Source organism: Shewanella marina JCM 15074, assembly GCF_000614975.1.
In the GTDB taxonomy this organism is placed as follows: Bacteria; Pseudomonadota; Gammaproteobacteria; order Enterobacterales; family Shewanellaceae; genus Shewanella; species Shewanella marina.
The window spans coordinates 1-57671 of the sequence record NZ_BALM01000003.1 but is presented as its reverse complement, the minus strand read 5'-3'; the positions used below and the strand labels follow the sequence as shown (position 1 = coordinate 57671).

50 protein-coding genes and 9 pseudogenes (1 of these 59 running past the window's edge) are annotated in these 57671 nt (G+C 40.5%); 34 read left to right on the top strand and 25 right to left on the bottom strand.

Annotated elements, in window-relative coordinates; genetic code table 11:
• The 3 genes in view from JCM15074_RS03450 to xni are tightly spaced (at most 39 nt apart) and all read left to right on the top strand, a layout consistent with a single transcriptional unit that may run on beyond the window.
• On the top strand, positions 1–498 hold the 3' end of the coding sequence (locus JCM15074_RS03450; protein ID WP_025819930.1) for a GGDEF domain-containing protein. Its footprint begins 1059 nt before the window's first position; 498 of the gene's 1557 nt are visible here — the last part of the coding sequence; the start codon falls outside the window, past its left edge; its stop codon occupies positions 496–498.
• Between the two features lie 39 nt (positions 499–537).
• On the top strand, positions 538–1890 hold the full coding sequence (gene ppnN, locus JCM15074_RS03445; protein ID WP_025819929.1) for a nucleotide 5'-monophosphate nucleosidase PpnN: 1353 nt from the start codon (positions 538–540) through the stop codon (positions 1888–1890).
• Positions 1887–2651, top strand: a complete 765-nt coding sequence (gene xni / locus JCM15074_RS03440; protein WP_025819928.1) for a flap endonuclease Xni — start codon at positions 1887–1889, stop codon at positions 2649–2651. Before ppnN ends, xni begins: the two co-directional genes overlap by 4 nt.
• Before the next feature lie 86 nt (positions 2652–2737).
• On the opposite strand, the pseudogene JCM15074_RS20705 reads toward xni, so the two are convergent.
• A pseudogene (locus tag JCM15074_RS20705) lies at positions 2738–5541 on the bottom strand (prolyl oligopeptidase family serine peptidase).
• Between the two features lie 285 nt (positions 5542–5826).
• On the opposite strand from JCM15074_RS20705, the pseudogene JCM15074_RS20700 reads away from it, so the two are divergent.
• Positions 5827–6833 (top strand): annotated as a pseudogene (locus JCM15074_RS20700) (isocitrate dehydrogenase).
• 61 nt (positions 6834–6894) lie between these two features.
• Here the strand turns inward: JCM15074_RS20700 and rlmM are convergent.
• From rlmM to JCM15074_RS03410, 4 genes are all read right to left on the bottom strand, one after another.
• The gene (gene rlmM / locus JCM15074_RS03425) at positions 6895–7989 is read right to left on the bottom strand and encodes a 23S rRNA (cytidine(2498)-2'-O)-methyltransferase RlmM (protein ID WP_025819927.1); all 1095 of its coding nucleotides are present in this window, start codon (positions 7987–7989) and stop codon (positions 6895–6897) included.
• A gap of 130 nt (positions 7990–8119) precedes the next feature.
• Complete coding sequence (locus JCM15074_RS03420) at positions 8120–8497, bottom strand: DUF423 domain-containing protein (RefSeq protein ID WP_025819926.1); 378 nt, start codon at positions 8495–8497, stop codon at positions 8120–8122.
• Entirely contained in the window at positions 8490–9125 is a 636-nt protein-coding gene (locus JCM15074_RS03415) for an alpha/beta fold hydrolase (RefSeq protein ID WP_025819924.1), read from the bottom strand. Before JCM15074_RS03415 ends, JCM15074_RS03420 begins: the two co-directional genes overlap by 8 nt.
• Positions 9106–10017 carry a transcriptional regulator GcvA gene (locus JCM15074_RS03410; RefSeq protein ID WP_025819923.1) on the bottom strand — a complete coding sequence of 304 codons (912 nt, stop codon included), beginning with the start codon at positions 10015–10017 and terminating at the stop codon, positions 9106–9108. The genes JCM15074_RS03415 and JCM15074_RS03410 overlap by 20 nt, the downstream gene beginning before the upstream one ends.
• Before the next feature lie 177 nt (positions 10018–10194).
• Here JCM15074_RS03410 and JCM15074_RS03405 point away from each other — a divergent pair, with 177 nt between their 5' ends.
• The gene (locus tag JCM15074_RS03405) at positions 10195–10434 is read left to right on the top strand and encodes a hypothetical protein (protein WP_025819921.1); all 240 of its coding nucleotides are present in this window, start codon (positions 10195–10197) and stop codon (positions 10432–10434) included.
• Between the two features lie 106 nt (positions 10435–10540).
• Here the strand turns inward: JCM15074_RS03405 and thiI are convergent, their stop codons facing one another.
• From thiI to pomA, 3 genes are all read right to left on the bottom strand, one after another.
• Entirely contained in the window at positions 10541–11995 is a 1455-nt protein-coding gene (thiI, locus tag JCM15074_RS03400) for a tRNA uracil 4-sulfurtransferase ThiI (protein ID WP_025819919.1), read from the bottom strand.
• Between the two features lie 282 nt (positions 11996–12277).
• Positions 12278–13204: a flagellar motor protein MotB gene (locus tag JCM15074_RS03395; protein WP_025819918.1), complete on the bottom strand. Its 927-nt coding sequence runs from the start codon at positions 13202–13204 to the stop codon at positions 12278–12280.
• 2 nt (positions 13205–13206) lie between these two features.
• Positions 13207–13971, bottom strand: a complete 765-nt coding sequence (pomA, locus tag JCM15074_RS03390) for a flagellar motor protein PomA (RefSeq protein WP_025819916.1) — start codon at positions 13969–13971, stop codon at positions 13207–13209.
• A 456-nt stretch (positions 13972–14427) separates the two neighbouring features.
• Here pomA and xseB point away from each other — a divergent pair, with 456 nt between their 5' ends.
• Genes xseB through dxs form a run of 3 tightly spaced genes read left to right on the top strand, consistent with a single transcriptional unit; the run spans position 14428 to position 17436 of the window.
• Positions 14428–14667, top strand: a complete 240-nt coding sequence (gene xseB, locus JCM15074_RS03385) for an exodeoxyribonuclease VII small subunit (RefSeq protein WP_025819915.1) — start codon at positions 14428–14430, stop codon at positions 14665–14667.
• A 2-nt stretch (positions 14668–14669) separates the two neighbouring features.
• A complete protein-coding gene (ispA, locus tag JCM15074_RS03380; protein ID WP_025819913.1) occupies positions 14670–15551 on the top strand; it encodes a (2E,6E)-farnesyl diphosphate synthase in 882 nt (293 codons plus the stop codon).
• Positions 15552–15570: 19 nt separating this feature from the next.
• Complete coding sequence (gene dxs / locus JCM15074_RS03375; protein WP_025819912.1) at positions 15571–17436, top strand: 1-deoxy-D-xylulose-5-phosphate synthase; 1866 nt, start codon at positions 15571–15573, stop codon at positions 17434–17436.
• Between the two features lie 68 nt (positions 17437–17504).
• Here dxs and grpE read toward each other — a convergent pair whose 3' ends face one another.
• A complete protein-coding gene (gene grpE / locus JCM15074_RS03370) occupies positions 17505–18086 on the bottom strand; it encodes a nucleotide exchange factor GrpE (protein ID WP_025819911.1) in 582 nt (193 codons plus the stop codon).
• A gap of 92 nt (positions 18087–18178) precedes the next feature.
• Here grpE and nadK point away from each other — a divergent pair.
• From nadK to JCM15074_RS03340, 6 genes and pseudogenes are all read left to right on the top strand, one after another.
• Positions 18179–19056, top strand: a pseudogene (nadK, locus tag JCM15074_RS20695) (NAD(+) kinase).
• Between the two features lie 540 nt (positions 19057–19596).
• Positions 19597–21236 (top strand): annotated as a pseudogene (locus tag JCM15074_RS20690) (L-lactate permease).
• A gap of 71 nt (positions 21237–21307) precedes the next feature.
• Positions 21308–24113 (top strand): annotated as a pseudogene (locus tag JCM15074_RS20685) (FAD-binding and (Fe-S)-binding domain-containing protein).
• 263 nt (positions 24114–24376) lie between these two features.
• Entirely contained in the window at positions 24377–25126 is a 750-nt protein-coding gene (locus JCM15074_RS03350; protein ID WP_025819910.1) for a (Fe-S)-binding protein, read from the top strand.
• Positions 25127–25135: 9 nt separating this feature from the next.
• Positions 25136–26511 (top strand): annotated as a pseudogene (locus tag JCM15074_RS20680) (lactate utilization protein B).
• 4 nt (positions 26512–26515) lie between these two features.
• On the top strand, positions 26516–27085 hold the full coding sequence (locus JCM15074_RS03340) for a LutC/YkgG family protein (protein ID WP_025819909.1): 570 nt from the start codon (positions 26516–26518) through the stop codon (positions 27083–27085).
• A gap of 43 nt (positions 27086–27128) precedes the next feature.
• Here JCM15074_RS03340 and JCM15074_RS03335 read toward each other — a convergent pair whose 3' ends face one another.
• The 3 genes from JCM15074_RS03335 to JCM15074_RS03325 all read right to left on the bottom strand — a co-directional run bounded on the left by JCM15074_RS03335 (position 27129) and on the right by JCM15074_RS03325 (position 30385).
• Positions 27129–27647, bottom strand: a complete 519-nt coding sequence (locus JCM15074_RS03335) for a hypothetical protein (protein WP_148300724.1) — start codon at positions 27645–27647, stop codon at positions 27129–27131.
• A 70-nt stretch (positions 27648–27717) separates the two neighbouring features.
• Complete coding sequence (locus JCM15074_RS03330; RefSeq protein ID WP_025819907.1) at positions 27718–29073, bottom strand: MATE family efflux transporter; 1356 nt, start codon at positions 29071–29073, stop codon at positions 27718–27720.
• A 49-nt stretch (positions 29074–29122) separates the two neighbouring features.
• Positions 29123–30385 carry a DEAD/DEAH box helicase gene (locus tag JCM15074_RS03325; protein WP_025819906.1) on the bottom strand — a complete coding sequence of 421 codons (1263 nt, stop codon included), beginning with the start codon at positions 30383–30385 and terminating at the stop codon, positions 29123–29125.
• Between the two features lie 296 nt (positions 30386–30681).
• Between JCM15074_RS03325 and yiaY the strand changes: the two genes are divergently transcribed.
• From yiaY to JCM15074_RS03310, 3 genes are all read left to right on the top strand, one after another.
• A complete protein-coding gene (gene yiaY, locus JCM15074_RS03320) occupies positions 30682–31830 on the top strand; it encodes an L-threonine dehydrogenase (RefSeq protein WP_025819905.1) in 1149 nt (382 codons plus the stop codon).
• A gap of 216 nt (positions 31831–32046) precedes the next feature.
• Entirely contained in the window at positions 32047–32409 is a 363-nt protein-coding gene (locus JCM15074_RS03315; RefSeq protein ID WP_025819904.1) for a hypothetical protein, read from the top strand.
• A 205-nt stretch (positions 32410–32614) separates the two neighbouring features.
• Positions 32615–32794 carry a hypothetical protein gene (locus tag JCM15074_RS03310; protein ID WP_037468999.1) on the top strand — a complete coding sequence of 60 codons (180 nt, stop codon included), beginning with the start codon at positions 32615–32617 and terminating at the stop codon, positions 32792–32794.
• A 57-nt stretch (positions 32795–32851) separates the two neighbouring features.
• On the opposite strand, the gene ltaE is transcribed toward JCM15074_RS03310, so the two are convergent.
• Positions 32852–33868 carry a low-specificity L-threonine aldolase gene (gene ltaE, locus JCM15074_RS03305; RefSeq protein ID WP_025819900.1) on the bottom strand — a complete coding sequence of 339 codons (1017 nt, stop codon included), beginning with the start codon at positions 33866–33868 and terminating at the stop codon, positions 32852–32854.
• Between the two features lie 269 nt (positions 33869–34137).
• Between ltaE and JCM15074_RS03300 the strand changes: the two genes are divergently transcribed.
• On the top strand, positions 34138–34770 hold the full coding sequence (locus tag JCM15074_RS03300; protein WP_025819899.1) for a trimeric intracellular cation channel family protein: 633 nt from the start codon (positions 34138–34140) through the stop codon (positions 34768–34770).
• A 43-nt stretch (positions 34771–34813) separates the two neighbouring features.
• Here JCM15074_RS03300 and JCM15074_RS03295 read toward each other — a convergent pair whose 3' ends face one another.
• Positions 34814–35638 carry a mechanosensitive ion channel family protein gene (locus tag JCM15074_RS03295; RefSeq protein ID WP_025819897.1) on the bottom strand — a complete coding sequence of 275 codons (825 nt, stop codon included), beginning with the start codon at positions 35636–35638 and terminating at the stop codon, positions 34814–34816.
• A 348-nt stretch (positions 35639–35986) separates the two neighbouring features.
• Positions 35987–36555: pseudogene (locus JCM15074_RS20675) on the bottom strand (DUF4136 domain-containing protein).
• A gap of 236 nt (positions 36556–36791) precedes the next feature.
• On the opposite strand from JCM15074_RS20675, the gene yciH reads away from it, so the two are divergent.
• From yciH to hmpA, 8 genes are all read left to right on the top strand, one after another.
• On the top strand, positions 36792–37121 hold the full coding sequence (gene yciH, locus JCM15074_RS03285) for a stress response translation initiation inhibitor YciH (protein WP_025819895.1): 330 nt from the start codon (positions 36792–36794) through the stop codon (positions 37119–37121).
• 27 nt (positions 37122–37148) lie between these two features.
• Positions 37149–37718: a YqgE/AlgH family protein gene (locus JCM15074_RS03280; protein ID WP_025819894.1), complete on the top strand. Its 570-nt coding sequence runs from the start codon at positions 37149–37151 to the stop codon at positions 37716–37718.
• 3 nt (positions 37719–37721) lie between these two features.
• Complete coding sequence (gene ruvX / locus JCM15074_RS03275; protein WP_025819893.1) at positions 37722–38144, top strand: Holliday junction resolvase RuvX; 423 nt, start codon at positions 37722–37724, stop codon at positions 38142–38144.
• A gap of 187 nt (positions 38145–38331) precedes the next feature.
• Positions 38332–38667, top strand: a complete 336-nt coding sequence (locus JCM15074_RS03270; RefSeq protein WP_025819892.1) for a PBPRA1643 family SWIM/SEC-C metal-binding motif protein — start codon at positions 38332–38334, stop codon at positions 38665–38667.
• 159 nt (positions 38668–38826) lie between these two features.
• On the top strand, positions 38827–39237 hold the full coding sequence (locus tag JCM15074_RS03265) for a YeeE/YedE family protein (RefSeq protein WP_025819890.1): 411 nt from the start codon (positions 38827–38829) through the stop codon (positions 39235–39237).
• 9 nt (positions 39238–39246) lie between these two features.
• Complete coding sequence (locus tag JCM15074_RS03260) at positions 39247–39669, top strand: YeeE/YedE family protein (protein ID WP_025819889.1); 423 nt, start codon at positions 39247–39249, stop codon at positions 39667–39669.
• Between the two features lie 11 nt (positions 39670–39680).
• Positions 39681–39986, top strand: coding sequence for an ArsR/SmtB family transcription factor (locus tag JCM15074_RS03255; RefSeq protein WP_025819888.1), 306 nt, complete (start codon positions 39681–39683; stop codon positions 39984–39986).
• Between the two features lie 122 nt (positions 39987–40108).
• Positions 40109–41299 carry an NO-inducible flavohemoprotein gene (gene hmpA, locus JCM15074_RS03250; protein ID WP_025819887.1) on the top strand — a complete coding sequence of 397 codons (1191 nt, stop codon included), beginning with the start codon at positions 40109–40111 and terminating at the stop codon, positions 41297–41299.
• A gap of 84 nt (positions 41300–41383) precedes the next feature.
• Here the strand turns inward: hmpA and JCM15074_RS03245 are convergent, their stop codons facing one another.
• From JCM15074_RS03245 to JCM15074_RS03225, 5 genes are all read right to left on the bottom strand, one after another.
• Complete coding sequence (locus JCM15074_RS03245) at positions 41384–41749, bottom strand: MmcQ/YjbR family DNA-binding protein (RefSeq protein WP_025819886.1); 366 nt, start codon at positions 41747–41749, stop codon at positions 41384–41386.
• 49 nt (positions 41750–41798) lie between these two features.
• Entirely contained in the window at positions 41799–42812 is a 1014-nt protein-coding gene (hemH, locus tag JCM15074_RS03240) for a ferrochelatase (protein ID WP_025819884.1), read from the bottom strand.
• A 10-nt stretch (positions 42813–42822) separates the two neighbouring features.
• Positions 42823–43368: a glutathione peroxidase gene (locus tag JCM15074_RS03235; RefSeq protein WP_025819882.1), complete on the bottom strand. Its 546-nt coding sequence runs from the start codon at positions 43366–43368 to the stop codon at positions 42823–42825.
• A gap of 200 nt (positions 43369–43568) precedes the next feature.
• Positions 43569–44678 (bottom strand): PilT/PilU family type 4a pilus ATPase, encoded by a 1110-nt coding sequence (locus JCM15074_RS03230; protein WP_025819881.1) that lies wholly within the window; start codon positions 44676–44678, stop codon positions 43569–43571.
• 17 nt (positions 44679–44695) lie between these two features.
• Complete coding sequence (locus JCM15074_RS03225; protein WP_025819879.1) at positions 44696–45733, bottom strand: type IV pilus twitching motility protein PilT; 1038 nt, start codon at positions 45731–45733, stop codon at positions 44696–44698.
• 35 nt (positions 45734–45768) lie between these two features.
• Between JCM15074_RS03225 and JCM15074_RS03220 the strand changes: the two genes are divergently transcribed.
• The 8 genes and pseudogenes from JCM15074_RS03220 to JCM15074_RS20665 all read left to right on the top strand — a co-directional run bounded on the left by JCM15074_RS03220 (position 45769) and on the right by JCM15074_RS20665 (position 52582).
• Positions 45769–46464 carry a YggS family pyridoxal phosphate-dependent enzyme gene (locus JCM15074_RS03220; RefSeq protein WP_025819877.1) on the top strand — a complete coding sequence of 232 codons (696 nt, stop codon included), beginning with the start codon at positions 45769–45771 and terminating at the stop codon, positions 46462–46464.
• A gap of 117 nt (positions 46465–46581) precedes the next feature.
• Positions 46582–47399: pseudogene (gene proC, locus JCM15074_RS20670) on the top strand (pyrroline-5-carboxylate reductase).
• Positions 47400–47417: 18 nt separating this feature from the next.
• On the top strand, positions 47418–47966 hold the full coding sequence (locus JCM15074_RS03210) for a YggT family protein (protein ID WP_025819876.1): 549 nt from the start codon (positions 47418–47420) through the stop codon (positions 47964–47966).
• On the top strand, positions 47966–48253 hold the full coding sequence (yggU, locus tag JCM15074_RS03205; protein ID WP_025819874.1) for a DUF167 family protein YggU: 288 nt from the start codon (positions 47966–47968) through the stop codon (positions 48251–48253). The genes JCM15074_RS03210 and yggU overlap by 1 nt, the downstream gene beginning before the upstream one ends.
• A gap of 121 nt (positions 48254–48374) precedes the next feature.
• The gene (locus JCM15074_RS03200) at positions 48375–48809 is read left to right on the top strand and encodes a DUF4426 domain-containing protein (protein ID WP_025819873.1); all 435 of its coding nucleotides are present in this window, start codon (positions 48375–48377) and stop codon (positions 48807–48809) included.
• A 99-nt stretch (positions 48810–48908) separates the two neighbouring features.
• Positions 48909–49508 carry an RdgB/HAM1 family non-canonical purine NTP pyrophosphatase gene (gene rdgB / locus JCM15074_RS03195; protein WP_025819871.1) on the top strand — a complete coding sequence of 200 codons (600 nt, stop codon included), beginning with the start codon at positions 48909–48911 and terminating at the stop codon, positions 49506–49508.
• A complete protein-coding gene (gene hemW, locus JCM15074_RS03190; protein WP_025819870.1) occupies positions 49508–50647 on the top strand; it encodes a radical SAM family heme chaperone HemW in 1140 nt (379 codons plus the stop codon). Before rdgB ends, hemW begins: the two co-directional genes overlap by 1 nt.
• Before the next feature lie 263 nt (positions 50648–50910).
• Positions 50911–52582 (top strand): annotated as a pseudogene (locus JCM15074_RS20665) (DUF885 domain-containing protein).
• Positions 52583–52840: 258 nt separating this feature from the next.
• On the opposite strand, the gene JCM15074_RS03180 reads toward JCM15074_RS20665, so the two are convergent.
• From JCM15074_RS03180 to JCM15074_RS03160, 5 genes are all read right to left on the bottom strand, one after another.
• Entirely contained in the window at positions 52841–53782 is a 942-nt protein-coding gene (locus tag JCM15074_RS03180; RefSeq protein ID WP_025819869.1) for a LysR family transcriptional regulator, read from the bottom strand.
• A 473-nt stretch (positions 53783–54255) separates the two neighbouring features.
• Positions 54256–55170: a glutaminase B gene (glsB, locus tag JCM15074_RS03175; protein WP_025819868.1), complete on the bottom strand. Its 915-nt coding sequence runs from the start codon at positions 55168–55170 to the stop codon at positions 54256–54258.
• A complete protein-coding gene (locus tag JCM15074_RS03170; RefSeq protein WP_025819867.1) occupies positions 55171–55497 on the bottom strand; it encodes a 50S ribosome-binding protein YggL in 327 nt (108 codons plus the stop codon).
• A gap of 39 nt (positions 55498–55536) precedes the next feature.
• Positions 55537–56259: a tRNA (guanosine(46)-N7)-methyltransferase TrmB gene (gene trmB / locus JCM15074_RS03165; protein ID WP_025819865.1), complete on the bottom strand. Its 723-nt coding sequence runs from the start codon at positions 56257–56259 to the stop codon at positions 55537–55539.
• A gap of 345 nt (positions 56260–56604) precedes the next feature.
• Positions 56605–57138, bottom strand: coding sequence for an outer membrane beta-barrel protein (locus tag JCM15074_RS03160; protein WP_025819864.1), 534 nt, complete (start codon positions 57136–57138; stop codon positions 56605–56607).
• Positions 57139–57671: the final 533 nt, after the last annotated feature.

Below are 57671 nucleotides of genomic sequence, written 5' to 3'. Positions count from 1 at the left end.
CAAAAAATCAATCTTATCGATAATTTAACTCAATTACCCAACCGAGCTGCATTAGAAGATCGGATGAAATATGAGTATCGTCAATTCAAGCGCAATAAACAGCCATTGTGGGTATGTGTTGCTGATATCGATCATTTTAAACGAGTCAACGACACATATGGCCATAGTACAGGTGATAAAACCTTAAAAGTTGTCGCAATGGCAATTAAAAACTCGCTTCGAGAAAGTGAATTTGCAGCACGTTTTGGTGGTGAAGAGTTTGTCTTGCTCATTCCAAATTTAGACCACAGCCAAGTTGCGCCTTTACTTAATCGTATTCGTGAAAAAATTCAAAAAATTCCTTTCAAAGTAAAACAAGAACAAATAACCGTCACCATTTCGATTGGTGCTGCTCAAATTTTTATGAATGAGCATATTAGTGAAGTCTTTGAGCGAGCAGATGCCGCTTTATATCAAGCAAAGGACTCGGGGAGAAATCGAGTCATACTTGATTATTAAAATAAGTTGTTCCTGAATTATCAGGATATAAGGAAGATTATGATAGTTAATATTAGCCCATTGGGCAGTATGGATCAGTTATCACAACTGGAAGTTGAACGCGTAAAAAAGCATGCAAAAAGTGAACTCTACCAACTCTACCGCAACTGCTCCCTTGCGGTACTCGCCTCAGGTGCAATTAGTGACAGCTCAGAAGCATTATTTGACCAATACAGTAATTTCGATATCAATGTATTGCAACGTGAACGCGGTATTAAGATAGAACTTATTAACCCACCAGAACAAGCTTTTGTAGACGGTAAAATAATTCGAGGTATTCAAGAGCATCTGTTTGCCGTATTACGCGATATTATCTATTTAAGTGATAAATACGAAAATCTAAAACATATCAACTTAACTAACTCAAGCCATATTACCAATGTGGTATTTGATATGTTACGTAATGCCAAAGCTATCCCTGACCGCGACCCGAATATTGTTGTTTGTTGGGGAGGACATAGTATTCGCGATCATGAGTATGAATACACTGTGCAAGTGGGTTATCAATTAGGCCTACGTCAACTTGATATATGTACGGGTTGCGGCCCTGGCGCGATGGAAGGCCCAATGAAAGGTGCTGCAATTGGTCATGCTAAGCAACGGGTTAAAGATGGGCGTTATATTGGCTTAACAGAGCCCAGTATTATTGCAGCCGAGCCACCAAATCAAATCGTTAATGAATTAGTCATTTTACCTGATATCGAAAAAAGGTTAGAGGCTTTTATCCGTTTAGGCCATGGTATTGTCATTTTCCCTGGTGGCGCAGGCACAGCCGAAGAATTGCTGTACCTTTTGGGGATATTACTAAACAGTGAAAACGACAATACTCCGTTTCCACTGGTACTTACTGGCCCCAAAGAAAGCACAGCCTATTTTACAGAAATAGATGCGTTTATTGGTGCCACACTCGGCGAAGTTGCCCAGCAAAAATATCAAATTATTATTGACGACCCAGAACGTGTCGCACAGATAATGAAAGCAGGTATGGAGCAAGTTAAAGACCATCGTCGTAGTACTGGTGATAGCTATCAATATCACTGGTCACTTAAAATTGAACCTGAATTTCAATTACCTTTCATCCCGACTCACGACATGATGGCAGGCCTTGATTTACACTTACAAAATAATAAAGCTGCACTAGCAGCTAACCTAAGACAAGCATTTTCTGGTATTGTAGCTGGCAATGTTAAGACAGAAACAGTCAGAGATGTTAAGCGCTTAGGACCATTTATACTCAGTGGTGAACCTAAATTAATGTCTATGATGGATCAATTATTGGCAGCATTTGTTGATCAAGGTCGAATGAAGTTACCCGGTTCAGCTTATGTGCCCTGTTATAAAATTAGTCGATGAATAAACTATTAATAATAGATGCACTGAATTTAGTGCGGCGTATTCATGCCGCACTTCCCGATGATAATGACACCGAAAACCTTGCCAGAAGAGTCACTTCTGCATGCCAAAAATTATGCAAATTCCATCAACCTACTCACGGGTTATTGGTCTGGGATGGTGAACAGGTTTCATGGCGTAAAAAACTCTACCCTGATTATAAAAAGGGCAGAAAACCGATGCCAGAAGCTCTGCAACAAAGCTTGCCGGCCATTAAGCAATCCTTAGTCGATAATTTGAGCCTACACTCATTGAATGCAGATTCAGAGGCCGACGATGTCATAGCCACATTAGCCACTAAAATGGCGAAGGCCGGCCAACAAGCCATTATCGTTTCAACGGACAAAGGCTTTACCCAATTAATGCTCGCCAATGTCCAACAGTGGGATCATTTTTCAGGGCAATACTTTGATATAACGGCGTTAGAAAACAAACTGCAAATTAAACAAAATCAATTACTCGATTTTTTTGCACTTGCGGGAGATAGTGGGAATAAAATTCCTGGTATTGCAGGTATTGGCACAAAAACAGCGGCAGAATTATTAAAAAGCTATCACAGTCTAGCCAATATTTATGCCGCAATTGATAAGTTAGGCGAAAAGCAAGCGCTAAAATTGGCTGAAGGTAAAGAGATGGCTCGCTTATGTTATAAGCTGGCGCAACTACAAACTCAAATACCACTTAATATCAATTTAAGCCAATATCGCCTTGCTCCAGTTTAAAGTCAAAAATCTCAAACAAGCCCCCTTAAAACAAAAAAGAGCCTAATGGCTCTTTTTTGATGAGATTAACAAGATCCTAAGCTGACTTAATCTGCAGCTTCATACTCTGTATACGCCTCGCCATCGGTTAACCAAGCCGGTGCAGATGCCCCTTTTAAATAATGATCAAAATACTGTTTCATTCGAATAGTATAATCAAGCTTATTCGGGTACTTCTTCAAATGATGCGGCTCGCCCTCGTATTGTAAAAACACCACATCTTTACCTGCACGGCGCATTGCTAAATACAGTTCAATCCCCTGCTCCCAAGGTACTGCATCATCTTTATCACCAAACATAATCATCATGGGTGTCTTAATACGCTCAACATAAAAGATAGGCGAGTTCTCAATATACTTTTGCGGTGCATCCATCAAACTTTCACCAATACGACTTTGACCCGTTTCATATTGGAACTGTCTTGCAAGACCACTACCATGACGAATACCACTATAAGCACTCACCATATTTGAAACTGGCGCGCCAGATACAGCAGCTTTAAATATATTGGTTTGCGTGACTGCAAAAGCAGTTTGATAACCTCCCCATGAGTGACCTTGTATCCCTACAGCATCAGGATCGGCAATACCTAAATCGATTAGGCGCTGTACACCAGAAGTCAATGCTTGTACTGAAGTGATCCCCGGGTAACCCACTTCAAAACGAATATCAGGCAAGAAAATCACATAATCATCAGCACTATACATAGGGAAGTTAGGTCGATGATTTAGCTTCATTTGTGGGAAGTCATGTAATCTATCACTCATAAATCGATAGAAATAAACCAATACCGGATAACGCTTTCCTGCTTGATAATTGGCGGGTTTAATCACGACACCATCTAACTTTTTACCATCACTATTGGTCCAACTAATCAACTCAGATTGGCCCCAACTATATTGACGTCGCTGTAAATCTAAATCGGTTTGCTGTTTAGCCTGCTTAACATCGAATAATGACGATGTGTAAAGATCAGGGAAGAGATCATAACGCTCTTTACTGAATACAATTTCATCTGAATCTTGAGCTCGACCAAGCAAAGTTAATTTATAATCACCAGCCATCAAGGTATTAACCCCTTGTTCACCGACTTTTATCTGATAAAAACCATCAGCCTTAGTGCGATCATTATAGCCATGAACGAATAGTGGCTGATTGTCTGCCACAACGGCGACTTTATTATCTTGTTCAACCAGACCTTCAACGCGATACTGTATACCCGCTTTACGTCCCGTCCCCGCCGTTAACATTTTGCCTTGACCATCGGTATCAAACTGCCAAATATCATATTTGTCATACACTAAAATACCGGCATCATTTTCCAGCCAAGGGCCAAAACCATAACTAGGCGCATTTGAGGGATAATCATGGTCTTCATCTGCAATACTAACCGGCAAACCTTGGGTTAAATTAAGCTTCTTTCCCGTAGTAATATGATAAAGATAAGCATGACCTTGTTGATAATAAGCGATATAAGACTCTGCCGCAGAAAGAGTTGGTTTTTCAGATACTGGCTGTTGAGTCAAAATACGTTGTCTTTTACCTGTTTGCATGTCAATCAAATAATAATCACGGTAAAAGCCCGCCCAAGTAATCATTTTTTGGTACGGAATATCGGTACTCGCTAACACATAGCGCTTATTATCATTTAACTTGATCTTAGGTAATCGTGGATCAGCCAACTGCACCACGTTACTGTCTGCTATATGTAATACCGCTAAATAAGTGCGCTGTTGTTCTTTAGAGAATTGCTTAACTTCATTAGGCTTAATACGAGCATCATCTTCATGCCAAATACGCAAATTGCGCAGTCCAGTCACCAACTCTACATCAAGCAAATCTTCAGCGGTCTGCAATTTTTTTTTAAACTGAGCTGCTGATTAACTTCAGGCACCCGTCCAAAAAACAAACGTTGACTATCATCGGAAAAAGTCACCTTACTATATCGATTTAACTTCCAGTTAGGATCACTGGCAACTTTTCTCGCCTGCTGAGCTTTAACATCAATTAAGCGTAACTGATAGACTCGGCCAGAAGGTGTCGCTTCCGCATCACCGTAAGTCAGTGCTAACCATTGACCATTATCGCTAATATCAACACTACCAATCTGCTTATCCTGCCGCGAAAATGCAACTTTGCTTTCACCGGTGTTGATGTTTATGACACTCACTTGATGCAATTTCTGTGGCTGATTATTTTGTACAATCGCAAGATGCTTACCCGATTTATCCATGGCATAGGCAGTAACATCGGCTAAGGAATGACTTTCACCAGACTCTAGGTTAATCAGCTGTAATTTTGAGCCTTGATCAAATTTATGAACAGATGGTTTTTTTTCCGTTTTTTTGTCTGTTTCATCTTTATCAGCGGCCTGATTTTTTGATGCCGAATCAACCTCAAACCAAATGGCTAAATAGCTAGAATCTTCATTAAAGGCATACGACTTCACTTGCTCAAAAACTTGCTCAGCACCTGTCACTGTATCTAATAGCACCATCTTATTTTTAAGTTTTTTGCGCTGTTTCTTGCTACTTGTTTCAACCGTAAGTAAATCAGGTTTTCGATCAAAAGCAACATAACGACCATCATGGCTAATTAGTGGCTTACTCCCCTGCTCAACAGTGAATACCTGGCCTGACTTTAGATTTTTTACCACCCCCAGACTGTTACCCCGATCTGGTGCAATTTCATATGCTAAGGTATTGCCTAAATTAGATAATTTAGTTTTTTTTATCGACTCAAAATGCATAACATCTTGCATGGTAATCGGTTTGGAGGCTTCACTACTATGTGCCATATTGACGACACTGCCAGATAACAACATTGCCGATGCGAGCGGTAATAACTTCAAAACAACCTCTAATATTTGTTATACCCAAACCACAATAAAGTATCGCGTGATGATGTTTGGGCTAGATTTTAGTTAATAAGGGTATAATTTCATCATAAATCATCAAGGTAACAATATCCCGAACCAAGTTACGATAACGAAAAATATGTGATATTACTCACTATTTTCTGTAAAATTTCATTAACTTTAGTTAGAATATCCATGAATATAAGAGCAATATCAGTCAACTAACCGTGTTCATCGACGGGGTCAGACCATTGCAGTACACGACCGGAAGGAATCTCCATGTCTAAAAGAACAATAACCGTTATTCCAGGTGATGGAATTGGACCAAGTATTATTGACTCAGCTTTAAAAATTCTAGATAAAGCTGGCTGCGAATTTGAATATGAATTTGCTGACGCAGGATTAACGGCACTAGAAAAAAATGGTGAGCTACTCCCTCAACGCACGCTAGATCTTATCGAAAAAAACCGTATCACGCTAAAAGGCCCACTGACAACCCCCGTTGGTGAAGGCTTCACCTCTATCAATGTGTCACTTCGTAAAAGATTCAGTCTTTATGCTAATGTCCGCCCAGTACTGTCATTTAACGGCACTCAAGCTCGTTATGAAAATATCGACATCATTACCGTACGAGAAAATACTGAAGGTATGTACTCCGGGTTAGGTCAAACCATTTCTGAAGATGGCAGTACGGCAGAAGCAACCAGTATTATTACCCGCCAAGGTGCAGAACAAATCACCACTTTTGCGTATGAGCTTGCTCGTAAAGAAGGTCGTAAGAAAGTCACTATTGTGCACAAAGCCAATATTATGAAATCAACCTCAGGCTTATTTTTAAAGGTCGCTAGAGAGATCAGTGAGCGCTATCCAGATATCATTACTGAAGAGATGATTGTTGATGCGACTTGTATGAAACTAGTGATGAATCCTGAAAACTTTGATGTGATAGTAACCACTAACTTATTTGGTGATATTTTATCAGATCTATGTGCAGGTTTAGTCGGCGGTTTAGGCATGGCGCCCGGTGCTAATATCGGTAAAGATGCCGCTATTTTTGAAGCCGTGCATGGCAGTGCACCGGATATTGCAGGTAAAAACTTAGCCAATCCAACATCTGTTATTTTAGCCTCAATTCAAATGCTAGAGTATTTAGCATGGCTGATAAAGCAGAGCGTATCCGCAGCGCCGTTACAGAAGTAATTGAGCAAGGTGATCGCACGACTCGTGATTTGGGTGGCACCCATGGCACCTCAGAATTTACCCAAGCGGTATTAGAGCGCCTATAAGCAATCATTATAAAAAAAGCCCGTCATAATTATGACGGGCTTTTAATCATTAGCGAGTGAATTAGTTAAAACTCACACCCTTGCTTGGATTTAACCATAAATGCACAGTGACTTCATCACGGTCATGGTATAAATGTTTTGCTTGAAGATGGAACTCTTCAATACCATTTTCTTTAAGAATTTCAGACATAGTCGCTAAGATAGTTGAAACTTCTTTATAACGGCTCTTCATCGGCAATTTAAGGTTAAAGATAGCTTCTTTAAACCAATCATTGATCGCCCATGCTTCCATTAATTCAGCAACACGTGAAGGCTTTTCAACCATATCACACACTAGCCAATAGATGTTTTTACGTGGTGGTTCAAATCTAAAACCATCGGCGCGGTAATGCTTAACCTGTCCAGTATCCATCAAGCTTTGGTTCATTGGGCCGTTATCGACAGCCGCAACAAACATACCACGACGCACAAGCTGATAAGTCCAACCACCAGGGCAAGCACCTAAATCAACCGAATTCATGCCGCTACGTAAACGCTGCTCATGTGCTTCTTTAGGAATAAAGTGTCTAAATGCTTCATCCAACTTTAATGTTGAACGGCTTGGGCCATCTGAAGGCATTTTAAGACGTGGAATACCCATATAGTAAGGTGAACTGTTATCACTTAATGAATAACCCGCATAAGCCTTACCGGGTGCCACAAAACAAACATGGATAATTGGTCGGCGAGGTGTCTCTTTAGCCAGTAAAGCACCAGTCTTTTTCAATGCTTGACGTAAAGGTACGGTAAATTTACGACAAAACGTCGATAGCTCTTTTGCTTCGTTAGTATCAGGTGTTTCAACGCGTAAATCACCTGCTTTACTCATATCGGCTAGCATTTCAACAATCGGTGTCACGCGATCAGTATCAGGCAGTAAATTCGTCAACAGTTCGCCAGCGGCAAACATTTGACGAGCAAAAATCAAGCTATCAAGCGGTAAATCACGTGCTAATTTATCTGCACCATCATCTTCAAAGCACTGATAAATAACATAGGCATCGTCACGGTTAGTTTTAACAAAACCACCGACATTTAACTCTGCTGCACGTTGTTGGATTTCTGCAGCGCAATCTTTTTCATAGCCTGCGCGGCAAAATAAAAATAGGTTTTTCATCGAGGACCCTAGGGAAATCATCTAAAGCAGGAATATAGCGTTGGCGGTATTATACTCAAGTCCAGTCAATATGCGAGTTTAAGCCAGATATATATCCAAATTACTTGAAGTTGCAGGATTCAGTGGGTATTTAATCCATTTTATGGCGCCAAATGCCCGCAGCTAATAGTAACCACGCGACTAACCAACAAGTTCCGCCTAACGGTGTAATCGGCCCCATCCATTTAACCCCTGATAACACGTAAATATAGAGTGAACCTGAAAATAACACGGTACCTGCAATAAATAGATAACCAGCCCAATCCAATAATTTTGAATGGACCCAATGACTAGCAAATGCCACTGTAATTAGTGCAAATAGATGATAAAACTGGTATTCAACCGCTAAATTAAAAATATCAATCATCTGTGGCGTTGCAATATGCTTGAGTCCATGAGAGCCAAATGCGCCCAATGCCACCGCAAAAAAACCGCTAATTGCAGCAATAATCAAAAAACCTTTACGCATAAATACCTCTTATAAATTGCGTAGATAATAAAATAGCTTGTGTTAAATTTTGTTGTTCAGTAAAGCCTGAGGCTTTTCTTGGACTATAGCTATGATCACCGTCATGTAGCCAATGTAGCTCAATATTGCTAGGGATCGGCCATTGTTCACATTGCGCCTTATTACCCATTTTATCGCGCTCACCTTGAATGATACATAATGGCGCCTGCGCCTCCATTAATGGTGTTAAGCGTGGCTCACCACCTTTTAACGGGATAAAGGGATAACCTAAACACACCACGGCATCAACTTGCTCAGTCGCAGATAACATGGCAGCCATGCGCCCGCCCATTGACTTACCCATCAAAATCACTTTTTTAGGCTTTAGTTTCTCTCTTACAGCTGCAAGTTGTGCACTAAATTCAGCCAACAACTTAGGCGCTCTATTGGCAGGTCTGCGTTTACCATCAATCGCATTATCTACCATATAGGGGAAATTAAAGCGCACGACACAAAACCCTTGCTCCACCAGTCCTTGCGCCATTGTTTGCATAAATGGATGTGTCATGCCGGCACCCGCACCATGCGCAAATAAAATGACGCAATCGCCATTACCGTCAATCAGCACATTATCCGAGTAACATTTCACTACGAGTCTCCTCTGCAAACATCTCCATCATCCACTCTCTGAATGCAACGATTTTACCTAAATCGGAATGATTTTGATGACAAACAAGATAGTAGGCATCTTTACTGACTAATACCTCTTGAAACGGACAGATTAAACGCCCCGCTTTAATATCTGGCCGAGCTAATACACTGTAGCCCAATGCCACACCTTGACCGTGAGCGGCTGCTTGTAATACTAGAGATGAATGACTAAATATCGGACCTTGGTTAACATTGGCATCGGTAATACCACATTGTCTAAACCAAGCTTGCCAATCATGACGGCCTGAATCATGCAGTAACGTATGAAATTTAAGGTCACTTGGTTTTTCTAATGGCCTTGGACCATTAAGTAACATAGGTGAACACACTGGAATTAGCACTTCATTACGAAGTTTATCGGCGCGAACGCCTTGCCAATGGCCTTGACCATAGTAAATGGCCACATCAACGTCATCAGTAAGCGAAGCGGTATCACTATCAACGGCTTTAATGCGTACGTCTACATCAGGATTTGACTCACTAAACTTGGCTAAACGAGGCACTAACCACTGAATCGCAAAACTAGGGGTCATTGCCACCGTTAATGAACCAATAGCGCTTCTTGCTAATAATCTGTCGGTCGCATCGGCTAACTGAGTAAAGATATCTTTTATATCAAGAAAATAGCTTTGGCCTTCTTCGGTTAACAGTAGCGAACGGTTTTTTCGCCTAAATAATTTTAATCCTAAGAAATCTTCTAAGGCTTTAATTTGATGACTAACAGCAGCCTGAGTCACAAACAATTCTTCGGCCGCTCTAGTGAAGCTTAGATGGCGGGCGGCTGCTTCAAATGCTTTCACAGCATTAAGCGGGGGCAGTCGTCTTGACATAGTTATCCAGCGCTCATTTTAGATTAGTTTTTCTAATCCGCATTGTTACATTTTATCGTTTGTAAATACCAGTACTTTTGATTAAATTTCACCCAGATTTTTCGATATATTTCGTTAGACGGTCTCAACATCAAAAGAGGCAATGTCTAACATAGACATTGTAACTGGAGAGACACCATGAAATTATCACACCTTTGTGCCATCATCGCTTTATCTTGCACTGCATCAACTGCTTTTGCATCAGAAAAAACTGTAGATACTTCTGATTTACAAGCATTAATTGCAGTTGAAATGGCACAAAATGTTGAAAATATTTATGCAACTCAAGAAGCTGAAATTAATAAAGAAGCACAAACGTTAGTTGAACAGTCTATTAAACAAGAGGCTGCGGCATCAACAACAGCAATGACAGAATAGCATTAGTATAATAACAAAAAGCCGCTGCAATAATTATTGCAGCGGCTTTTTTAATGCTTTAGATAAATATCCTATCCAACCAATGTTAATAGGATGTAATCAAATGCTAAGGGCGGTATACCTTAACATTGCTGTGACCTTTCTCTTGTAAGTATAACGCTTGTAATTTACTCATTACGCCGCGCTCACAGTACAATAAATAGGTTTTATCGTGACTTAACTCAGTAAATTGAGTCGCCAACTTAAAGAAAGGAATCACTTTCACTTCAGCACCATCAACAACAAGTGGCTTTTGCTCTTGCTCTTCTGGCGCACGAATATCAATAATCACTTCGTTATTAGCAACTGTATTAACCATTTCAGTTTCAGTCACTTGATTATCCATCTCTTCAGCAATCTGACGGATATCAATCGCTACAGCATCAGCAATAATACGATCAAGTAGATCTTCGCTGAACTTAGTTTCTTCATGTTCAATTTTTGACAGAACAGCTTTAACGGTTGGACGCTGTGAAATCACACCACAAAACTCTGGCATGGTTTTAGCAAAATCTTCAGTACCAATCTTACGGCTTTCATTAATGATATCTTGCTTATCCATTGCAATTAATGGGCGTAAAATTAGTAACTCAGTGCAACGGTCAATCACATTCAAGTTCGTCAGTGTTTGGCTAGATACCTGACCTAAACTTTCACCGGTAACAAGTGCTTGAATGCCCATGCGATCAGCAATTCTTGTTGCTGCACGCATCATCATACGCTTTAACACCACACCCATTTGGCCGTTATCTACACGCTCTAAAATTTCTGCAACTACAGGCTCAAACGGGACACTGATAAACTTAACTTTATGTGACTCACCATAAGTCTTCCATAAATGATAAGCCACCTGCTTTACACCGATTTCGTGTTGTGCACCACCTAAGTTAAAGAAGCAGTAATGAGTACGTGCGCCTTTCTTGATAAATTGGAAGCTAGACACGCCAGAATCAAAACCACCAGAGATAAGTGATAATACATCTTCTTGAGTCGCCATAGGGAAGCCACCCAAACCTTCAATTCGTTCTTCAACGATATAAAGGTGCTCATTATCAATCTCAAGATTAACTGTCATATCAGGGTTTTTAAGACGAACACCGGCCGCTTCAGTAAACTGATTTAAGCCACCACCTACGTAACGTTCAACTTCAATTGAGTTAAAGTCGTGGTTACCAGAGCGTCGAGCTCTAACACAGAATGTCTTACCTTTTAGCTCATCTTTAAATACGCGTAATGCGTGCTGATAGATATCATCAACAGTTTCAAACGAGTATTCATTCACTTTTAACACGTGAGCAATACCTGGAATACAAGCCAAACGCTCTGCAAATTTGTCAGCAAGTTCAGGCTTATCTGCTGGCACCATCACCATAATACGATCCCACATACGCAGAACTTTGGCGTCATCATCGACTTTTTTCAATACATTACGGATATTGGTTTCAAGCATTTTAGTAAAACGGGTTCTAACCGGCTTACTTTTCATCATGATTTCAGGGTACAGCTTAACGATAAACTTCATGGAACTTCCACAGATAAATGAATAAACAGCAATTGTTTTGATTATATACCCAAACGACTTGAAGATGCGAGGTTCAGCAACATTGAACTGATACAGGTTTGAGCCGTATTTACGGGCTTCTTTTAAACAGATGTAACAAATCAATGGGCTACTTTAGGGTTTACTGACTCATTGGAAAAATAAAATTAATTACAAACAGGCAATTAACCGCCATTCAGTTGATAAAAAAACAGGTACGCATTAGCGTACCTGTTTACAAAAAACTATCGCTTCTCTTATTCCTTATTTAGGACTACCTGTCGCCTCAATTAAGTTAGACTCTTTGGCTTGCCCTTGAGAAATAGAGATTTCAACACGGCGATTTCGCGCCCTATTTTGCTCATTGACGTTCGCAACAAGTGGGGAGTTAGAGGCCATACCCACCACTTTCATCCGTTTCGCGCTAAAACCACCAACTGTCAGTAACTCATTAGCTACCGCTAAGGCTCTGTCTGTTGATAAATGCCAGTTTGATTGATGCAATTCATTCTTAATCTGCACATTATCGGTAAAACCTGAAACCGTCACGATACCTGGAATATCTTTTAACAAGTTGCCGATTGAATGTACTACAGGTTTAAATTGATCTTGTAAAAAGCCTGAGCCAGATGAAAAACTGCCTTTCTCTCGAATACGAATAATAATTTGTTGGCCCAATGACTCAATCTCAATGGCGCCATCAACAATCTCTTGTTCCAGAATTTTAGCCATTCGTTTCACTTGCTCATTCACTTGAGCTTGTGAAATCTGCTCCGCTACTGATTTTTGCTGCGCTTTAGCACTGGTTTCACCACCACTTTGTTGACCTTGCCGCTGTTTCGCACCACCAGAGGTTGCTTGCTCACCGGCTTTATAATCCAGATTCGACTTGGTCTGCTCAGTGGTTTTTTGATTGACGACATCAATCGGTGTCGGATCGGGTCTACCCGGCCTAAATTCCAGTGCAATCACAGAGGTACCTTTGGGGATATCCTCTACCTTAATTTTATTTTGCACACCAAACGCATATTTCATTGAACCAGCAAGCTGTTTAAATTTTTTAACGTCCATCTCCGAGAATGCCAATAGCAGTACGAAGAAACACATTAACAGAGACATTAAGTCAGCAAAGGTTGCCAGCCACAAAGGAGCTCCAGCTGGAGGACAATCACACTTAGCTTTTTTAGCCATGCTTAATCTCCATCACCATCAGACTTTCGCTTGCTTTCATTGAGATAGTTTTTCAATAAGCTTTCGATAACGCGAGGGTTTTGACCATCTTGAATTGCAAGCACCGCATCCATCATTAAATTACGACTCATCACCTCTTCACCTAAACGAAGCTGCAACTTATCTGCAATAGGCAAGGCGATCATGTTAGCCACTACCGCACCATATAAGGTTGTTAATAGTGCAATCGCCATTTTGGGACCAATTGTCTTAGGGTCATCCATGCTCGCCAACATCGCTACTAGACCAATAAGGGTACCGATCATACCCATCGCAGGTGCGACATCACCAAATGCTTTAAAGATACTGACGCCGATTTTATGGCGCTCTTCGGTAAGCGCAATATCTTTTTCTAACGCATCTCGCACAACATCAGCATCATGACCATCCACCAGCATATCAATGGCTTTTTGCATAAATGTGTTGCTAATTTCAGCCTCTTCGAGCGCTAAAAAACCACCTTTACGAGCGGCATCAGCCATCGTCACAGACTGTTCAATAAGATCTTCTGGTTTATCTAATTTAAATATAAAGGCTTTAGCGGCGACTTTTACCGCACCAAAGAATTGACCAAGACTAAATTTCATCATCACCACAAAAATGGTGCCACCAATAACGATCAACACCGAGGCGAGATCGACGAACATCCCGATACCACCACTTGTCACCATGGATGCAAGAATAAATGAAAACGCGCCAACAAGGCCTATTAGGGTTGCTAAATCCACATCTGCTCCTCAATCCATCGGGGATATCGCTGATCTATGTACTTATTGACGTCATAAATCTGCAATATTTAGCTTCATGCTAGTTATTGCACGGTTATTTTCTGTCTAAAAATAACCGTCATCAAATAAGAGTTTGTGACTTTCCACTCACTGTTATCGGACAAAATTGACACAAGTTTAGCTAGATTTTCATTTTTACGTTAAAATTTTCGTTATCTACTGGATTGTTGGACAAATATCACACACAGACGTTTGACCATCACGTCACCCTGATATACCGTGTTGCTCAATTATGTCCAAACCAGTTATAGATTTAGCATTAGTGACCTCTTAACTACTTTAAAACCGATAATTGATACTCATTGATGATGATTTCATCATCAACATCAGTACACTATTTAAAGTGAGTGAAAGCCAATCACATAGGCTTAGGTATAGAACTAAGGAAATAAAAACGTGGCAAAAAAACCTGAAAATCTTAGCTTTGAAGAATCATTGGCCGAACTGGAACAGATCGTTGCAGAGCTTGAGCAAGGTCAAGTTAGCCTTGATGATGCCCTGAAACAATTTGAACGAGGCATCAAACTCGTACGTCAGAGTCAAACCAAACTCGAAACCGCCCAGCAAAAAGTGGCTATTTTAATGGCTCAAGATGATCAGGCACCATTGACCCCTTATAATGTTGAAGGTGAATAAACGTGTTAACAGAACATATTTCCCTTTACCAACAGCGTGTTAATCAAGAACTTGAATTAAACATTAACCATTTAACTGTCACCGATGAGCGCCTAAAACAAGCGATGCTGCATGGCGCTCTACTTGGCGGTAAACGTATCCGTCCATTTTTAGTGTATGCCGTTGGCGATATGCTTGGTGTATCGCTTAACACTTTAGATAAATGCGCTGCTGCAATTGAATGTATTCATGCTTATTCGTTAATACATGATGATCTGCCAGCAATGGATGATGATGATTTACGCCGTGGTCAACCGACTGTACATGTCGCATTTGATGAAGCGATGGCTATTTTAGCGGGTGATGCACTTCAGGCACTGGCTTTTGATATTATTTCAACCCCTGTTGATGGATTAACGCCACAACAACAATTAGCAATGACCAACGTTTTAGCTAAAGCAGCAGGTTATTTGGGCATGTGCGGCGGCCAAGCTATCGATCTTAATTCGACCGATAGAGCCATATCTCTGGAACAATTGACCCGATTGCATAACCTGAAAACAGGTGCACTTATTCGTTGTGCAGTAGAATTAGCAATTATTGCAGCCAAGATCTCAGCAGAACATGGCCAAGCTTTGTTAGACTTTGCTGATGCTATTGGTTTAGCTTTCCAAGTGCAGGATGATATTTTAGATATTACGGCTAGCACAGAAGAACTGGGTAAACCTCAAGGTTCGGACACACAAGCTAATAAAAGCACCTACCCTAGACTACTTGGTTTAGCAGGCGCGCAACAAACCGCAGAGCAACTTATTAAAGATGCACTATCAGCGCTGGCTAAATTACCATACAATAGCCAGTTAATTGCAGAGTTCGCCCGTTACATTATTGAGCGAAGAGTATAATAGAGACAAGAAACTCGATATGAGTCTGGACATTTCTGAATTTCCTGTGCTGGCACAGGCTAATACACCTGAAGAACTAAGACAACTTCCTCAGGCTGTGCTACCACAGCTTGCTGATGAGTTACGCCAGTATTTACTTAAATCAGTAAGTAAATCTAGTGGCCACTTTGCTTCAGGTTTAGGCACCGTTGAATTAACGGTTGCATTACATTATGTGTACAACACCCCTTTTGACCGTTTGGTATGGGATGTTGGCCATCAAGCTTATCCTCATAAAATTCTTACCGGTCGTCGTGAGCAGATGCCAACTATTCGTCAAAAAGGTGGATTACATCCTTTCCCTTGGCGTGAAGAAAGTGAATATGACACTTTCAGTGTCGGTCACTCAGGTACATCGATTAGTGCAGCAACAGCAATGGCAGTTATTGCAGCTAAAGAAGATGCAGGCCGTAAAGTGGTTGCTGTTATTGGTGATGGTGCCATCACTGGTGGTATGGCATTTGAGGCCATGAACCATGCTGGTGATCTGCATAACGATATGCTCGTTGTACTTAATGATAATGAGATGTCTATTTCAGAAAACGTAGGCGCGCTTAATAACCATTTAGCACAGCTTATGTCAGGCAGACTCTATACCACCATTCGTGAAGGTAGCAAGAAAGTATTGCAAGGCGTGCCAGTCATTAAAGAGATGGCGAAGCGTACTGAAGAACACCTTAAAGGGATGGTTGTCCCCGGCACATTATTTGAAGAACTAGGTTTTAACTATATTGGTCCAATCGATGGCCATGATGTTAATGGCATGATTGAAACCATGCGCAATATGCGTAACCTAAAAGGCCCACAGTTTTTGCATATTATGACTAAAAAAGGTCGTGGTTATGCGCCAGCTGAAGCGGATCCTATCGGTTGGCATGCGGTACCGAAGTTCAATCCATCAGAATTTAAAAAGCCAGTTGCAAAACCTGCCGATCCAACCTTCTCAGAAGTATTTGGTAAATGGTTATGTGATATTGCAGAGCAAGACAACAAAGTGTTAGCCATTACCCCCGCCATGCGTGAAGGTTCTGGTATGGTTGAGTTTTCTAAACGCTTCCCTGAACAATACTTTGATGCAGCGATTGCTGAGCAACACGCTGTAACGTTAGGGGCAGGATTTGCAGTCGAAGGCTATAAGCCTGTTGTGGCTATCTATTCAACCTTCTTACAGCGTGCTTACGACCAATTGATCCATGATGTTGCATTGCAACGTCTACCGGTTTTGTTTGCTATTGACCGTGGTGGCATTGTTGGCGCAGATGGCCCAACCCATCAAGGTGCGTTTGACTTAAGCTTTATGCGCTGTGTGCCTAACATGGTTATTATGGCGCCATCAGACGAAAACGAATGCCGTCAGATGCTATACACAGGTTACTGTTATCAAGATGGCCCTACAGCAGTGCGATACCCTCGAGGTAGTGCGACAGGTGCGGTACAAGTTGAAGAGATGAGCGCACTACCGATTGGTAAAGGCGTGCTTCGTCGTCAAGGCCAGAAAATCGCTATCATCAACTTCGGTACGACATTAGCTGCAGCACTGACAGCTGCTGAAAACTTAGATGCTAGCGTAGCTGATATGCGTTTTGTGAAGCCACTGGATCATGAGTTACTGCTTGAACTAGCTAATAGCCATGACGTGCTGGTTACTGTCGAAGAAAATGCTATCACAGGCGGTGCAGGCTCAGGTGTCATCGAATACTTGATGAGTCAAAAGATTTGCAAACCCGTACTGCAAATTGGCTTACCTGATGAGTTTATTAAGCATGGTTCACCAGAAGAAATCACCCATGATTTAATGTTAGATGCACAAGGCATTGAACAACAAATTAGAGACTATCTGGCTTAATCGCACAAAATGCTATAAAAAAGGACTGCCGCGGCAGTCCTTTTTGTTATATACAACAATAGGGTAAATTATTTACCTTGTGAAACCATTACCATTGCAGGGCGCAATAGACGATCGTTTAGCATGTAACCTTTCTGCATTACCATCATCACTGAGTTAGCAGGATGATCTTCACTTGGTTGCATACCAATCGCTTGATGATGCTCAGGGTTAAAAGCGGCTCCCAATGGATCAACTTGAGTCACACCAAACTTTTCAACCGCTTTAATCAGCGTCTTTAATGTTAGCTCAACACCTTCATAAACGGCTTTAGTCGCTTCATCAGTTGGTGAGGTACCAGCAAGAGCACGTTCCATATTGTCTAGTACAGGCAATAACTCATTAACGAACTTCTCTAATGCGAACTTGTGTGCTTTCTCAACATCAACTGCAGCACGACGACGCATATTTTCAACTTCTGCTGCGGCGCGAACCACAGAATCTTGTTGTTCAGCAACTTTAGCCTGCTCTGCAGCTAACTGCTGCTCCAACTCTTCAATACGGAAATTGGCTTGAGTTAGCTCATCAACTAAACTCGCTTCATCAGCATTGATTTCAGTATCGATAACTTTTTCAGCCTCTGTTGCGGCTTGATCTAATTCTTTGCTCATTTTAACTCCAGCTAAAAATGCTTTTTTTCTGCATGCTCTGGGCATATTATGGGGATCAAATAATATGTTTCAAGGTCTGTAGCCAGATAATTATGACAACTCAGTTCAATACCATAGGTCTTATAGGAAAACCGCACCATAAAGGAGCAAATCAAACGCTTAAACGTTTGCACTATTGGTTAACACTGCAAGGTTACCAAGTGCTCGTTGAAGAGCGTATTGCTGATGTGATTGGTAAGAACATTACAGGCGTTGATTTAACCCAAATTGGCGAGCAATGCGATTTAGTCATTGTTGTTGGTGGCGATGGTAATATGCTTGGCGCTGCGCGCGTACTTGCCCGATACGATGTCGGTGTTATTGGTGTTAACCGTGGAAATCTAGGCTTTCTAACCGATCTTTCGCCAGATTCATTTGAAGATCCACTCGCGAAAGTGCTGGATGGCGAATTTGAAACAGAGCACCGTTTTTTACTTAAAACCGAAGTCTATCGTCACGGTGAACTCAAATCTTGTAATACCGCCGTCAACGAAGCGGTACTGCATCCGGGTAAAGTCGCCCATATGATTGAGTTTGAAGTCTATATTGACGATCTGTTTATGTACAGCCAACGCGCTGACGGCATGATTGTCTCAACTCCTACTGGCTCAACGGCTTACTCACTATCAGCAGGAGCTCAATTTTAACGCCCAATCTGCAAGCGATGATTTTGGTCCCCATGTTTCCACATACCCTTTCATGCCGTCCAATCGTAGTTGATGCTAATAGCACCATCAAATTAGTGGTCGCACCGCACAATAGCGAGAGTCTTGAAGTTAGTTGTGATGGTCATGTCACACTCGCAGTACTTCCTGGTGATGAGATTATCATTAAACGCAGTTGTGACCGATTACATCTTATACACCCCAAAGGTTATAACTACTTCCATGTACTGCGAAACAAATTAGGCTGGGGCAGCAAACTATTTTAGTTTGTGACTTACACAAAAATTATAATTCTGTAATAGTGACGAATATCAACATTTGCTATTCGTCACTCATCCTTCCCTCATCACCAACAAACAACTGATTGATAAACAACGATTTTAGCCTAACACCCTGATAAATAATAACCATCACCTCGATTTTAGCCTAATTCCTGTCTATAACTAGATGCAACCACTCATCAAAAAACAGTCAATTTTAGAAATAAAATGACAGCAAAACGCTTTAAAAATTACATTTTTAGCTCACTTGTCAATCTATTGTGAATTTTAAGAATTTGATTGTTAGATTAATATTTATTTATGTGGTGCATTTTTTCCTTTTGAAGTGATCTTGGTCACACACAAAATGTGATCTATAACGTATTTTGAATTAACTAAATCTAAATCAGAAAACCGTTATTAATCGGTACTTAGATTTCAGTTACTACATAAAAAAATCGCAATGTAATTCGTTAGATTAACCGACATAGATTGGTCACTAACAACGTATTTAAAAAATTATCATATCCAATTACAGAGGCAAGCATGACCTTTATCCAATTACTCGCCAGCTTAACGCCTATTATCGGTGTAATGTTATTTCTCGTTTGGTTTCGACTGCCAGCATCTAAAGCGATGCCTATTTCGTTATTACTTACTCTAGCTGCTGCCGCATTTATCTGGAAAATGCCAACCCAGTTACTGATGGCCTCAATTTTAGAAGGATTAGTTGCCTCCCTCACGCCACTATTCATTATTTTCGGTGCCGTATTCTTACTTAATACCCTCAAAAATTCAGGAGCGATGGATACCATCCGTGCAGGCTTCACTAACATCAGTGATGACCGCCGAGTACAGGTCATCATTATCTGTTGGTTATTTGGTTCATTTATTGAAGGCTCTGCTGGTTTTGGAACACCCGCTGCGATTTGCGCGCCGCTATTAGTACTTATCGGTGTACCGCCAATTGCCGCTGCGGTCGTCGCCCTTATTGCCGATTCAACCTCTGTGTCATTTGGCGCAATTGGTACGCCGATTAACTTTGGTCTTGAGCAAGGATTAAAAGCAGGTGGTGGTTATGTATCTGACGGTTTTATGCAAGCCCACAATATGGGAATTAGTGAGTATTTATCAGGCATTGCATTACATGCCAGCACCATAGACCTCATTACTGGCAGCTTAATTCCACTAGTCCTTGTTTGTGTATTAACGGGATTTTTTGGCAAAAACAAATCATTTAAGGAAGGCCTACAAGTTTGGAAGTTTGCCCTGTTTTCAGGTTTTGCATTCACCATCCCCGCATGGCTAATGAATTACTTTATTGGTCCAGAGTTCCCGTCTGTAATTGGTGCGCTTATTGGTATGGCAATTGTTATTCCAGCCGCTAAGAAAGGATGGTTACTGCCTAAAACCACTTGGAATGACTTTGCTGAAAAAGTAGAAATTAAACATGTAGAAACCCAAGTTAAATATTCACAATTAACGGCCTGGGCTCCCTATTTAGTCATGGCGGTTTTATTAGTACTTTCGCGTACCATTGAACCATTTACTGCATTATTAAAATCAGTGGTATTTTCAACTGGACCAATTATGGGCACCAGTTTACACCAGAGCATTGCCCCGCTATATCTACCCGGCACCTTCTTCATTGTGGTTTGTATTTTAGGCTTTATCATTTTTAAGATGAATGGCAGCGCCATTAAAACCTCAATTATAGATTCTTCAAAGTCGATGTTACCCACCATTATCTCGTTAGGCGCATCAGTACCATGGTTAAGATATTCCTTAACTCGGGCGATAATGGCATTCAAGGTTTAGGTTCAATGCCTGTTGAACTAGCCTCCGCAATGGCCAGTGTCTTTGGCTCTGTATGGGAATTTTTAGCACCTGTTATAGGTATTTTTGGTGCCTTCCTATCTGGCTCTGCCACCTTCTCAAATATGATGTTTTCAAACTTACAGTATACCGCCGCAGATAGCCTAGGCTTAAACACTCAGTTAGTGCTCGGTTTACAAATGATCGGCGCTAACGCCGGTAATATGATGTGTGTAATGAACGTAGTCGCGGCCGCAACGGTTGTTGGTATGGCGGGTCGAGAATCTGAAATCATCCGCAAAACAATGCCTATCGCATTAGGTTATGCCTTAATTGCAGGCACAATCGCCACTTTCTGGGGCGGTTTTTAAAACATAATTAAAATGATTCAATAGGCTCAATTTCGATTGAGCCTTTTTCTAGCTGTAAAAGAGAGTGAACAATGTCAATTAACTATAACGTAGTGATGGCAGACCTAGTCTGTCAACTTGGAGAACACGCAGTAAGTAATGATCCTGTTAGGCGCTTTGCATGGTCAACGGATGCCAGTTATTTCAGAATTGTGCCAGAAATAGTGGTCCATGCAGAATCAATTAAAGATGCCATCAAAACCTTAGAGGTTGCACGTTCACATCAAGTTCCAGTCACCTTCCGCGCTGCAGGCACCAGTCTTTCTGGCCAAGCCATTGGTGAAGGTATTTTATTAATGCTCGGTTTTGATGGTTTCAGAGAGATCAAGATAAACCAAGATCAAAGCCAAATTAGTGTTGGCGCAGCCGTTATTGGTGCCGATGCTAATGCTAGCCTTAAAACCCTTCAATAAAAAAATTGGCCCAGATCCAGCAACATTAGCCTCTGCAAAAATTGGCGGTATTGTCTCTAATAATGCTTCAGGTATGTGTTGTGGTACCGCACAAAATAGCTACCAAACCATCGCCTCTGCAAAGTTGGTATTTGTGGATGGGACAAGATTAGATACAGGTTGCGAGCAATCTAAAGCCGAATTTAGTCAATCCCATCCAGAACTACTGGCTCAATTACAACAACTTGCCCTATTAACCCAACAAAATGAAGCTCTCACAGCCCGTATCAAAAAGAAATATTCGATAAAAAATACTACGGGTTATAGCTTAAACGCGTTAGTTGATTATACCGATCCATTTGAACTGATTAATCATCTTATCGTTGGTGCAGAAGGCACTCTCGCCTTTGTTGAAGAAGTAACCTATCACACGGTAGAAGATGCTAAATATAAAGCTTCAGCTATGGCGGTATTTTTCAATATGGAAGATGCTGCAGATGCTGTTCAACAAATTGTAGGCGATAGTGTTGCCGCAGCTGAATTACTCGATTGGGCGTCAATTAAAGCGGTAACAGGCAAAAAAGGAATGCCACTATGGCTGGCTGATTTACCTGAAAATGCAGCTATTCTATTGATTGAATCACGTGCTAATGATGACCATACCCTCGCCGCTTACACCCAAGATGTAATAAGCAAACTCGCGCATATTAAAACTGAGCGACCAATCAGTTTCAGTACAGATCCTGCAGTATACGGTCAATATTGGGCGATGCGTTCAGGACTGTTCCCGATTATTGGTGGTGAACGACCAAAAGGCACTTCAGTGATTATCGAAGATGTGGCGTTTGAATTGCCACACCTTGCTAACGCGGCTAAAGATCTTACCGAGTTATTTCATAAACATGGCTACCCTGAAGGGGTTATTTATGGCCATGCATTAGCAGGTAACTTCCACTTCATTATCACACCTAAATTTGCCACCAATGCCGATGTAGAGCGTTTTGATGCCTTTATGCAAGATGTCGCAGATATGGTCATCAATAAATATGATGGTTCAATGAAAGCAGAGCATGGTACAGGCCGTGCAGTCGCCCCTTTTGTTGAAATGGAATGGGGTAATGATGCTTATGTATTAATGAAAAATATCAAGCATATCTTTGATCCAGAAGGCCTACTTAATCCAGGCGTGATATTAAATGATGATGCCCAAATTCATATTAAAAATATGAAGCCTTGCCCTGTTGTTGATGATCTTGTTGATCGCTGTATTGAATGTGGCTTTTGTGAAAAAACTTGCCCAACTTCAGCATTAAATCTATCCCCAAGACAACGTATTGCCACGCTACGTGAAATCGAACGCCTAGAACAATCCGGAGATAAAACAGCAGCAGAAAAAATGCGAGCAGCCGCAAAATATGATGTGGTCGATACCTGTGCGGCTTGCCAACTGTGTACCATCGCCTGCCCTGTTGATAATAGTATGGGGCAACTGGTGCGAAAATTGCGCAGCGACTATATCACCACTACCGATCAAAAAGTGCTAGATTTTCAAGCAAAGCATTATGGTGGTGTTAACCAAGCCATCAGCACAGGATTTAATTTACTCGATAAAATTCACCGCCTAACTGGTGATGGTTTTACCAGTGGCTTAATGAATGTCAGCCGTGCACTTAGCAAAGAAGTCCCCTATTGGAATCCTGATTTTCCTAAAGGGTCATCTATTGCCACACCATCACCTATTCAAGCAAACAAGCCGAGTGTGGTGTACTTCCCAGCTTGTGGTGGTCGTACTTTTGGCGCAACGCCTGTCGATAGCGATACTCGTAGCCTTTCTGAAGTCACCATCACTTTGCTTGAACGAGCAGGCTTTAACGTCATTGTTCCAGACAATAGCCGTGATTTATGTTGCGGTCAGATGTGGGAATCAAAAGGTGACTTTAAAAATGCCGATATGAAACAGCAACAACTCCTACAAGCAATGGCCGATGTAAGTGACAATGGCAAAATGCCTGTCATTATTGATGCTCTGTCATGCACTAAACGTGCCTTACAAGGGAATCCCAATATCGAAATTGTCGATTTAGTTGAATTTATGCACGATAAGGTGCTACCTAAACTACACTTAACCAAGAAAGCTAATGCCACAATCCATATTGGCTGTAGTGCTAGACATATGCATATGGAAACAAAAATGATGGCACTTGCCAATGCTTGTGTTGAACACATTGTGGTGCCAGCAGGCATTGAATGCTGTGGTTTTGCCGGTGAAAAAGGCCTATATAAACCAGAAATAAACGCAAGTGCACTACGTAATATAAAAAAACTAATTCCCGCAGACTTTAAACAAGGTTATTCAGCCAATAGAACTTGTGAAGTAGGTTTGAGTCATCATAGCGGTATCTCATACCAACACCTTGCTTATTTACTCGAGGAATGTAGTCGGTAATACCTATAGATTAGTTAACCCATTGTTAAACAATCTATTTACTAAAACGAAAAGCGACAATTAAGCAAAATGAGAAGTGTATTTTTATTGTTGTAAAACAACATGTTACACTTTCTCATTTTTGCAATAATGTTTATATTCATTTGCTTAATTAACACTATTTATCATAGGGATATAAGCATATATTGTCAGCCCAATTTATACACCGCGATAACATAAATAATTAGGTGTACCAATGTCTGCCAACAAATGAGATAACGCTAATGAAAATTGCATTATTCACACCATGCCTTGTGAATCAATTTGTTCCAGAAGTTGCAGTAGCAACGCTAGAACTGCTTGAAAAGTTAGGCCACGAAGTTATTTTACCTGCAGATCAAACATGCTGTGGTCAACCAATGACTAACTCAGGCTGCTTTGATGCCGCAAGAAAAACAACACTAAAATTACTGAACGCATTTAAAGGTGTTGAGTGTGATGCAATTGTTTGCCCTGCTGCATCGTGTTTAGTTGCTGCTAAAGAAAACTTTCACGAGTTTGACACTAGCCCTGAAGCACAAGAAGTGATCAACAAGCTGTATGAATTAACTGAATTCTTACACGACGTAGCACCTATCGATCCTAGCTTATTTAAACGCCCATTTAACCATAAAGTGAGCATTCACCTAAGCTGTCACGGTATTAGAATGTTAGGTCTAGCTTCTCCAAGTGAATCAATGGAAGCACCATTCAATAAAGTAGAAGCGGTATTAAGTCAGGTTCCGGGTATTGAAATTGTTTATCCAGAACGCCGTGATGAATGTTGTGGTTTCGGTGGTACGTTCGCTATGGATGAAGGTGCTGTATCAGCAAAAATGGGCAAAGATAAAGCGGTAGCCCATGCTGAAACAGGTGCGATGTATGTGGTTGGTTTCGACCCATCTTGCCTACTTCATCTTGATGGTATGATCCGTCGCCAATTACTTCCGATCCAAACTCGCCACATCGCGCAAGTGATCAACGCAGCTCTATAGGAATTTGCCATGTCTAATCACAGCAATGCACAAACCCATGCTCAAAAAGCTGACATTTTTTGTCAAGATGAAGCTCGCGTAGACTGGCATTCTAAAGCGCTTTGGACTTTACGTGAAAAACGTGACCGCGCTGCAGCTAGCTTACCCGAGTGGGAGCAACTACGTCAGTTAGCCTCTGAAATCAAACTTCACACGCTAACTAACTTAGCCACATATTTAGAAGAATTTGAAAAAAACTGTCATGCAAATGGCATTCAAGTTCATTGGGCTAAAGATGGCGAAGAGCACAATAAAATTGTGCACAGCATCTTAAGCAACATAACGTTAAGAAATTGGTAAAGTCTAAGTCAATGTTGACTGAAGAATGCCATATGAACCCTTACCTAGAAAGCTTTGGTATTGAAGTTATCGATACCGACTTAGGTGAGCGCATCATCCAGCTTGCTGGTCAGCCACCATCACATATCGTGGTACCTGCTATTCACCTTAAAAAGGAAGAAGTAGGCGACCTATTCCATGAAAAAATTGGTACAGAAGCTGGCGCAAGTGACCCGACCTACTTAACTCGTGCAGCACGTGTTCACTTACGTGAGCAATTTTTAAGTGCTGATGCAGCAATGACAGGCGTCAACATGGCCATTGCTGACAAAGGTGCGGTAGTCGTATGTACCAACGAAGGTAACGCAGATATGGGCGCTAACCTGCCTAAACTGCAATTGCATTCAATGGGTATCGATAAAGTTGTCCCTAATATCGATGCTGCGGGTCTATTACTACGTATGCTAGCGCGTAACGCTACAGGTCAGCTTTCAACCACTTATAGTTCATTCTATCGTGGCCCGAAAGAAGATGGCGAAATGCACATTATCATCGTTGATAATGGCCGTACTAAAATGATGCAAGATAAGATTCTTGCTGAATCATTAAAGTGTATTCGTTGTGGTGGTTGTTTAAATACTTGTCCTGTATATCGTCGTTCTGGTGGTCATAGCTATAACTATACCATTCCAGGCCCTATCGGTATTGCAGTCGGTGCCCAGCGTGATGATACCAACTCTCTAGCATGGGCATGTACATTATGCTGTAGCTGTAGTTTTGTGTGCCCAACTAAGGTGCCGCTAGCAAAAATTATTGCTCATCACCGTCGCATTAAAGCTGAAAACCATCAGCTACCTTATGGCAAAGAGAAATATATGCCATTAGTGGGTAAATTAATGGGTAATGAAACCCTATTTAACTGCTCAATGAGCATTGCCCGTACGTCGTTAAAATACTTACCAAATAGCCTATTAAAACCATTTGCAGGCGCTTGGGGTAAATATCGCGAACTTCCTGTTGCACCTAATTCAAGTTTTGAAACTTGGTACAAGAAACACCGGAGCTAATCATATGTCGAGCAAACAAGCAATTTTACAAGCCCTATCAACTACTGCGTTAAGCGATAATGCGATGCCAGTAATTAATATTCCGGCTCGTCTAGATGATCTACTTAGTCAATTTGAAACCAGCTTAAACACGGTTACAGCAACACTACATCGTGATGGTGGCCTTACCGGTCTACAAGCTGAAATTGATAAATTATCAAGCGAAGGTAAGCAGATTATTTCATTGGTTGATGGCGTGACAGGCAACCGTGAAGTACCAGCAGATCCACATGAACTACATGATATTGATTATGCCATTATTAAAGGTCATGTTGGTGTTGCAGAAAATGGTTGTATCTGGGTAAACAACGAATCAGTTGGCCACCGCGTAACACCATTTATTTGTGAGAACCTATTAATTGTACTTGCCGCTGAAGATGTATGTGCAAATATGCATATCGCAGTACAAAAGGTAGAAATCGCATCAGGTCAGTTTGGTACCTTTATTTCAGGCCCATCTAAAACAGCAGATATTGAGCAATCATTAGTTGTTGGTGCACATGGTGCTTGTAGCTTAAACGTTTATCTTGTTTAACGTTTATTAATAATAAAAATGCCGCTATATGCGGCATTTTTTATTAAATCGCACTATGCATTTTGCGCTGATAGTGCTGCTCAGTCTCACTGATCAAGCTTGGCTTGTTATAATGTTCCGCAATGGTAATCGCTTGCTGGAAGTAATTTGAAGCTTGTTCTCTTGAAGGACTTGTATCACCTAAATTAACTAAAGTACTGTGTAACTCAATCCGTTCCCGCCCATAGGTACGGCTAAAGCTTTCTAACACATATTGATATAATTCAAATGCTTGCTCAGGCGCCTGTGGCTTAATTAAATTTGCCCAATTAAATGCCAACATGGCAGAATCTAATGAATATTCACCATACTCAACCAAGCCTAATTCGTAAGCTTGCTGGGCCAACTCTATCGCCAGCGGCATATCTAAATTATCATGAGCTTCATGATAAGCCTGATAAACTTCAGTTAGATGGGCAAGTTGATGCTCTTTATACTTAATCATCAACAATGACACCACCACAATAGCAATTAATGCCGTTACACTTAGCCAAATAACGCTACGTAAATTAAGCGCTTTCAATTTGGAGATCTCATCAATATTTTTGAATATTATGAGATCTGTCATCACCACAAACAAGTAACAATTTGCATCATTTTATTGCGTGTGATACCGATACTCTTTTAAGTAAGAAAACCAACCATACCAGTAGAATACAACTACATACTGCCAGTGAAATCCAGACGCCAGTTAAGCCAAATAACCAAGCAAATAGATATAGAATTATCGCAATTAAAATCAGTTTTGCACCGGTAATGGTCGATGCCTGTTTGGATAAGCCAATCGCTTGTAAGAAGCTTGCGCCAACCAACAATAAACCTTCCATTGGCAGCCCCCAGAAGTAGAGCAACATACCATTTACTGCCACTGGCGTTAATGCCGGATTATCGCCAGCAAATAGATAAACTAACCACTCAGGTTTAATATAGATAAATGTCACTGCAATAAACGCAACCAGCAAGGTTGCTACAACAGCATATTTAAAGGTGGCAAATACGCGTTCAAAACGGCGCGCACCAGCATTGAAACTTAATATCGGTTGGCAACCTAGAGCGATACCCTCAAAAATCAAATAAAACAGCGCTTCGGTATAACTCACGACGGCATAAGCCGCAACATGAATTGGCCCACCGACCCACATAAATGCCATATTATGTAATGTCAGCACAATCGACAAATACAAGTTCATCAGAAAACTTGGCAAGCCCATTTTGAAAATTTCAAGGCAATTGCTAACAGTTAAACGCATCTGTTGCCAGTTAATACCAAGCCGTGTTTTACCCCAAAAGAAATGGTGTAAATAGAAGGCAGCAGTAATGGCCTGCGCTAACATGGTTGCGATAGCAGCACCAGTTAAGCCATAAGGCCAAACAACAATCCATAAATAATCAAAAATAACATTAAGCACGCCACCTAGAATTAAAATCCAAGTTACGGCTTGAGGACGGCCATCATTACGTAGCAAAGCTGAGAATGCCATTGATAATATTGGCCAAGTGCCAAGCGCAAAATACCAAAACAGGTACTGCTCTGCACTCTTCAAGACTTCGCCTGTCGCTCCCAGCCATTGCAAAATATGGGAACTAGACCAACAACCAACGATGGCAAAGAAAAGACCAAATAATAAGCAAAGACTAAAGGCATTACCAACGAGGCGCCGTGCCTGAATCACGTTATTACGGCCAAGATAGATAGAAACTAAAGCGGCGCTACCCATGCCAATTAATGCACCAACCGCATACAAAATTGAAGCCACAGGATAAGCTAGCATCATGCCAGCTAAACCTTGCTCGCCGAGGTAATGACCGATAAACATACCGTCGATAGTGACATAAATACCTGTCACTAACATTGAGGCAATAGTAGGAATGGAATAACGCCAAAATAAACGAGCAATCGGCTCGTTTATCATGGCTAAATCTTGTTCAGAAGTCACAGAGGTAGACATAGGCATGTTCAGCTAAAAACAGTGGCATGATTCTACCCCAGTTAATCAGTTACTTTGACTTTTTTTGCCACTTACCTTGACGTGAAGCAGAAGTTTTTTTCTTGTGCTCATACTTTTTAGGGGTAAATAATTTTTTAGGCTTTTTGGTCATTAGTTCACGGTAACGCTCTGGTAATGGTGCACCAATTTCATAACCTGCAGGGCTTGATACTGATAATTGACGCTCAATATCTTGTTCAATTAAATGCAGCTGTTGACGTTCAATTGGCGAAATTAATGACCAAGCTTGACCTTGATTACCAGCACGTCCCGTACGACCAATACGATGGGTATAATCTTCAATCTCTTCTGGCAATTCATAGTTAACCACCAATGGCAGATTTTGAATATCAATACCGCGCGCAGCAATATCAGTCGCCACCAGCAATTTAACTTTACCCGCTTTAAAATCAGCTAATGAACGGTTACGACTGCCTTGGGTTTTATCACCATGTAACACTGCACAACTTAAACCATCAAGTAATAACTCATGTGCAAGTAATTCTGCAGACTCTTTACTGTTTACAAAGACCATCACTTGTTGCAAGTTTTGGCGACCAACCGTTTCAGCCAAAAATTCAGATTTACGGCGTTTATCTAATAAAAACACCTGTTCGTCTATCTTAGCAGCACCGGCTTTAGCCGACACATTAATCCACTTGGGCTGGGCGAGCATCGTATTAGCTAACGCATTAATCTGCTCAGTAAACGTCGCTGAAAATAGCATGGTACGGTGCTGCGGTGCTAACAAACGCTTGGCTTTTTGGATATCTTTAACAAAGCCCATGTCTAGCATACGATCAGCTTCATCAATCACTAACTGCGTAACTTGATCTAATTGCAAGCCATATTGGCTACAAAGATCAAATAAACGGCCTGGAGTTGCCACTAAAATATCGATGCCTTTCGCCAGCGCTTTACGCTGAGGATTGATATTACTGCCACCGTATACCGTTAATACTTTGATATCTGTAAACTGGGCATATTGCTCAATATTTTCACCAATTTGAATCGCAAGTTCACGCGTCGGTGTCATAATTAGCACTTTAACAGCGCCATTATCAACATCATCACTTGCTAATAACTGCTGCAATAATGGAATTGCAAATGCGGCGGTTTTACCCGTACCAGTGGGCGCACAAACGCCTAAGTCATCGTTGTTAGACAGTGCAAATGGCACCACAACTTGTTGTACATCAGTGAGAGACTGATATTGGCAAGCAGTTAATCCCTCAATTAATAAAGGGGCGATATTTAGTGAATCTATGTTCATAATGGCTTCTTATACTCCAGCAAGGGCGGGAGTCTAGCAAATTTATGCCTTAGATAGCGAATAAAGATTATTTTCGCATCATTAACACGCCAGACATAAATCGATCGAGATCACTATTCGCTTAAATACAATAAAACCTAATCAACTGATATTTAAGTAAAAAAATAATAATTTAGTAATAGATATATAATCTCTCACCGTTTTAAGAGCCAGATCACAATATGCGGGTATGTGAATTGTTACTTTGTTTGTAAATCAGAACAGCTTTTCACGTTTTAAATATAATGAGGTGATGTATGGTTGCTAAATTTTTTATTCCTAGCGTTAACGTTTTAGGACAAGGCGCCGTTGAAGATGCAATTACAGATATCCAAGGTCTTGGCTTCAAACATGCGTTAGTAGTTACCGACAAACCATTAGTTAATATTGGCCTAGTTGCACAAGTTGTTGAGAAATTGAATGCCCATAATATTGCAACCACAGTATATGATGGTGTTCAACCTAACCCAACCATGACTAATGTCAATCAAGGTCTTGAATTACTCAAGCAACATGGTTGTGATTTTGTTGTTTCTCTTGGTGGTGGTTCTCCACATGATTGCGCCAAAGGTATCGCTTTAGTAGCCACCAATGGCGGTAGCATTAAAGACTATGAAGGTGTTGATCGTTCAGCTAAACCACAAATGCCACTTGTTGCTATCAATACCACAGCGGGTACGGCATCAGAAATGACCCGTTTCTGTATTATTACAGATGAAGAACGTCATATTAAAATGGCTATTGTTGACAAACATACCACCCCAATTATGTCAGTTAATGACCCTGAATTGATGCTCGCTAAACCAGCGGGCTTAACAGCAGCAACAGGGATGGATGCACTGACTCACGCAGTTGAAGCTTATGTATCAACAGCAGCAAACCCAATCACTGATGCTTGCGCAATTAAAGCGATTGAGATTATTGCTCAAAATCTTGCTGCGGCCGTCGCAAATGGACAAGACATCGATGCTCGCGAGCAGATGGCTTACGCGCAATTTTTAGCAGGTATGGCATTTAATAATGCAAGTTTAGGTTATGTACATGCGATGGCACACCAGCTTGGTGGCTATTACGATCTGCCTCATGGCGTATGTAATGCACTATTACTACCACATGTACAACAATATAATGCGCAAGTCAGCGCACACCGTTTACGTGATGTCGCCAAAGCAATGGGCGTTGACGTCAGCCAATTAGATGACAACCAAGGTGCATGTGCTGCCATTGAAGCAATCAAAGCGCTTGCTGCCGCGGTTAATATTCCTAAAAACTTAACTGAATTAGGTGTTAAAGCTGAAGATATTCCAATGTTGGCGGATAATGCATTAAATGATGCTTGTGGCTTCACAAATCCGAAACAAGCTACCCATGCAGATATATGCCAAATCTTCACTAACGCGCTATAATCAAATTCCAATCAATTTACTTGATTAACGCTCTTTAAATTAATGAAAGGTCAAAAAGTTAACTTTTTGACCTTTTTTGTTTTTATGCACTAAACAACACTTTTCAAAATAGTAAAACAAGCCTAAAGTGATCTTAGAAAAGATAATTCAACAACTTAGTATAGTTTTAGCTCTACCCAAATTTAGAAAATATATAAACTAAAAAAGGAAGCTAGTATGACCGCAATTACTCATGTCGTTAATTACACTGTTCAATGTCCACATTATGAGGTCGGTACGCCTGTGACTTGGCGTGATCATATTGAAGTTAATCAATCCTGCGAAATCGCACTGCGCCGGATCCAAAAATGGCATCAAGAATCTGGCTGTGCCATCTTTACTCACCAAGAATTAACCATCCGTAAAGCCAATAAAGAACAAGCCTACTTTGCCATGCTAACTAATCGCATCAAAAATGATGGCCATGTATTAGCAACCTTTAAGATATTTTTAGATGAGCGAGATGTAGATACTTCAGTAGAGGAAATTGTTAGACACTTACACGATGATTATCAGACACGTTTAACCAAATTAGCTTAACCCCAATATAGTATTAGGGGGAAGCTTTCCCCCTAATACCAACTTGCTTCAACCTTCAACCAACATCAAACTCACACTTCAAAATCAGTTATAGCAGTTACGCAACAATTGCTGCAAGATATCGATTATTTGAGACATATTACTGGCAAACTAGTCAGATTACTGGCATATTCAGCGGATCAAATTTTAGTCTTTTGGAAAAATCATGCCTAAATTTTTAGTCTTGTTACCTATCCTAGCTATTCTTGGCCTATCAGGTTGTGCTCAACTTAAAGATGCTGGTCGTACTATCGGTCATACCACTAAAGATATTACAACTTCGATTGGCCACTCAACCCGCGATGCAGCCAAAGAAATCAAATCAGACTTATCGAAAGAGAACTAATTTACTTCAAAACAAAAAGCCTGCAAATTGCAGGCTTTTTGTTTGATTACAGGCTAATTACGAACGGCTAAAATAGCGTTTTAATGCCTGTACCAATGTCCCAATTGATTGCTGACTAATATCATTATGAGTCACCAATCGAGTCACACGCTCAGCAGACACTAAAATACCTTGTTCCGCCAATGCACGACCTAATTGCTTAACATCAACATGTTCGGCAATATTAACAAACACCATATTGGTTTGTACTAAGCCCATATCAACGCTAAATTCATCAAACTGAGCAAGTTGCTCCGCCAAATAACGCGCATTAGCATGATCTTCAGCTAACCGCTCAACTTGTTGGGTTAAAGCAAGCTCACCAGCGGCGGCTAAAATACCGGCTTGGCGCATACCACCACCTAGCACTTTACGCCAACGCCTGGCTTTAGCGATCAAACGCTCGTCACCTAACAATAATGAACCTACAGGTGCACATAAACCTTTTGATAGGCAAATTGAAACAGAATCAAAGTGCTGAGTAATATCAGCAATTTGGATACCTTGCGCCACTGCCGCATTAGCAACACGAGCACCATCTAAATGAATCTTTAGTTTATGATTAAACGTCAATGCTTGAGCTTGTGCTAAATATGCCTGCGGTAACACTCGACCAGAGATAGTGTTTTCTAAACTGACCACTTTAGTTCGAGCAAAATGGATATCATCTGGCTTGATTTGCGCCACAATCTCATCTAAGGCAATAGTGCCATCAGCTAGGTTAGCGATAGGTTGTGGTTGAATACTGCCAAGGACGGCAGCTCCACCACCCTCAAAACGATAATTATGAGCTTCTTGACCACAAATATACTCATCACCACGTTCACAATGTGCCATTAATGCTAAAAGGTTAGCCTGAGTACCAGATGTGGTAAATAAGGCACCATCAAAATCAAACATCTCACATGCTAGTGCTTCAAGTCGATTAACACTTGGATCATCGCCATAGTAATCATCTCCAACCTCAGCTTGCGACATTGCACGGCGCATTGCTTCTGTAGGTTGAGTTACTGTGTCACTTCTAAAATCAATCATAACAAGCTCAATTAGGCATCAATAATGACCTCGAACTCTATCCCTTTGTTATGTCTCTGTATATAAATATTAGTGTGAAACATTCCACAGGATCACAAATTAAATTAAGCATTCCTTTTACCTTCTAAGGCCAAGCCATACCATACAAACTAATTTAAGCAGACGATGAATTAATAAAACTAATCCAATTGACCATTAATTGTCGCTGTCTTTTATTCGCTAATTAAGGCAAAATTCACGCCCTCATTGACTCAGCTGTTGTTTTCATTATGCAAGAAGCTCAATTTATTAGTTTATTATGGTTAATCGGTATTTTAGCCGAGGCTATGACCGGAGCGCTGTCTGCCGGTAAAAAACAGATGGACCTTTTCGGGGTGGTTATTATTGGCTGTGCAACCGCAATTGGCGGTGGTACTCTGCGCGATATGCTACTAGGTAACTATCCATTAGTGTGGGTTGAGAATGTACATTATTTAATTGCGATAGCTGGCGCCTCACTACTGACAGTAATTATTGCGCCGGTTATGCGCTATCTCTCTAAACTATTTTTAGCGATTGATGCGTTGGGTTTAGCTGTATTTTCAATTATTGGTGCACAGAAAACGTTAGCGCTAGGTTTTAGTCCTGTGGTTGCTATCGTTATGGGTGTGGTGACAGGCGTATTTGGTGGCGTGATCCGTGATATTTTATGTAATCAAGTACCACTTATTTTCCAAAAAGAACTATATGCCATTATTTCATTAATGACGGCTGCACTTTATATTTTATTGCAGCATCTTGGTATTACTGAATGGGTTAACCTTGCCATCAGTTTAGGGTTTGGATTCGGTTTCAGAATCTTAGCCATCAAATACCATTGGTCTATGCCAACATTTGATTACCAATATTCATCAGGTCACTAACATAAAAAAAGCCGGCTAAGCCGGCTTTTTTATTAAATGTAAATTACTTTGCAGGTAACTCTTTTACATGAAGATCCATTTGTGGGAATGGGATACCGATGTTGGCATCATCTAGAGCAACTTTAACCTGCTCCATTACTTCAAAGTAAACTGTCCAATAGTCAGCCGTTTTAACCCATGGTCGAACAACAAAGTTCACTGATGAATCAGCAAGCTCTAATAATGCTACTGTATAAGCAGGATCTTTCAGTACTAACGGGTGATTTTCTAATACTTGCGACAATACCTCTTTAGCTTGCTTAAGATCAGCGTCATAAGCTACACCAATCACTAAATCCACACGGCGTTGGCCTAAAGCTGAATAGTTAGTAATTGTGCCATTCATGATTGCAGAGTTAGGCGCAATGACGACTTTATTATCTGGTGTATGTAAACGAGTAGAGAAAATAGTAATTTCATCTACAGTACCAGATACACCCGCAGCCTCAATGTAATCGCCTACACGGCATGGACGGAATAATACCATCAACACACCAGCAGCAAAGTTAGATAATGAACCTTGTAATGCTAAACCTACAGCTAAACCAGCCGCACCCACAACAGCAACAAGTGATGCGGTTTGAACACCAAGTTCACCTAAAGTCGCAATAATAGTAAAGGCAAATACCACTGCCCAAACCATGTTGCCCACAAACGATGCTACGGTGGTATCAACTTTACGCTTGTCCATTAGTTTAGTGGTTATATTACGAGCGACATTCGCTAGAAATTTACCAATGATAAAAATCAAAATCGCAAAGATGACTTTCATGCCATAGGTTGCGATAAGATCCGGTGCTTGTTTCATAAAACCATCAAGGTTTTCCATGGAGATGCTCCCTTAAAACTTAAAGTTATAAGTGCGAAATCAGGCTAAGCCATAAATCGCAAAATTAAATCGAATTATTATCGTTCGAAATATCATTCGGTCGTTTAAAACAAACGTATAATATCTACATATAATAACACTATTAACCTAGTTTCAATCAATGTATCACTTTGTGAGTGAGTGAGTTTTATACAACAAATTTAATAAAATATACAACTCAATTGCAGAACTGTCATTAACACATAAGAATTAATTTATTGAATCTTAAGTAAGTTTTGCTAGTAAACTTATAAATACACTAGCAAAAAAAAGTAAAATAAAAGCGGCCTAAGCCGCTTTTATTTTAGGCTATTTATCAGCCTTGGGAGGGAAATTCGTCAAAATATTGGCTACTGCCTTATTGACTGCAGTAATTCTTTCTTGCGGGGTATACTGTTTTTGTAAAGTATCAGCCAATGATCCGCGCCATACTAATTTGTCTGTTTTACGGTCAACAATATCAATAATTAAGGTACCAACATTATATTCACGCACGACTGTTTGAGTGGAAACATTAGCACTTGGTCCCCAGTAAGGACCGATAAAGTTAGGATCATAAAAAGGTGAATAGCCATAATTAGTCGTAAAGGTATCAACATTGACTTCTTTATCAACTTTAGTGAGGTAGTTTACCAAGATATCCGCTTTATCAGCAGCAACCAACTTTAGCCCTTTAGCTTGTAATTGGTCATTAACCGCATTACGGACACGCTCATCCATCAACCATCAAGGTGGTACTCGCTGCCAGACTGAGTTTGTACCCAAGCATATGTCTTAAATTGGGTAAAGTTAACGTCAGGATTATAATCCCAATTCGTATTAACCGAGCTACATGCGGCCAACAACATGACCACTAGTCCTACAAATATATTTCTCATCATACCAACCTATTTTGCTCTAAACGAAAGTCATACCTATGCAGCTTAACCTTGGCAGTTATTATCTACAACCAAATTATTGTTTAAATATACCCCATTAATAAACAGTGTAATTTCATAATATTGTCTATTTTATGACAATTTTCGCTTAAATTTAGTTCAATACAGTGAAGACTTATGTCAATACCTATAAATTTGTTAAACTTACAACAAATGCACACGTTAACGATACAATGATGAGAATAGATCCCAATATTGCACTAGTTTTTAGTACTGACAAAGGTCGAATTGAGCCAGAAAAAGAAGTTGCTACCGCCCCAAAAGGTGATGGTGTCATTCGAATTCATCGTGATAGTAAAGGCCGTAAAGGGAAAGGGGTCTCTATCATTAAGGGATTAGAGCTTTCAGTCGACGAATTAAAAGCCCTAGCTCAAAAATTAAAAAAACAATGTGGTTGTGGTGGTACAGTCAAAGACTTTACCATTGAAGTTCAAACAGATAATCGCGATCAGTTAAAACTGTTATTAGAGAAAATGGGTTACCAAGTTAAACTGGCTGGCGGATAGTTATCTGGTATTATTGCGAGGTTAAATATGGAAAGCTTACAAAATCAATTCCTTATAGCTATGCCATCATTAGATGACAGTTTTTTTGAGCGTAGTGTTATTTATGTTTGTGAGCATGACAACAAAGGCGCAATGGGCGTCATGATTAACCGTCTTGCCGGCGTTAGTATTGAATCAGTGCTTCAACAAATGAAGTTAATTGAAGAAGAGATAATACTGCCGCCGAATATGGGCAATAATGTATTGGTCGGCGGCCCAGTAAGCACCGACCGTGGTTTTGTTCTACACCCACCCAAAGCTGATGGTAAATGGACTAATTCAACCATGATCAGTGACGACATCATGCTCACCACATCCCGTGATGTATTGATCGACCTTGGAACAATTAAAGGGCCAGAGCAATACTTAGTCGCATTAGGTTATGCAGGTTGGGCAAATGGCCAACTTGAGCAAGAACTTGCTGATAATCTATGGTTAACAACACCAGCCGATCAGCAAACGCTATTCCACTTAGCCCATGAACTGCGTTGGCAACAAGCAAGCCGCAGCTTAGGATTTGATACTTGGCAACTTTCTAGCCAAACTGGACACGCATAGTAAATGACAACACAAACTGTATTAGGTTTTGATTACGGAACCAAAAGTATCGGCGTAGCAATTGGCCAACAATTGACTGGCAGTGCCAACCCGCTATTATCATTAAAAGCCGTTGACGGCATCCCAAAATGGGAACAGATAGAAGCACTTATAAAAGAGTGGCAACCGGACTTGATTGTGGTGGGATTACCACTGAATATGGACGGTACCGAACAAGAGATGACACAACGTGCGCGCAAATTTGCCAATCGAATCCATGGTCGTTTTAAAGTTAACGTAGCAACACAAGATGAACGCTTAACCACGGCTGATGCCAAGGCGCGTTTATTCGAGTTAGGTGGATATAAAGCCTTAACCAAAGACCAAGTTGATGCGGTATCAGCAGTGTTAATTATCGAAAGTTATTTTGAAAATCAATACAGCTAGTTTCTTTGCCAAGAGAATCTGCACTTTTTGTTTGTAAAACGTCGCCCAACGCGACGTTTTTTTATGAGCTATTCTCAACAAATAAGCGCTATAAACGCGTAATCATTAGATAATTTAGCGTTTTTGTAGTATAAGCAGCGTCACTTTTATTTTTACTATCACGATCGCTATCGTGCTGGAGCTTCATATGTCAGATAAATTTTTCTTTAAAGGGCGTAAAACCCCGCGTCCAAGATACGAAAGTTACGGTTACAACACTAAACGTTTAGTGAAATTAGGTACCCAAGAAAACCCATTACAACTCACAGTAGCGACTGAACAGCGTCAACAAGAGATTGAACAATTACTAGCACAACACCAGCTAGTAGGTACTGTAGCAATCAATGCCGATGTTGCCGAAAACATTGTTGATTTAGAAGGTATTTTAAATAAGCCACAAACAACAACTTTCGAAAAGAAACCCAATCGAAATGACGATTGCCCATGTGGTAGTGGTAAAAAATATAAAAAGTGTTGCGCTTAATGCGACATTAGTTGCTATACGACAGGGAATGTCGATAGCCCCTCTACGACTCACTTCGAAAACAATACTGACCAAATCATATAAACAATCAATTTATCTATTGTATATCGTAAATTTAAAATATACGATATATAAACAACTTCAAAAAACGAATTTAAGATGACTGATTTTACTCCAATATCCGCTTTACTCGGTGGTGCTCTACTTGGCATTAGCGCATTACTGCTCTTACTCTTTAATGGCAAAATTGCAGGCATCTCAGGTATGCTGAATGCAGCATTTAGCAAGCAAGCTGGTAAATCATGGCGTATAAGTTTCTTAATAGGCTTAATGATTGCCCCACTCATACTTAGCCATAGTCAATGGCAGCTACCACAGCATATCGAGACCCATTGGATCACAATCTTAATTGCAGGTCTCTTAGTTGGTATCGGTACACGTATCGGCTCAGGTTGCACTAGCGGTCATGGGGTCTGTGGTTTGGGTCGATTATCGACACGTTCATTAGTCGCGACGATCACCTTTATGTCAGTCGCAGTATTAACCGTATTTATCACCCAGCTGTTTTAAGGCAATACTATGCAAATTATTATCGCGTTGATCTCGGGCATTTTATTTGGTTTAGGCCTCACCATTTCACAGATGGTTAATCCAAACAAGGTACTTAACTTTTTAGATATTAGTGGTCACTGGGATCCCAGCCTTGCTTTAGTCATGTTAGCTGCCGTATCGGTATTTGGGCTCGGCTATAAAATACTGATTAAACCTGAGTCGAAGCCAATTTTAGCTCAATCTTTCTCATTGCCAAGCAAAACAGATATTGATAAACCCTTAGTCATTGGCGCCATCATATTTGGTCTTGGCTGGGGCCTAGCTGGTATTTGCCCAGGCCCTGCTATCAGCAATATATCAGCTGGGGAACCTAAAATATTAGGCTTTATAATCATGATGCTAATTGGTATGAAAACGGCCAATTTAATACTAGCCAAATCAAATAAATAATAAGTGATATTATGCAAGATTATTCAGAAATCAAACAGCATGCTCAACAAGCCGCTGATTTACTAAGAGCAATGAGTAACCCTCACCGCTTGATGATTTTATGTTTATTACAACAAGGAGAGTTGAGCGTAACCCAAATAAATCATCATTTACCTATGCCACAATCAAGCTTATCGCAACATTTAGCAGCATTACGTAAAGAAGGTTACGTACAAACCAGACGCGATGCACAAACGATTTACTATTCACTCAACAGCCATGAAGTCAAAGCGATGATAGCGACCTTGCATCAATTATATTGCAGTAATAACACATAAAAACATGACAAAAAAACAATCTAATCGATTTGTTCAATGAGTATCATCGCTTTTATAACATTGACCCTATCTAAGTAAAAACATATAACATGCATATAAAATACATATTTAAAGAGGGTTATATGATTTCATCAGAAAATATTGCGATTGTTAAGTCTACTGCTCCAATTCTTGCGCAAACTGGTCCAGCGTTAACGGCACATTTTTATGAACGAATGTTCAATCATCACCCTGAACTCAAAGATGTATTCAATATGAGTAATCAGCGCAATGGCAATCAAAGAGAAGCACTATTTGCCGCCATTTGCGCTTATGCAAATAATATCGATAACCTCGAAGCATTATTACCAGCAGTAGAAAAAATCGCTCAGAAACATACCAGTTTTTTAATTACGGCTGAGCAATATCAAATTGTAGGTGAACACTTATTAGCAACGATAGATGAAATGCTTGCCCCCGGTGAAGCCGTATTAAATGCATGGGCAGCAGCCTATGGTGTATTAGCCGATATTTTTATTAACCGTGAAGCGCAGATTTATCAAGAAAACGCCCAAAAAGAAGGCGGCTGGCGCGGATTACGTCAATTTACTGTGATTGAAAAAAATATAACCAGTAAATTTATCACCAGTTTTGTCTTTAAACCGACTGATGGCGGTAAAGTAATGACTTATAAACCGGGCCAGTATTTAGGAATTAATATCCAATCAGCTCAGTTTGATAATCATGAAATTAGACAATATAGCCTATCATCAGAACCCCAAGACGATCGTTACCAAATTTCGGTTAAGCGTGAGCAACATGGAAAAGTCTCAAACTACTTACATGATGAAGTGAATGTAGGTGATACAGTGATGCTACTACCACCAGCAGGTGACTTCTTCTTAAATGTGAATTCAACGACTCCGATAACATTGATCTCTGCAGGCGTGGGGTTTACGCCAATGATGGCGATGCTAAAAACGTTAGCTAAGCATCCGATGCCAATTAACTGGTTACATGCGACTGAAAATGGTGAGCAACACTGCTATCGTGACGAAATTAAGCAATTACAATCTAATTATTCCCAGTTGTATCGCCATATTTGGTATAACCAACCACTCTCATCAGATATTCAGGGGCAGGATTTTGATGATGCAGGGTTAATGAACTTAAACACAGTCCAACAGCAATTATTACAACCTGATATGCAATTTTATTTATGTGGCCCAGTCCCATTTATGCAGTTTGTGGCGAAGCAATTAATCCAAATGGGTATTGATACAAACCGTATTAATTATGAATGTTTTGGTCCTAATAAAGTACTTTTAGCGTAAATCACTATAGCAGGCATAAACAATTGAGATTATTGGGCTATATATCCATTAATCTCATTTTTATGTTCAATCACAGACTAGGTCTTACATCTGGTTCAAGCCAAACTGCTTTTGCAATTTCTTTGATAATCCCAAGGACACAAGACGATATGATTCGTTGATGTAATAAATCAATGCCTCATCATCCACGGTGTTAGCATCATATTGTTGGATCCACTTCATTCCTCTTGTCGCAAAATAAGGTGCAGGATGATAGCCCTCACTCATTTTAAGAAACTCATAATTACGCTCAGAGACTTTAAAAGTAAATGTTGCATCGCCATCCTTGCTCTGCCCGCCAATAGCAAATACTTTGCCTGCCACCTTCCACACATGTGAATTACCCCATTGCATCACATAACTACTCGCAATAAGTGAACCACAGTGTTGATTAAATTGTTCATATGTCATGCTAGCACCTAAATAAAAGGCCGCAAAAGCGGCCAAATATAAACTCAAACTATAAATAAGGTTTAACCACATCGAGCATCATTTCAATATGATCGTCGTCGGCATTCAAAGCTGCAATATAGCGATAAGACTCACCACCCGCTTGTTCAAATACCTCTTTGTTCTCTTCACAAATCTCTTCTAACGTCTCTAAGCAATCGGCACTAAATGCAGGACAAATCACAGCGATATCCTTTACCCCTTTAGCAGGAAGCCCCGCTAAAGTTTCATCAGTGTATGGCGTTAACCATTTAGCTTTACCGAAACGAGATTGGAAAGTAGACATATATTGGTCTTCACTTAAGCCCAATTCAGCAGCAACAGCCTTAGTTGTCGCGATACAGTAACAGTAGTATGGATCACCTAAATGTAGATTACGCTCTGGCATACCGTGATATGACAGTATTAACTTTTGCGGCTGACCATTTTGCTCAAAATCATCACGGATACTGCGTGCCAAGGCTTTAATAAATAGCGGGTTATCATAGTAGCCATTAATAAAGTGTAATGACGGCACTAAACGCCATTGAGTTAACTCTTTCGCAATGGCATCAAATACAGTACCTGTGGTTGGTGCGGCATATTGTGGGTAGAGAGGTAATACCACAATCTTGTTTACCCCATCATGTTGCATCTGTTGCAATGTGCTAGCAATAGATGGATTACCGTAACGCATTGCAATATATACTTGCGTGTCATTCGCTTCGGCTTGTAGTAACTGGCTTAATTTATGTTGCTGCTGCTTGGTAATAGCCATTAACGGCGAGCCATCTTCAGTCCAAACACTTTTATATAGCGCGGCTGATTTAGCTGGGCGAGTGCGTAAAATAATACCATGTAAAATCAGCATCCAAATAAAGCGGGGGATCTCAACCACTCTAGGGTCTGCCAAAAACTCAGCTAAATAACGACGTACTGATGGCGTTGTGGGCTCATCTGGCGTACCCAAATTAACTAATAAAATACCTGTTTTATTTTGCCCTTGATGACCTTGTGCTTTACTTAAGCCTTTATATTTATACACGCTACTACCTTTAATCGTTTTCGTTTTTAAGTGTTAAGTTAATTGCTTCTATTAGCTCTTTGCTATCAGGTTTGACTCTAGAGTTAAACTGCTGCACCTGTTTACCATCACCACTCACCAAATATTTATAAAAGTTCCATTTGGGTGACGCTGATTGTTCGGTCAAATATTGAAACACCGAATTAGCATCGCTGCCCCTGACCTCACTGGTGGCCAGCATGGTAAATGTTACGCCATAGTTGATATAACAAACGTCAGCAGTTTTGGCCTCATCATTTTCTTCTTGAAAGAAATCATCTGATGGAAACCCAATAATAACAAGTCCTTGCTCTTTATATTGCTGTTGTAGCTGCTCTAATGCTTCAAATTGTGGGGTAAAACCACAATTACTCGCGGTATTAACAATTAGTACAGGTTTGCCCTGAGTTAACTGACACAAATTGACCTGTTCAGTTGAATGTAATTTGCGCATTTCTACATTCAAATATTCAGGGCAATCTTGGGCGAAGACCGCAAATGGCAAGGTGAATAATGCCGCTATTCCATATTTTTGCATTAGCAACTCCTATGCTGAATGACCGTTCTATTTATATTCTAAGCATAAATCAGCTCAGTTGTGAGGTAAATAACTTGCTTTCGATTGCGGTAATCTAATGACAAAGGCACAGACAAAAACGCAGCTACCGAATACGGCAACTGCGTTTTAATACCAACTTGATTAAGAAGGTCATCATTCAGCGGGAGTTCAAACCAAAACTAATCCATATCGAGCGTAATACCATCGAAGAAATGGCTATTTTCCTCTTTGTTACTCAATTTGATCATTAACCGTAAATCGTTTGGCGAATCAGCACAATGCAATGCATCGACATAGGTAATTTCATGATCTTGAAATAATTTAAATAAGGCCTGATCAAAAGTTTGCATCCCTTGCTCAGTAGAAGCTGCCATCGTTTCTTTTAATTTGTATAACTCATTTTTGCCAATCAGACTGGCCACTCGAGGCGTATTAATCAACACTTCAATAGCGGCCCGACGCCCTTCCCCATCGGCACAAGGAATTAATTGCTGCGCGACAATCGCTTTAAGATTCATCGACAAATCAGATAACAACTGACGATGATTAGCCTCTGGCACCAAGTGCATAATGCGATCGAGTGCTTGGTTAGCATTGTTGGCATGCAATGTTGCAACACATAAGTGACCCGTCTCAGCAAATGCCAGTGCAAACTCCATCGTTTCAGGGCTACGGATCTCACCAATCAGAATCACATCCGGCGCCTGACGCAATGAGCTTTTCAAAGCCGCCTCAAATGATTCAGTATCAATCCCTACCTCACGCTGCGTCACAATACTGCGTTGATGGTTATGAACAAACTCAATCGGATCTTCAATCGTTAAAATATGGCCTGCTTCATGGCCATTACGATAACCAATCATGGCCGCTAGTGAGGTTGATTTACCCGTGCCAGTACCGCCGACCATGATAAGCAAACCACGCTTACTCATAATTAAGTCTTTTAAAATAGGCGGTAGATGTAACTCATCCATATCTGGAATGGTGGTTTCAATCCGTCGAATCACGCAACCTAATGACTCCCGTTGCATAAAAACACTGACCCTGAAACGTCCTAAACCTTGGCGAGCAAAAGCAAAGTTACACTCTTTGGTTTGTTCAAAGTCATGTGTATTTTGCTCAGTCATCATGCTGTGCACTAAATCAGCTGATTGTTGTGCAGATAGCTTTTTGTCAGAAATTGTCATCAGTTCCCCGTCAAGCTTCATGCTCGGTGGAAAACCTGCGGTAATGAATAAATCAGAACCTTTACGGTCAACTAACGTTTGTAAAAACGGCGTTGCATCCATGAGGAATACCTATCTATTTAAAAAGTTGTTTGTTTATTGCTACTTTTCGCTAATGCATCTTCACGTGAAATTAAGCCACGGTTAACCAAATTCTGTAAACACTGATCAAGTGTCTGCATACCATGCGCCATACCTGTTTGAATGGCTGAATACATTTGAGCGACTTTATCTTCACGAATAAGGTTACGGATTGCTGGAGTACCCATCATAATTTCATGGGCAGCCACTCGACCACCACCAATCTTTTTCACCAAGGATTGTGAAATTACCGCCTGTAATGATTCAGACAGCATAGTACGAACCATATCTTTTTCACCGCCAGGGAATACATCAACTACACGGTCAATGGTTTTGGCCGCAGACGTCGTATGCAAAGTACCAAATACGAGATGCCCCGTTTCAGCCGCAGTCATCGCCAGACGGATTGTCTCTAAGTCACGTAACTCACCCACTAAAATCACATCTGGATCTTCACGTAATGCACTACGCAGCGCGGCATTAAAGTTATGAGTATCACGGTGAACTTCACGCTGATTAATCAAACACTGCTTATTGTCGTGCACAAACTCAATAGGATCTTCAATGGTTAAGATATGATCTTTTCTATTTTCATTAATATAGTTAATCATTGCTGCCAACGTCGTACTTTTACCTGAACCTGTTGGTCCCGTAACCAAGACTAAGCCACGAGGAAAATCAGCAATTTTTTTGAAAATTTCAGGGGCGCCCAGCTCTTCTAATGACAACACATTATTGGGAATGGTACGAAAAACGGCAGCAGCACCACGCGCTTGATGAAAAGCATTAACACGAAAACGAGCTAAGTCAGGAACTTCAAACGAGAAATCAATCTCTAAATGTTCCTCATAGTCTTTACGCTGTTTATCATTCATAATGTCGTACACTAAACTGTGCACGCTTTGGTGATCTAATGGTGGCAAGTTAATTTTTCTTACTTCGCCATCAACTCTTATCATGGGTGAGACGCCAGCAGAAAGGTGCAAATCAGATGCGTTGTGCTTTACACTAAAAGCTAATAACTCTGTAATTTCCATTATTTAAAATATCCATTAGATTTAATTTATTGATCATGACAACAATATCAGACAGATTGCTTCAAGCACAGCAACGAATTGAACTTGCAGCAAAAAAATCAAACCGAGAGGCTGGGGAAATCACCCTGCTTGCCGTAAGTAAAACCAAACCTATCAGTCAAATTGAGGCTGCATATCAAGCAGGCCAACGTAAGTTTGGCGAAAACTATGTGCAAGAAGGTGTAGATAAAATAACTCAAATGCAGACTCAATATCCAGATATTGAATGGCATTTTATTGGCCCATTACAATCCAATAAATCAAAGTTAATTGCTGAACACTTTGACTGGATGCACACCCTAGATAGAGACAAAATTGCGCAGCGACTTGCCAGTCAACGACCTAGCGGTATGGCGCCATTAAATGTATGCATTCAGGTCAATATTAGCCAAGAGCAAAGCAAATCAGGCATCGCAATTGATGATATCGAACAACTTGCAGACAAAATCAGTCAAATGCCGCAACTAAACTTGCGTGGATTAATGGCGATTCCAACCGCAACCGATGATCTCACTATTCAACAACACGAATGCCAGCAACTGAATAATGCTTTTCTAAAGTTAAAACAACGATATCCAATGCTAGATACACTCTCTATTGGCATGAGCAATGATTTAGAAATCGCCATCGCGAATGGCTCGACCATGGTTAGAATTGGTAGCGCTATATTTGGTGCCCGTGATTACCAGTAGTTTTTATTGCTTATTCAGGTAAAGTGCTGCCAATTAGGCTTGTTTTTTACCTGAGTCAACCCCTATTATTAACGCTTAATTAGCATCAACATGCTTTCCATCATTATCGAGAACTCAATGAACCAAGCAAAAATTTGTTTTATTGGTGCAGGCAATATGAGCCGCAGCATTATCAGTGGTTTAGTTACAAGTGGTTATGATGCCAATTTAATCTACGCAACCAACCCAAGCCAACCCAAATTAACCGCATTAATGGCTGATTTTGGTATCCACACCAGCAATGATAATTATGCCACTGCGCAATTAGCTGATGTTATCGTACTTAGCGTTAAACCACAGATGATGGCCGAAGTATGCCAAGCATTAGCGACACTTGATTTATCCAGCAAACTCATTATCACTATTGCTGCGGGGGTTCCTGCTGCGCGTTATCAAGATTACTTTGCTCAGCCACTGCAATTAATTCGCGCCATGCCAAATACACCAAGTCAAATTGGTTACGGTATGTGCGGTTTGTTTGCCACAGAGGCGATTAATGCTGACCAAAAACAGATCGCTCAAGCTATCATGGCAACGGGCTCAAAAACACTATGGGTTGAGCAAGAATCTGAGCTTGATTTAGTGATAGCACTTGCAGGTAGTTCGCCAGCCTATTTCTTTATGTTTATGGAATCTATGCTAGCCAGTGCAACGGCAATGGGCATGGATGAAGCAAAAGCAAGATTACTCGTTGAGCAAGCGGCCCTTGGCGCAGCCAAATGGTATGTCAAAATCCACAGCTATCATTGGCGCAATTACGCCAGAATGTGACATCTAAGGGTGGCACAACAGCAGAAGCAATTAACACTTTTGAGCAAGGTAAATTGCCCGAGTTGGTTGATAACGCAATGCAAAACTGTATTGCTAGAGCTCAGCAAATGGCTAAACAATTTTAACTTAATTGAGAACATTAAATGAACGCAATAAGCTACTTAATTAGCACCGTATTTGAACTCTACCTGATGGTGGTTATTTTACGCTTGTGGTTACAATTAGCACGAGCAGATTTTTACAACCCATTTAGCCAATTCATAGTTAAAGCAACTCAGCCTATCCTAGCGCCAATGCGTAAAGTGATCCCGTCAATTGGTGCCATTGATACCGCAGCAGTCATTCTGGCTGTACTGGTCGTTATTGCTAAAATTGTGGTATTAAGCCTAATGGCTGGCGCAGCTATTGATATTCCAACACTGTTAATTTATTCAGTTGTGTCAGTATTTAAACAGGCTGGTGTATTACTTTTCTGGATGCTAATCATCCGCGCAATTTTAAGTTGGGTAAGCCAAGGCTACAATCCAATTGAAATGGTAATGGGTCAACTCACTGAGCCATTATTGGCACCAATCCGCCGTATTTTACCGCCAATGGGTGGCTTAGATTTATCACTATTAGTGGTCATGATTGGTCTAAACTTCCTTAATATGTTACTTGCTCAATATGTACCATTTTGGGCTGTTGCTTAATGGCAGCAGTAGAAAAACAACAAGATGACTTACTGATAAGCTTATACATACAGCCCAAAGCAAGTCGAGATCAAATTGTGGGTATTCATGGCGACGAATTAAAAGTCGCCATTACTGCTCCCCCTGTGGATGGAAAAGCTAACGCGCATTTAACTAAATACTTTTCTAAAGCATTTAAAGTCCCTAAAGGCAGTATTCACATACTCAGAGGTGAATTAGGACGACATAAACAAGTCAAAATTATTGCCCCTCGCCTTATCCCTGACGTTATTGCAGCGTTAATCTAATTTACTATTAGGTTTATTGTCTTTGAAATAAAGTGCCTTGGAGATAAAGCAACAAAGCTTTATCTTCAAGTTGCTTCACACTATGATTAAGTCAAATCAATCACCTATACGGATTATCGCTATGTTTAAGCAACTATTCGGCTCATTATTAATCACCCTTAGTCTTATGAGCTTTGCGCAAGCAGGCCAAAAACAGACTGTGGGCAACTATGATATCCACTACATGGCGCTTGATAGTACTTTTTTAACGCCAGAAATTGCGCGTTTTTATGATATTAAACGCAGTAAATATACAGGCTTAGTCAATATCACTGTCAAAAATATGAAAACTGAGGGCCACCCTGCTGTTGCCGTGCAAATCCAAGGCACCGCTAATAACTTATTAGACGCGAGAAGAACCCTAAACTTTAGAGAAATTCGCGAAGGCCAATCAATTTACTATATTGCCGAAGTCCCATTTAGAGATGACCAAACCATTAACTTTAATATCGCCATTCGCCATAAGAAAGATCTCAACACGGTGTTAAAATTTAAACAAAAGTTCTTTATCGACTAAAAATGTCCCAATCAGTGATGGTCTCGGTGACCATCACTATTCCATGCGGCATCTTGCTCCAGTATGATAGCCACCTTTCCCTATAGATTAGAGTTCAATATGAAACAGATCGTGCTTGCCAGTGGTAATAAAGGCAAATTAAAAGAATTTAGTGAAATGTTTAACCAATTCAATATTGAAATGCTGCCTCAAAGTCAGTTCAATGTAGGTGACGTTGCAGAAACGGGCACCACCTTTGTTGAAAATGCCATTATTAAAGCGCGTCATGCCGCAGCAATCACCAATATGCCAGCTATTGCGGATGATTCAGGCCTAGAAGTTGATGTATTAGAAGGTGCACCGGGTATCTATTCAGCCCGTTACAGTGGCGAAGGTGCAAAAGAGCAAGATAACTATTTAAAATTACTAAACGCACTTGAAGGCAAAACCGACCGTCAAGCACGATTCCAGTGTGTATTGGTTTATATGCGCCATGCCAAAGATCCAAGCCCAATTATCTGCCAAGCAAGTTGGGAAGGAACAATTGCCCTTGCACCACAAGGTGAGCAAGGCCATGGCTATGATCCTATCTTTATCCCAGAACAGCAAAGCTGTACTGCAGCTCAGTTAACTGCAGAGCAAAAGAATGCGGTCAGTCACCGCGGTAAAGCACTCGAAAAACTACTTGAGCTAATGAAGCAGCAAGGCGTATTAAATTAATGTTAGAGCTACCACCACTTAGTCTGTACATCCATATCCCTTGGTGTGTACAAAAATGTCCCTATTGTGATTTTAATTCTCATGGCCAGCAAGGTGAATTGCCTAAACAGCAATACATAGATGACCTATTGCGAGACTTAACACAAGATATGGGCTATGTACAAAATCGTAAGTTGCATAGCATCTTTATTGGTGGTGGTACTCCCTCATTGATGGATGCTTGTCATATCAAGCAGCTTTTAGAAGGTTGTAATGCACTCATCGAATTTGAAGACGATATCGAAATCACCATGGAAGCGAATCCAGGCACGCTGGAACATGATGATTTAACCGCATACAAACAAGCGGGAATTACCCGTCTTTCGATTGGTGTACAAAGTTTTGCAGAGCGTAAACTGAATCTATTAGGCCGCATTCATAATCAAAATGAAGCGGTTGTTGCCGCGCAAAATGCGGTAAAAGCAGGTTTTAATAGCTTCAACCTCGACTTAATGCATGGTTTGCCAGAGCAGTCATTAGCCGATGCGATGGCCGATATTGATAAAGCAGCCAGTTTAATGCCGCCGCATCTGTCTTGGTATCAACTTACTATAGAAGCCAACACTCTATTCCACTCTAAGCCACCCGTGCTACCCGATGATGAAGATTTATGGCAAATCTATTCTCAAGGTCAGCAGAAGCTACGTGAGCTTGGATATGAGCAATATGAGATATCTGCTTACGCAAAGCCGGGTTATCAATGCCGACATAACCTCAATTACTGGCAATTTGGTGACTATCTTGGTATTGGTTGCGGTGCTCACGGCAAAATCACACTGCCGCAGCAAGATAGAATTATTCGTACCGTCAAAATTAAACACCCAAAAGGCTATTTAGGCGCAGCAGACTTCACCTATGATGTTGAAGATATTGCCGTAGAAGATAGACCATTAGAGTATTTAATGAATCGTTTTAGATTAATGACAGCTATCCCTAAATCTGAATTTGAGCAACGCACAGGCGCAAGCCTAAGTACCGTCGCCGCAGGTGTTGAACAAGGTATAAAGCTTGGCCTTATGACCGAAACACAAAGCCATTGGCAATTAACAGATAAAGGCCATATGTTCGTTAACGAACTGCTGTCACACTTTTGTGACTAACCATTGCAGAAACATTTAATTAACAATTAACGTTTCACATCTATAATCGGCTTCTTTAAAATGAGAGTTTCATTGCAAGGGAGCCGATAATGAATCTACATAAAACACTCGTCGCAGCCGCTGTCTGTAGCGCCGTCATGATAACAACCGGATGTTCGACAACGACTCCAACTGCAGCTCAATCCACCGTCAGTCAAACTGCAACCATAGATTATAATCAACAAGCCAATCAGCTATTTGATGATATTTTCAAAGAAAATGTAATGGCAAGTCCTGAATATCAAACTTACCTAGGCATTAAGCAGGACTACGGCAAATGGGATCCGATGACAGAAGCGGCAAGCGCGCAAGCATTGGCACGCAGTAAAAGCCAGTTAGCACGTCTTGGCCAGCTTGATAGTAATCAACTAGACCAGCAAACCGCACTTAGCTTACAACTGTTTAAACAAGCCCTACAAAATGAAATAGATGATTATCAGTGGCGTCATTACAATTATCCACTCAATCAAATGTATGGCGTGCATTCCAACTTACCCTCATTTCTGATCAACCAGCATCAAATTGATAATGTAAGTGACGCCAAGGCTTATATCAGCCGCTTACAGGGCATCCCAGAGCAAATAAATCAACTAGATGAAGCATTAAAAATAAGGGCTAAAAAAGGCATTATTGCACCTAAATTTGTATTCCCATACGTTATCTCAGACAGCCAAAATATTATTAAAGGCGCGCCATTTACCCAAGGACAAGACAGTCCACTGTGGGCCGACTTTAAAGCTAAAGTCGCCAAGTTAGATATCGATGCAACACAAAAACAGCAGCTACTAACTCAAGCAAAAAATGCACTAATAGAACAAGTTAAGCCGGCTTACCAAAAAATGATTCGATTTGTTAGCCAGCTACAAGAAGTGGCAGATAACCGTGATGGCGTGTGGAAATTCCCACAAGGCCAACAGTTTTACAATAACGCCCTTAAGCGCACCACAACGACAGATTTAGATGCGCAAACCATTCATCAGCTCGGGCTATCCGAAGTTGCTCGTATCCATAATGAGATGCGACAAATTATGCAACAGGTCAACTTTGACGGCAGTTTAGCCGAATTTTTTGTTTTCATGCGCGAAGATCCACAATTTTATTACGCTAATGATGCAGCGGGTAAAGCAGCCTATTTAAAACAAGCAAAACAATATATTAGCGTAATGGAATCACGCTTAGATGAAGTCTTTAATATCAAGCCTAAAGCCAGCATGATTGTAAAACCAGTTGAAGCCTTTAGAGAAAAATCAGCAGGAAAAGCTTTTTATAATGCGCCAACGCCTGATGGTAGTCGTCCAGGTACCTATTACGCGAATTTGTACGACATGAAAGCGATGCCAAGCTATCAAATGGAAGCACTCGCCTACCATGAAGGCACACCTGGTCACCATATGCAGATAGCGATTGCTCAGGAACTCGAACAATTACCACAATTTAGACGTTTTGGCTCATATACCGCTATATTGAAGGCTGGGGACTATATAGTGAATATTTCCCTAAAGAGATGGGCATGTACCAAGATCCCTACAGTGATTTTGGCCGTTTAGCGATGGAACTATGGCGAGCTTGCCGTTTAGTGGTCGACACAGGTATCCACACTAAACAATGGAATCGAGAGCAAGCTATTGCTACTATATGGAAAACACACCTAATGCAGAGTCTGATGCGATAAAAATGGTGGAGCGACATATTGTGATGCCATCTCAAGCAACCGCCTACAAAATTGGTATGCTGAAGATCTTGGAGCTCAGAACACAAGCGCAACAAACCATGGGGGCAGCATTCGATATTAGAGAGTTCCATACTCAACTACTAAAAAATGGGCCACTGCCACTTGACGTATTAGAGCAAAATATAAAACGCTGGTCACATATAGAAAAAATCCCCAGTGTTTAGCTGGGGATAAATACAGGATGATGGCTTCATTACGGCTATGACGTAATGAGGCTACTAACTTGGTTTGTCAGTATAATTAACGAGTTAGTCGAACAACTATATGCCCCATAAGGATTAATACAATAGTAAAATTATGTTCACTATTTAACCGCAGTCATATGCTCTACACTTAAACCGATTTCTAGCGTAAGCCACCAAAAAACAACGGGTTTAGTAAATTAATCACTAAACCCGTTTGATTATTTTGTACTCAGAACTTTATTTACGCTCTTGGTACAGATCCAAATATGGAACATCCCAATAAGGAGGGCTACCAATGCGATCTTTAATAAAGTCGATAAAAGCACTCACCTTCGGCGCAAGATGTTTACGACGAGGATAAACCGCTTGCAACGGCAGATGGTTAGTCATTTGCCAATCACGCATTAATGGTACTAAGGTGCCCTTTTCAATCTCACCTTCAAGCAGGTAACTGGCAAGATAAACAACGCCTAAACCACTGACTGCTGCAGATTTTAATGCAGGCGCATTATCAACACGGAAATTACCAGTAACACCTATCTCACAATGCTCTTCGCCCTTCTTAAATTGCCATACACTGTGCTCATGCCACTCACCTTGATAAACCAAACAGTTATGCTCAACCAATTGCTCAGGATGCGTTGGCGCACCATATTTAGCAATATAGTCAGGTGAAGAAACTAACATAAACTGGCACTTCATTAACGGACGAGCCACCATGCCTAATGGTAATTGTTCAGACATCGTTAATAACAGGTCTAGACCTTCGCTGACCACATCAACTTTATGATCTAATAAGCTGATCTGTAATTCGAGTTCAGGATATTTATTCATAAACTCTGGTAATGCAGGAATAAGATGCATTGCACCAAATGACTGTGAAATGCCTACTTTCAGTAATCCACGGGTTGCATCATTTAAGTTATGTACGCTGGCCACTGCTTGATCAGCATCTCGCAATAACTCTTCACCTTGAGTGTAAAGCAATTGACCCGCTTCAGTTAGGCTTAAACTACGAGTCGTGCGCTGAATTAGCTGCACACCAAGTTTATGCTCTAAGTCTGCAACTTGAGTACTTACTTTTGATTTTGATATCCCTAAACGACGAGCTGCCGCACTAAAGCTTCCAGCTCGAGCAACATGGGTAAAAATGGCAATAGGTTCTAATAGTTCTAACATCTAATTCACCTTAAGCTGGATACAACAAAGGTTATAGTCATAGGGAGCGTTTCATTACTCAAACGGCTATTTGTCGTCAACCGAGCGGTTAAATAACTGAAATATGAGCAATACTTCAACCACAATAACGCAAAATTGATTCAAATTACAGCCCAAATAAATCTCAGCCTTTATATAAGTTGGTGGCAGTATAACAAAATGTCACATCACAATCACATTAAGACTTAATAAAAATTTAAAAAATAAAGGTTAAACCATGAAAACCAAGTAAAACCCAATAAAATCACCATATTTCACTTTTAAACAATTAAAATCATTAAGTTGAAATTATATCAATAATAATATAAACCATCTTAATAGCGATAAAACAACAACTAACCTAGCGCTTTTAACGGTATATTCATTTTATTACAAAAAGGGCGATTACTTTGCAGTAATCGCCCTTTTTGATACAAATCTACTCAGCTATATATCTAAAAGATGGAACGTCCAAGTTCTTGGCTTAAAGATTCAAGCATTGCAGTACCTGCCAATGAGTTACCACATTCATCTAATTCTGGTGACCATACACATATCGACATATCACCGGGGATCACCGCGATAATGCCGCCACCAACACCACTTTTACCCGGCATACCTACGCGATAAGCAAACTCGCCGGCGCCATCGTAAAGGCCTGATGTAGCTAATAAAGCATTAAGCTGACGTGTTTGCACGGGGGAAATAAGTTGCTTACCCGCTAACGTAGTGCCTTTATTAGCTAAAAATAGCATCGCCCGCGATAAGTCAGCACAACTCATCTTAAGCGCACAATAATGAAAATAACTACGTAGTACGTTATCAACACCATTGTGGAAGTTACCAAATGATTTCATCAAATAAGCTATTGCAGCATTACGGGCACTAAATTGATATTCCGAGTCCGCCACCTCTTTGTCATAGCAAATACTCGGATTACCGCTTAAGTTACGCACTAACTCCAACATGCGATGTTTGGGTGCGCTTAAGCGACCTTGCAAAAGGTCTGCAATGACTAATGCACCAGCATTAATAAACGGATTACGCGGAATACCACGTTCAAGTTCAACTTGAACCAAAGAGTTAAATGAGTGACCAGATGGCTCCTTACCTACACGCGCCCAGATTTCGTGCTCTTCGTATAAGGTAAGTGCTAATGACAAGCTGAAAACTTTAGAAATACTTTGTATCGAAAATGGCTCAAGGTAATCACCAGCTCCAATAGTGACGCCATCGATTGTCGTTACCGCAATGGCTAACTTATTCGGTTCAACGTTACCTAGAGCTGGGATATAATCGGCTACCTTGCCCTTACCCAGCAAGACTCGAGCTTGCTCGACGACTTGCTGTAATAATTGCGGTTCAGGCATCTAACCCCACCAAATATCATATAATTCAGTAACTTCAACTTGAGATACAGCTTGCTTATCCCAAAATGCTTTTACTGCATTACGATCATCTTCAGTGCATTTACCTAATGATTGAGTGGCAATAATACCTTCCCACTCTTTATGTCCGCCACCATGGAAACCCAATTTACGTGGCTCAATAACTTCAACAATAAATTGATCAACGATGTCATCAATTTGAGTTTCAGTCACATCAGCAGCAAACTGCCAACTTACATCAAATCCCAACTCTTGAAATTCATCGACACGTAATTTCTTACGTAAACGGCGATTACGATTAGACGCCATAGATAGATCCTCTCTCAAGTAATTAATAAAACTGAATGTTTATGCGATACGCTTAAACATTAAATCCCATACGCCATGGCCTAAACGATGACCACGAGCTTCAAATTTAGTTAATGGACGGTGCTCAGGACGTTCAACAAAATCACCAGTTGCAGACAAGTTGCTATAACCTTCTGCTTGGCTCATCACTTCAAGCATATGCTCGCCGTAGTTTTCCCAATCTGTCGCCATGTGGAATACACCACCAATCGCCAACTTGCGACGAATTAATTGCGCAAATTCAGGCTGTACGATACGGCGCTTATGGTGACGCTTTTTGTGCCATGGATCAGGGAAGAACAACTGCAGGCGCGCTAGGCTACCGTCAGCAATAGTTTGCTCTAAAATTTCCATCGCATCATGATGGAAAACACGTAAGTTAGTCACACCAGCTTCAGCAGCATCAGAAAGACATGCACCAACACCCGGTTTATGTACTTCAATACCAATAAAATTAAGTTCCGGAGCAGCTTTCGCCATTTCCACTAATGATGCGCCCATACCAAAGCCAATTTCAAGTACCGTATCAGCTTCACGGCCAAAAACTTCAGTTAAATTTAATGGCGTAGTTGAATGCTCAAGACCCATAATCGGCCATTGCTGTTCAATTGCTTGCGCCTGCCCTTTAGTTAAGCGGCCTTCGCGTAATACGAAACTTCTAATTTTACGTAAATATTTGCCTTCTTCATTAAATTCAGGCGTAGTAACAGGGTTTAAGCCCATAATTTTAAAACCTTTTTATACCAATAATTAAACTATGGCATTAATTTTGTACCAATTCTGTACCGTCACTAAAAACGACAAAACCGATATACCTAATGATAGTTTATATTCAAATGTTGAAATTGCGCGGGATTATACTGAGATTTGGTGATGATAGCGAGCATCTGAGCAAGTGCTCTAAATAACAGACTATCGAAACACCTTAACATCGAGGCAGATTTATACTTAGCTACAATCATTGATAGCTATCGGAATAAGTAAGCCGTAATGTCATTACGGCTAGCCTATGATTAGATTTAAATAATGTCTAAAGATAGCTCTAAATAGACCTTAATTGGAGGATTTTTAGTTAAATGTATAACTGTAACCTAACGTAAAACCACTTAATTCATATGCATCTTCATCAACTTGCTGACGCCATTCAACATTAATACTTGAAGATTCAGTTAGAGCATATGAACCGCCAAAGCCATACGCGAATCCATTATCAGTAACTTCTTCTTTTTGATTTAATACCTCAGCTTCCATCGAAGTAGAAGCATAACCTGCTAATGCGTAAACTGAAAAAGCATTAAAATCAATATGCGGCTTCAAATATATGCCTAAATAATGATTTACTTTAAATGAAGCATCAGCAATTCCCTGTAACGACTTAGAATCGCTATGAACTCCAAGGCCTGCATTTGCATAAATATCAAAGAATTGATTAATGCTATATGCTCCTGAAACCTCGAATGAATATGGTTTAAAATCTGGAACATCTTGCTCTTCGTATGTCCACATACCAACTGATGCACCCAAGGTAAAACGATTGACATCTGCCGCTTGCACACTAGTAGATAAAATAAGCGCACCAAGTCCTAATATAACTTTGTTCATGCATATCCCTTTTATTATTTATACGCTTAAATTTTATAAAAATTTAATTTATTTTTATGTGATTAATAAAATATAAAATACAAAAACAGTAAATAATTATTCTTTATTGTGAACATACGCTTAAATTTTTTTTACCTCAATTATCATTACTACATAATAAATTTTACCAAACAAACCACATGGGAAAGCACCATTACCGACATATGAGTAATTAATGATGGTAATTAATATTACCAATTAATGGTTTTTCTACACGATCAACCCACAATCTAAATGTTCTTGTAGTCTGTAATGAGGTTTGGTTATCACTAGCGATGCCTAATGGGATGAGTTCATGATGGCAAAATGTCTTAACAACGAAATACTTAAGCAAATACTTAAGCCAGCAAATACTTAAGCTACAAATACTTAAGCCAAATACTTAAGCCACCCATTATTAATCTAGCTCTGAAATCATCAATTCCAAATACTTAAGCCACCCATTATTAATCTAGCTCTGAAATCATCAATTCCGACCAAACAAATACTTAAGC

Coding starts and splice junctions, on each gene's coding strand:
- ppnN (WP_025819929.1), top strand. CDS start 538: ATGATAGTTAATATTAGCCCATTGGGCAGTATGGATCAGTTATCACAA.
- xni (WP_025819928.1), top strand. CDS start 1,887: ATGAATAAACTATTAATAATAGATGCACTGAATTTAGTGCGGCGTATT.
- rlmM (WP_025819927.1), bottom strand. CDS start 7,989: ATGAAAAACCTATTTTTATTTTGCCGCGCAGGCTATGAAAAAGATTGC.
- JCM15074_RS03420 (WP_025819926.1), bottom strand. CDS start 8,497: ATGCGTAAAGGTTTTTTGATTATTGCTGCAATTAGCGGTTTTTTTGCG.
- JCM15074_RS03410 (WP_025819923.1), bottom strand. CDS start 10,017: ATGTCAAGACGACTGCCCCCGCTTAATGCTGTGAAAGCATTTGAAGCA.
- JCM15074_RS03405 (WP_025819921.1), top strand. CDS start 10,195: ATGAAATTATCACACCTTTGTGCCATCATCGCTTTATCTTGCACTGCA.
- thiI (WP_025819919.1), bottom strand. CDS start 11,995: ATGAAGTTTATCGTTAAGCTGTACCCTGAAATCATGATGAAAAGTAAG.
- JCM15074_RS03395 (WP_025819918.1), bottom strand. CDS start 13,204: ATGGCTAAAAAAGCTAAGTGTGATTGTCCTCCAGCTGGAGCTCCTTTG.
- dxs (WP_025819912.1), top strand. CDS start 15,571: ATGAGTCTGGACATTTCTGAATTTCCTGTGCTGGCACAGGCTAATACA.
- grpE (WP_025819911.1), bottom strand. CDS start 18,086: ATGAGCAAAGAATTAGATCAAGCCGCAACAGAGGCTGAAAAAGTTATC.
- JCM15074_RS03350 (WP_025819910.1), top strand. CDS start 24,377: ATGAAAATTGCATTATTCACACCATGCCTTGTGAATCAATTTGTTCCA.
- JCM15074_RS03340 (WP_025819909.1), top strand. CDS start 26,516: ATGTCGAGCAAACAAGCAATTTTACAAGCCCTATCAACTACTGCGTTA.
- JCM15074_RS03330 (WP_025819907.1), bottom strand. CDS start 29,073: ATGTCTACCTCTGTGACTTCTGAACAAGATTTAGCCATGATAAACGAG.
- JCM15074_RS03325 (WP_025819906.1), bottom strand. CDS start 30,385: ATGAACATAGATTCACTAAATATCGCCCCTTTATTAATTGAGGGATTA.
- yiaY (WP_025819905.1), top strand. CDS start 30,682: ATGGTTGCTAAATTTTTTATTCCTAGCGTTAACGTTTTAGGACAAGGC.
- JCM15074_RS03315 (WP_025819904.1), top strand. CDS start 32,047: ATGACCGCAATTACTCATGTCGTTAATTACACTGTTCAATGTCCACAT.
- JCM15074_RS03310 (WP_037468999.1), top strand. CDS start 32,615: ATGCCTAAATTTTTAGTCTTGTTACCTATCCTAGCTATTCTTGGCCTA.
- ltaE (WP_025819900.1), bottom strand. CDS start 33,868: ATGATTGATTTTAGAAGTGACACAGTAACTCAACCTACAGAAGCAATG.
- JCM15074_RS03300 (WP_025819899.1), top strand. CDS start 34,138: ATGCAAGAAGCTCAATTTATTAGTTTATTATGGTTAATCGGTATTTTA.
- JCM15074_RS03295 (WP_025819897.1), bottom strand. CDS start 35,638: ATGGAAAACCTTGATGGTTTTATGAAACAAGCACCGGATCTTATCGCA.
- yciH (WP_025819895.1), top strand. CDS start 36,792: ATGAGAATAGATCCCAATATTGCACTAGTTTTTAGTACTGACAAAGGT.
- JCM15074_RS03280 (WP_025819894.1), top strand. CDS start 37,149: ATGGAAAGCTTACAAAATCAATTCCTTATAGCTATGCCATCATTAGAT.
- ruvX (WP_025819893.1), top strand. CDS start 37,722: ATGACAACACAAACTGTATTAGGTTTTGATTACGGAACCAAAAGTATC.
- JCM15074_RS03270 (WP_025819892.1), top strand. CDS start 38,332: ATGTCAGATAAATTTTTCTTTAAAGGGCGTAAAACCCCGCGTCCAAGA.
- JCM15074_RS03265 (WP_025819890.1), top strand. CDS start 38,827: ATGACTGATTTTACTCCAATATCCGCTTTACTCGGTGGTGCTCTACTT.
- JCM15074_RS03260 (WP_025819889.1), top strand. CDS start 39,247: ATGCAAATTATTATCGCGTTGATCTCGGGCATTTTATTTGGTTTAGGC.
- JCM15074_RS03255 (WP_025819888.1), top strand. CDS start 39,681: ATGCAAGATTATTCAGAAATCAAACAGCATGCTCAACAAGCCGCTGAT.
- hmpA (WP_025819887.1), top strand. CDS start 40,109: ATGATTTCATCAGAAAATATTGCGATTGTTAAGTCTACTGCTCCAATT.
- JCM15074_RS03245 (WP_025819886.1), bottom strand. CDS start 41,749: ATGACATATGAACAATTTAATCAACACTGTGGTTCACTTATTGCGAGT.
- JCM15074_RS03235 (WP_025819882.1), bottom strand. CDS start 43,368: ATGCAAAAATATGGAATAGCGGCATTATTCACCTTGCCATTTGCGGTC.
- JCM15074_RS03230 (WP_025819881.1), bottom strand. CDS start 44,678: ATGGATGCAACGCCGTTTTTACAAACGTTAGTTGACCGTAAAGGTTCT.
- JCM15074_RS03225 (WP_025819879.1), bottom strand. CDS start 45,733: ATGGAAATTACAGAGTTATTAGCTTTTAGTGTAAAGCACAACGCATCT.
- JCM15074_RS03220 (WP_025819877.1), top strand. CDS start 45,769: ATGACAACAATATCAGACAGATTGCTTCAAGCACAGCAACGAATTGAA.
- JCM15074_RS03210 (WP_025819876.1), top strand. CDS start 47,418: ATGAACGCAATAAGCTACTTAATTAGCACCGTATTTGAACTCTACCTG.
- yggU (WP_025819874.1), top strand. CDS start 47,966: ATGGCAGCAGTAGAAAAACAACAAGATGACTTACTGATAAGCTTATAC.
- JCM15074_RS03200 (WP_025819873.1), top strand. CDS start 48,375: ATGTTTAAGCAACTATTCGGCTCATTATTAATCACCCTTAGTCTTATG.
- rdgB (WP_025819871.1), top strand. CDS start 48,909: ATGAAACAGATCGTGCTTGCCAGTGGTAATAAAGGCAAATTAAAAGAA.
- hemW (WP_025819870.1), top strand. CDS start 49,508: ATGTTAGAGCTACCACCACTTAGTCTGTACATCCATATCCCTTGGTGT.
- JCM15074_RS03180 (WP_025819869.1), bottom strand. CDS start 53,782: ATGTTAGAACTATTAGAACCTATTGCCATTTTTACCCATGTTGCTCGA.
- glsB (WP_025819868.1), bottom strand. CDS start 55,170: ATGCCTGAACCGCAATTATTACAGCAAGTCGTCGAGCAAGCTCGAGTC.
- JCM15074_RS03170 (WP_025819867.1), bottom strand. CDS start 55,497: ATGGCGTCTAATCGTAATCGCCGTTTACGTAAGAAATTACGTGTCGAT.
- trmB (WP_025819865.1), bottom strand. CDS start 56,259: ATGGGCTTAAACCCTGTTACTACGCCTGAATTTAATGAAGAAGGCAAA.
- JCM15074_RS03160 (WP_025819864.1), bottom strand. CDS start 57,138: ATGAACAAAGTTATATTAGGACTTGGTGCGCTTATTTTATCTACTAGT.